Origin of the sequence: Streptomyces sp. M-16, assembly GCF_052114405.1 — a bacterium.
Taxonomy (GTDB): domain Bacteria; phylum Actinomycetota; class Actinomycetes; order Streptomycetales; family Streptomycetaceae; genus Streptomyces.
Window position 1 is genome coordinate 1 of sequence record NZ_JBFRER010000035.1, and the last position, 56,282, is coordinate 56,282.

50 protein-coding genes (1 of these 50 running past the window's edge) are annotated in these 56,282 nt (G+C 73.6%); 30 read left to right on the forward strand and 20 right to left on the reverse strand.

The window, feature by feature from the left end:
- Window positions 1–573: RNA-guided endonuclease TnpB family protein (locus AB4039_RS18315; protein WP_442271210.1), on the forward strand; the 573-nt coding region annotated here is incomplete at its 5' end.
- A 12-nt stretch (window positions 574–585) separates the two neighbouring features.
- Window positions 586–1,188 carry a GNAT family N-acetyltransferase gene (locus tag AB4039_RS18320; protein WP_266842223.1) on the forward strand — a complete coding sequence of 201 codons (603 nt, stop codon included), beginning with the start codon at window positions 586–588 and terminating at the stop codon, window positions 1,186–1,188.
- Window positions 1,189–1,606: 418 nt separating this feature from the next.
- Here the strand turns inward: AB4039_RS18320 and snpA are convergent, their stop codons facing one another.
- Window positions 1,607–2,266 (reverse strand): snapalysin, encoded by a 660-nt coding sequence (gene snpA, locus AB4039_RS18325; RefSeq protein WP_266842225.1) that lies wholly within the window; start codon window positions 2,264–2,266, stop codon window positions 1,607–1,609.
- 214 nt (window positions 2,267–2,480) lie between these two features.
- Here snpA and AB4039_RS18330 point away from each other — a divergent pair, with 214 nt between their 5' ends.
- From AB4039_RS18330 to AB4039_RS18340, 3 genes are all read left to right on the forward strand, one after another.
- Entirely contained in the window at window positions 2,481–3,413 is a 933-nt protein-coding gene (locus AB4039_RS18330) for a LysR family transcriptional regulator (RefSeq protein WP_266842226.1), read from the forward strand.
- 556 nt (window positions 3,414–3,969) lie between these two features.
- Window positions 3,970–4,890 carry a DUF4097 family beta strand repeat-containing protein gene (locus AB4039_RS18335; protein WP_266842227.1) on the forward strand — a complete coding sequence of 307 codons (921 nt, stop codon included), beginning with the start codon at window positions 3,970–3,972 and terminating at the stop codon, window positions 4,888–4,890.
- A gap of 1 nt (window position 4,891) precedes the next feature.
- A complete protein-coding gene (locus AB4039_RS18340) occupies window positions 4,892–5,785 on the forward strand; it encodes a helix-turn-helix transcriptional regulator (RefSeq protein WP_266842228.1) in 894 nt (297 codons plus the stop codon).
- Window positions 5,786–5,792: 7 nt separating this feature from the next.
- Here AB4039_RS18340 and AB4039_RS18345 read toward each other — a convergent pair whose 3' ends face one another.
- The 4 genes from AB4039_RS18345 to AB4039_RS18360 form a co-directional block, all read right to left on the reverse strand.
- Window positions 5,793–6,341, reverse strand: a complete 549-nt coding sequence (locus tag AB4039_RS18345; RefSeq protein WP_266842229.1) for a Clp protease N-terminal domain-containing protein — start codon at window positions 6,339–6,341, stop codon at window positions 5,793–5,795.
- The gene (locus AB4039_RS18350) at window positions 6,341–6,550 is read right to left on the reverse strand and encodes a helix-turn-helix domain-containing protein (RefSeq protein ID WP_030225748.1); all 210 of its coding nucleotides are present in this window, start codon (window positions 6,548–6,550) and stop codon (window positions 6,341–6,343) included. The genes AB4039_RS18345 and AB4039_RS18350 overlap by 1 nt, the downstream gene beginning before the upstream one ends.
- A 70-nt stretch (window positions 6,551–6,620) precedes the next feature.
- A complete protein-coding gene (locus AB4039_RS18355; RefSeq protein WP_266842230.1) occupies window positions 6,621–7,583 on the reverse strand; it encodes a zinc-binding dehydrogenase in 963 nt (320 codons plus the stop codon).
- Between the two features lie 386 nt (window positions 7,584–7,969).
- Window positions 7,970–9,172, reverse strand: a complete 1,203-nt coding sequence (locus AB4039_RS18360) for an NAD(P)-dependent malic enzyme (protein WP_442271211.1) — start codon at window positions 9,170–9,172, stop codon at window positions 7,970–7,972.
- A 526-nt stretch (window positions 9,173–9,698) separates the two neighbouring features.
- On the opposite strand from AB4039_RS18360, the gene AB4039_RS18365 reads away from it, so the two are divergent.
- The 3 genes from AB4039_RS18365 to AB4039_RS18375 are packed head-to-tail and all read left to right on the forward strand — an operon-like array spanning window position 9,699 to window position 12,397.
- Window positions 9,699–10,649, forward strand: a complete 951-nt coding sequence (locus AB4039_RS18365; protein WP_266842232.1) for an ABC transporter substrate-binding protein — start codon at window positions 9,699–9,701, stop codon at window positions 10,647–10,649.
- A gap of 30 nt (window positions 10,650–10,679) precedes the next feature.
- A complete protein-coding gene (locus tag AB4039_RS18370) occupies window positions 10,680–11,633 on the forward strand; it encodes an amino acid ABC transporter permease (RefSeq protein WP_266842233.1) in 954 nt (317 codons plus the stop codon).
- An 11-nt stretch (window positions 11,634–11,644) separates the two neighbouring features.
- Window positions 11,645–12,397 carry an amino acid ABC transporter ATP-binding protein gene (locus AB4039_RS18375; protein WP_442271228.1) on the forward strand — a complete coding sequence of 251 codons (753 nt, stop codon included), beginning with the start codon at window positions 11,645–11,647 and terminating at the stop codon, window positions 12,395–12,397.
- A gap of 89 nt (window positions 12,398–12,486) precedes the next feature.
- On the opposite strand, the gene AB4039_RS18380 is transcribed toward AB4039_RS18375, so the two are convergent.
- The gene (locus AB4039_RS18380) at window positions 12,487–13,257 is read right to left on the reverse strand and encodes a methyltransferase domain-containing protein (protein WP_442271212.1); all 771 of its coding nucleotides are present in this window, start codon (window positions 13,255–13,257) and stop codon (window positions 12,487–12,489) included.
- Window positions 13,258–13,348: 91 nt separating this feature from the next.
- Between AB4039_RS18380 and AB4039_RS18385 the strand changes: the two genes are divergently transcribed.
- Window positions 13,349–13,978, forward strand: a complete 630-nt coding sequence (locus AB4039_RS18385; RefSeq protein ID WP_266842235.1) for a CGNR zinc finger domain-containing protein — start codon at window positions 13,349–13,351, stop codon at window positions 13,976–13,978.
- Here AB4039_RS18385 and sodX read toward each other — a convergent pair.
- Entirely contained in the window at window positions 13,882–14,301 is a 420-nt protein-coding gene (sodX, locus tag AB4039_RS18390; RefSeq protein ID WP_266842236.1) for a nickel-type superoxide dismutase maturation protease, read from the reverse strand. The genes AB4039_RS18385 and sodX overlap by 97 nt on opposite strands.
- A 172-nt stretch (window positions 14,302–14,473) precedes the next feature.
- Here sodX and sodN point away from each other — a divergent pair, with 172 nt between their 5' ends.
- The gene (gene sodN / locus AB4039_RS18395) at window positions 14,474–14,869 is read left to right on the forward strand and encodes a superoxide dismutase, Ni (RefSeq protein WP_007266490.1); all 396 of its coding nucleotides are present in this window, start codon (window positions 14,474–14,476) and stop codon (window positions 14,867–14,869) included.
- A gap of 128 nt (window positions 14,870–14,997) precedes the next feature.
- Here the strand turns inward: sodN and AB4039_RS18400 are convergent, their stop codons facing one another.
- Window positions 14,998–15,183: a DUF6104 family protein gene (locus AB4039_RS18400; RefSeq protein WP_030190019.1), complete on the reverse strand. Its 186-nt coding sequence runs from the start codon at window positions 15,181–15,183 to the stop codon at window positions 14,998–15,000.
- 136 nt (window positions 15,184–15,319) lie between these two features.
- On the opposite strand from AB4039_RS18400, the gene AB4039_RS18405 reads away from it, so the two are divergent.
- The 7 genes from AB4039_RS18405 to fxsT all read left to right on the forward strand — a co-directional run bounded on the left by AB4039_RS18405 (window position 15,320) and on the right by fxsT (window position 28,408).
- Window positions 15,320–17,428, forward strand: coding sequence for a VMAP-C domain-containing protein (locus tag AB4039_RS18405; protein ID WP_266842237.1), 2,109 nt, complete (start codon window positions 15,320–15,322; stop codon window positions 17,426–17,428).
- Window positions 17,429–17,513: 85 nt separating this feature from the next.
- A complete protein-coding gene (locus tag AB4039_RS18410; protein WP_266842238.1) occupies window positions 17,514–18,527 on the forward strand; it encodes an AAA family ATPase in 1,014 nt (337 codons plus the stop codon).
- Window positions 18,528–18,533: 6 nt separating this feature from the next.
- The gene (locus AB4039_RS18415) at window positions 18,534–21,932 is read left to right on the forward strand and encodes an SAV_2336 N-terminal domain-related protein (protein WP_442271213.1); all 3,399 of its coding nucleotides are present in this window, start codon (window positions 18,534–18,536) and stop codon (window positions 21,930–21,932) included.
- Window positions 21,933–22,006: 74 nt separating this feature from the next.
- A complete protein-coding gene (gene fxsA, locus AB4039_RS18420; RefSeq protein ID WP_266842240.1) occupies window positions 22,007–22,201 on the forward strand; it encodes an FxSxx-COOH cyclophane-containing RiPP peptide in 195 nt (64 codons plus the stop codon).
- Window positions 22,202–22,322: 121 nt separating this feature from the next.
- Window positions 22,323–23,588 carry an FxsB family cyclophane-forming radical SAM/SPASM peptide maturase gene (locus AB4039_RS18425; protein ID WP_442271214.1) on the forward strand — a complete coding sequence of 422 codons (1,266 nt, stop codon included), beginning with the start codon at window positions 22,323–22,325 and terminating at the stop codon, window positions 23,586–23,588.
- Window positions 23,585–25,291: an aKG-HExxH-type peptide beta-hydroxylase gene (locus tag AB4039_RS18430; protein WP_442271215.1), complete on the forward strand. Its 1,707-nt coding sequence runs from the start codon at window positions 23,585–23,587 to the stop codon at window positions 25,289–25,291. Before AB4039_RS18425 ends, AB4039_RS18430 begins: the two co-directional genes overlap by 4 nt.
- Before the next feature lie 114 nt (window positions 25,292–25,405).
- On the forward strand, window positions 25,406–28,408 hold the full coding sequence (gene fxsT / locus AB4039_RS18435; RefSeq protein ID WP_442271216.1) for an FxSxx-COOH system tetratricopeptide repeat protein: 3,003 nt from the start codon (window positions 25,406–25,408) through the stop codon (window positions 28,406–28,408).
- A gap of 110 nt (window positions 28,409–28,518) precedes the next feature.
- Here the strand turns inward: fxsT and AB4039_RS18440 are convergent, their stop codons facing one another.
- The 3 genes from AB4039_RS18440 to AB4039_RS18450 all read right to left on the reverse strand — a co-directional run bounded on the left by AB4039_RS18440 (window position 28,519) and on the right by AB4039_RS18450 (window position 29,993).
- Window positions 28,519–28,893 carry a hypothetical protein gene (locus AB4039_RS18440; protein WP_442271217.1) on the reverse strand — a complete coding sequence of 125 codons (375 nt, stop codon included), beginning with the start codon at window positions 28,891–28,893 and terminating at the stop codon, window positions 28,519–28,521.
- 71 nt (window positions 28,894–28,964) lie between these two features.
- Window positions 28,965–29,693 (reverse strand): hypothetical protein, encoded by a 729-nt coding sequence (locus AB4039_RS18445; protein ID WP_442271218.1) that lies wholly within the window; start codon window positions 29,691–29,693, stop codon window positions 28,965–28,967.
- A gap of 156 nt (window positions 29,694–29,849) precedes the next feature.
- Window positions 29,850–29,993, reverse strand: a complete 144-nt coding sequence (locus AB4039_RS18450; protein WP_266842246.1) for a hypothetical protein — start codon at window positions 29,991–29,993, stop codon at window positions 29,850–29,852.
- Window positions 29,994–30,334: 341 nt separating this feature from the next.
- On the opposite strand from AB4039_RS18450, the gene AB4039_RS18455 reads away from it, so the two are divergent.
- On the forward strand, window positions 30,335–30,556 hold the full coding sequence (locus tag AB4039_RS18455) for a hypothetical protein (protein WP_442271219.1): 222 nt from the start codon (window positions 30,335–30,337) through the stop codon (window positions 30,554–30,556).
- Entirely contained in the window at window positions 30,556–30,756 is a 201-nt protein-coding gene (locus AB4039_RS18460) for a hypothetical protein (protein ID WP_266842249.1), read from the forward strand. Before AB4039_RS18455 ends, AB4039_RS18460 begins: the two co-directional genes overlap by 1 nt.
- Window positions 30,757–30,875: 119 nt before the next feature.
- Here AB4039_RS18460 and AB4039_RS18465 read toward each other — a convergent pair whose 3' ends face one another.
- The 4 genes from AB4039_RS18465 to AB4039_RS18480 form a co-directional block, all read right to left on the reverse strand.
- Window positions 30,876–34,790, reverse strand: coding sequence for a multifunctional oxoglutarate decarboxylase/oxoglutarate dehydrogenase thiamine pyrophosphate-binding subunit/dihydrolipoyllysine-residue succinyltransferase subunit (locus AB4039_RS18465; protein WP_266842250.1), 3,915 nt, complete (start codon window positions 34,788–34,790; stop codon window positions 30,876–30,878).
- Between the two features lie 258 nt (window positions 34,791–35,048).
- The gene (locus tag AB4039_RS18470; protein WP_266842251.1) at window positions 35,049–36,128 is read right to left on the reverse strand and encodes a sensor histidine kinase; all 1,080 of its coding nucleotides are present in this window, start codon (window positions 36,126–36,128) and stop codon (window positions 35,049–35,051) included.
- Window positions 36,125–36,865 (reverse strand): response regulator transcription factor, encoded by a 741-nt coding sequence (locus AB4039_RS18475; RefSeq protein WP_030225711.1) that lies wholly within the window; start codon window positions 36,863–36,865, stop codon window positions 36,125–36,127. The genes AB4039_RS18470 and AB4039_RS18475 overlap by 4 nt, the downstream gene beginning before the upstream one ends.
- A 179-nt stretch (window positions 36,866–37,044) precedes the next feature.
- Window positions 37,045–37,596 carry a hypothetical protein gene (locus AB4039_RS18480; protein ID WP_442271220.1) on the reverse strand — a complete coding sequence of 184 codons (552 nt, stop codon included), beginning with the start codon at window positions 37,594–37,596 and terminating at the stop codon, window positions 37,045–37,047.
- 171 nt (window positions 37,597–37,767) lie between these two features.
- On the opposite strand from AB4039_RS18480, the gene AB4039_RS18485 reads away from it, so the two are divergent.
- Window positions 37,768–39,036 (forward strand): glycosyltransferase family 39 protein, encoded by a 1,269-nt coding sequence (locus AB4039_RS18485; RefSeq protein WP_442271221.1) that lies wholly within the window; start codon window positions 37,768–37,770, stop codon window positions 39,034–39,036.
- A gap of 425 nt (window positions 39,037–39,461) precedes the next feature.
- On the forward strand, window positions 39,462–40,277 hold the full coding sequence (locus AB4039_RS18490) for a sulfurtransferase (protein ID WP_442271222.1): 816 nt from the start codon (window positions 39,462–39,464) through the stop codon (window positions 40,275–40,277).
- A 441-nt stretch (window positions 40,278–40,718) separates the two neighbouring features.
- Here the strand turns inward: AB4039_RS18490 and AB4039_RS18495 are convergent, their stop codons facing one another.
- Window positions 40,719–41,069, reverse strand: coding sequence for a hypothetical protein (locus tag AB4039_RS18495; protein ID WP_442271223.1), 351 nt, complete (start codon window positions 41,067–41,069; stop codon window positions 40,719–40,721).
- A 171-nt stretch (window positions 41,070–41,240) separates the two neighbouring features.
- On the opposite strand from AB4039_RS18495, the gene lon reads away from it, so the two are divergent.
- The gene (gene lon / locus AB4039_RS18500) at window positions 41,241–43,637 is read left to right on the forward strand and encodes an endopeptidase La (protein WP_266842259.1); all 2,397 of its coding nucleotides are present in this window, start codon (window positions 41,241–41,243) and stop codon (window positions 43,635–43,637) included.
- Window positions 43,638–43,781: 144 nt separating this feature from the next.
- Window positions 43,782–44,222 (forward strand): MarR family winged helix-turn-helix transcriptional regulator, encoded by a 441-nt coding sequence (locus AB4039_RS18505; RefSeq protein ID WP_030225696.1) that lies wholly within the window; start codon window positions 43,782–43,784, stop codon window positions 44,220–44,222.
- A gap of 60 nt (window positions 44,223–44,282) precedes the next feature.
- Here the strand turns inward: AB4039_RS18505 and AB4039_RS18510 are convergent, their stop codons facing one another.
- Entirely contained in the window at window positions 44,283–45,056 is a 774-nt protein-coding gene (locus AB4039_RS18510) for a protein phosphatase 2C domain-containing protein (protein WP_266842260.1), read from the reverse strand.
- Between the two features lie 377 nt (window positions 45,057–45,433).
- Between AB4039_RS18510 and AB4039_RS18515 the strand changes: the two genes are divergently transcribed.
- The 5 genes from AB4039_RS18515 to AB4039_RS18535 are packed head-to-tail and all read left to right on the forward strand — an operon-like array spanning window position 45,434 to window position 51,394.
- Window positions 45,434–48,643 carry a nitrate- and nitrite sensing domain-containing protein gene (locus AB4039_RS18515; RefSeq protein ID WP_442271224.1) on the forward strand — a complete coding sequence of 1,070 codons (3,210 nt, stop codon included), beginning with the start codon at window positions 45,434–45,436 and terminating at the stop codon, window positions 48,641–48,643.
- Window positions 48,640–49,119, forward strand: coding sequence for a roadblock/LC7 domain-containing protein (locus AB4039_RS18520; protein WP_442271225.1), 480 nt, complete (start codon window positions 48,640–48,642; stop codon window positions 49,117–49,119). The genes AB4039_RS18515 and AB4039_RS18520 overlap by 4 nt, the downstream gene beginning before the upstream one ends.
- The gene (locus AB4039_RS18525) at window positions 49,116–49,499 is read left to right on the forward strand and encodes a DUF742 domain-containing protein (RefSeq protein ID WP_442271226.1); all 384 of its coding nucleotides are present in this window, start codon (window positions 49,116–49,118) and stop codon (window positions 49,497–49,499) included. Before AB4039_RS18520 ends, AB4039_RS18525 begins: the two co-directional genes overlap by 4 nt.
- Entirely contained in the window at window positions 49,480–50,103 is a 624-nt protein-coding gene (locus tag AB4039_RS18530) for an ATP/GTP-binding protein (protein WP_266842267.1), read from the forward strand. The genes AB4039_RS18525 and AB4039_RS18530 overlap by 20 nt, the downstream gene beginning before the upstream one ends.
- A gap of 31 nt (window positions 50,104–50,134) precedes the next feature.
- Window positions 50,135–51,394, forward strand: coding sequence for a styrene monooxygenase/indole monooxygenase family protein (locus AB4039_RS18535; protein WP_266842269.1), 1,260 nt, complete (start codon window positions 50,135–50,137; stop codon window positions 51,392–51,394).
- On the opposite strand, the gene AB4039_RS18540 is transcribed toward AB4039_RS18535, so the two are convergent.
- The 3 genes from AB4039_RS18540 to AB4039_RS18550 all read right to left on the reverse strand — a co-directional run bounded on the left by AB4039_RS18540 (window position 51,346) and on the right by AB4039_RS18550 (window position 53,669).
- The gene (locus tag AB4039_RS18540) at window positions 51,346–52,479 is read right to left on the reverse strand and encodes an NlpC/P60 family protein (protein WP_266842270.1); all 1,134 of its coding nucleotides are present in this window, start codon (window positions 52,477–52,479) and stop codon (window positions 51,346–51,348) included. The two genes, AB4039_RS18535 and AB4039_RS18540, sit on opposite strands and share 49 nt — an antisense overlap.
- Before the next feature lie 348 nt (window positions 52,480–52,827).
- Window positions 52,828–53,280, reverse strand: coding sequence for a hypothetical protein (locus AB4039_RS18545; RefSeq protein WP_266842272.1), 453 nt, complete (start codon window positions 53,278–53,280; stop codon window positions 52,828–52,830).
- Entirely contained in the window at window positions 53,280–53,669 is a 390-nt protein-coding gene (locus AB4039_RS18550) for a DUF6325 family protein (RefSeq protein ID WP_030232533.1), read from the reverse strand. Before AB4039_RS18550 ends, AB4039_RS18545 begins: the two co-directional genes overlap by 1 nt.
- Window positions 53,670–53,766: 97 nt before the next feature.
- Between AB4039_RS18550 and AB4039_RS18555 the strand changes: the two genes are divergently transcribed.
- Both AB4039_RS18555 and AB4039_RS18560 read left to right on the forward strand, forming a co-directional pair.
- Window positions 53,767–55,146 (forward strand): FtsW/RodA/SpoVE family cell cycle protein, encoded by a 1,380-nt coding sequence (locus AB4039_RS18555; protein ID WP_442271227.1) that lies wholly within the window; start codon window positions 53,767–53,769, stop codon window positions 55,144–55,146.
- Window positions 55,143–56,282, forward strand: the 5' portion of a protein-coding gene (locus AB4039_RS18560) for a penicillin-binding transpeptidase domain-containing protein (protein WP_266842275.1). It continues 321 nt past the right edge of the window; the window shows 1,140 of its 1,461 coding nt (coding positions 1–1,140); its start codon is at window positions 55,143–55,145; its stop codon lies beyond the right edge, outside the window. Before AB4039_RS18555 ends, AB4039_RS18560 begins: the two co-directional genes overlap by 4 nt.

Here is a 56,282-nt window from a genome sequence, read left to right on the forward strand (position 1 = left end):
CGGAGGATGGCCCGGCGCCGGACCCCGAAGAACCGTCCCGACACCAGCGGCTGCCGCAGGGCCCGAAAGGCCGCGGCGAAGATGCACAAGAAGACCGTCCGGCAGCGGCAGGACACCGGCCGCAAGTGGGCCAAGCAGGTCGTACGGGACTTCGACCACCTAGCCGTGGAGGACTTCCGGCCGCGCTTCCTCGCGAAGACGACCATGGCCCGCAAGGCGGCCGACGCCGCGATCGGCGCCGTCAAGGCGGCTCTGGTCGAGATGGCCCGCAAGCACGGCCGGACYGTGCACCTGGTACACCCCGCGCACACCACCATGGACTGCGCACAGTGCGGAGCGAGAGCCAAGCACGCACTCCCCCTCTCCGAGAGAACGTATACGTGCACCGCGTGTGGAGCGGTGTCCCCCAGGGACAAGAACTCCGCCCGCGTGATGCTCGTCCGGGCTGGTCTCAACCCGGCTGGTGCTGATCTTGTAAGACCTGCCCCCTGCCAGGGGCCAGGCGAAGTGAGCCAGGAATCCCTCTCGTTCACGAGGGGGAGGAGTCAATCAGTGTTGTTGAGACCTGAGTGAAGGGTGTGACCTGTGGTGCTGGAGATACGCCAGGCGGATCAGTCGGACCGGGACGCGGTGGCGCGGCTGCTGGACGAGGCCTTCCGCCGCGACCCGGTGAGCTGCTGGGTCTTCCCCGATCCGGAGCACCGGGCCGCCGTGCACGGCCGCTTCCTCGGCGTCTTCGTGGACGTGGCGCTCGCGGAGGGCCGGATCGACTACGCGGCGGACGGCTCGGCGGCGGCGCTGTGGCTGCGGATCCCGGCGGACGACCCGGAGGCGGAGCCCGTCGAGGACGAGGTCCCGGCGAAGATGCGGGCGGTCGCCGATCCCGGCAACGAGCGCTGCGAGCTGGTGGGCCGGCTCACGGGCGCGGTGCACCCCACCGCGGAGGAGCACGAGTACCTGCTGATGATCGCGGTGGCGCCGGGGCGGCAGGGCGAGGGGCTGGGCACGGAGCTGATCCGGCCGGTCCTGGAGCGCTGCGACCGCGAGGGCGTCCCGGCGTACCTGGAGGCGAGCAGCGAGCGCAGCCGCGCGCTCTACGAGCGGCTCGGCTGGGAGTTCACGGGCGAGGCGGTGCGGCTGCCGGACGGGCCGCTGATGTGGCCGATGTGGCGCAAGCCGCTGGGCTGAGGCGCGGATCCCGAGGGGCAGCTGGCCGATGAGATCGACGAGTGCATCGTCAAGACGTACCCGGTCGTCGTGGGGACCGGCATGCCGATGTCCCGGGCGGGCTTCGGGGGCCGTCCGCTGGAGCTGACCGGCTGCACCGCCCTCGGCGGCGGCCAGGTCATCACCTCGTACGACGTCAAGCGCTGAACCGCGCCGTCCGCGCGGAACCGGCCTACCGTGGAGGTATGGCCGGTGAACAGCAACAGCGGGTGCGTGGGACGGTGGCCCCGCGGGCCGGGCACGAGCAGCTGACGTGCCAGGCCTGCGGGCACGCCGTCGACACCCTGCTGAGACGACGCAAGTCCCTCGGCATCTTCGTGCCTGAGTGGAGTCCGGGTCCCTGCCGGAACCCGGACTGCACGCGGTACGCCGCCGGGGGCTAGCCCTTGGTGTCCATGCCCGAGGCGACCAGGCCGTTGGCCCACAGCTGGTTCACGCGCGAGCGCTCGGTGCTGTTCGGGTAGGGGTTCGTGCACGAGGTGCCCGGACCGCCGCCCGACATCAGTTCGCTGCACGGCCCCGAGTAGTGGTCCGGCAGGCCCAGCACGTGACCGGTCTCGTGCGCCGTCACGCGGGTGGAGTCGTACTGCTGGTTCTGGGCGTAGTCGAGGAAGATGTAACCCCGTCCGTGCCCGTCGGTGCTCGCGTACGAACCGCGGGAGTCGTTGCCCTCGTAGTACGAGAAGTTCCCGCCGGAGGACACCTCCTGGAGCTTCACGTTGGACACCGAGCCGTTCCATATCTGGGTGGAACGGGAGATCACGCTGCGGAAGCTCGGCGCGTTGCGGGTGTTGTAGGTGACGGTGACGGACAGCAGACCGGGGTTGGCGGCGCGCTGCTCGGCGACCGAGCGCTTCACGGCCTCGAAGAAGGCGCTGTTGGCGGCCTGGTTCTCCGCGGAACGCTCGTACGCGGCGTAACTGGCCGGGTTGCCGGCCGGGGCGTTCGCCGCCGTGGCCGTGGGGACCACGCCGCCGAGGGCCGCGGCGATGCCGAGGCCGATGGTCGCGGACAGCGTGATCCTGCGGGAGTGGCGCATGTGGGGGGCTCCTACTCAGCCGGTGCGGTGGGGGGTGGATGGGTCGTCCGGTACCGGAGTCTGCGGGAGCCGAAGGGGCCCGGGGATGATGTCAGCACCCGATAGCGCCGGCCTATCGGGAAGTTTTCGACAGGGCGACTGGCGTGAGAATGGCGGGATTCGGGGGGCTATAGGTGGCTGGTGCGGTCCGTCGGCCGCCCCCTACCCTCGGGACATGGAGCTTGAGGTCAGGCACCTGCGGGCGCTGTGCGCCATCGCCGACGCCGGCAGCCTGCACAAGGCGGCGCGGCAACTCGGCGTGAGCCAGCCCTCGCTGACGACCCAGCTGCGCCGGATCGAACGGGCCCTGGACGGCGAGCTGTTCCTGCGGGAGCGCACCGGCTGCCGGCCGACGCCGTTCGGGCGCACGGTGCTCGGCCGGGCCCGGCCCCTGCTCGCGGAGATGGCCGCGCTGGTCGCCGAGGCCCGCGCGGCGGCGCACGGACCCCGGCTGAGGCTCGGTTCGACCGCGAGCCGCGCCCTGCCGGGGTGGCTGCGGCGGCTGCACCGGCGCGCGCCCGACACGGAGACCTCGCTGGTCGTCGACGTCTCGGCCAACGCGCTGCTGCGGATGGTGGCCGCCGGGCAGCTGGACGTGGCCTTCGTCCACGAGGTCGAGGGCTGCCCGCTGCGGGTGCCGGAGGGGCTCCAGCTGCACGTGCTGATGGAGCGCGAGCCGCAGTTCGTGTCCATGGCGCGGGACCACCCCGCCGCGCGGTCGTCGGTGGTGGAGTTACAGGACCTGGCCCGCGACCGCTGGACCGTCGACCCTTCCGTCGACGGCGAATGGGACGGGCTGCGCAGGGTCTTCGCCGGGGCCGGCCTCGATCCGCCCGTGCTGCACGCCGACTACCACACCGCCACCTCGCTGATCATCTCCGGCGAGGCGGTCGCGCCCTGCCAGCCGACGTCGGGGCCCCGGGACGACATGGCCATCCGGCCCCTGTCGGGGGACCCGCTCGCGGTACGGCTGCTCCTCGCCACCCGGCCGGGGGCGCACGCGGAGGTCTACGAGGACCTCCGCGCGGCCTATCGCGAGGCGGCGTTGCGCACGCCGCCGTACCGGGCCTGGCTGCGCCACCACGCGAGCCCCCTCCTGGCGGCCTGAACCCCCGGCCCCGCCCCGGCCGGGGTATCGGCCGGTGCGGCCCGGGACGGCGCCCACCGGGCGGCAGTCGTCCGGGGTGTGGCTCCGTACCGCGGTGTCGTCCAGGGCGGCCGTGCCGGACGCCTTGAAGACGCCGCCGCCCTCGGCGGTGCCGTGCGGGCGGTCGCCGCGGTGCGGGTGACCTTGGCGTGGGCCGCCCTCGGGGTGCTCCCGCCGGTGACCTCGGGCAGCCCGTCGGCGGGTTCCCCGCGTCCGGCTCCGTCGGCCGGTTCGCGCACCCGGGAGCCGGCCGGAGCGTGTCCGCACCCGCCGACGCCCTGGCCGCCCGGATGGCGGCGGAGACCTCCACGACCGGGCACGGCACCCGTGCGGCGCGGTCGCCCGCGTGCGCGGCCGGGCGGCCCGCTCGCATGATCCGTTCGGGCGTCGGCGCCGGGCGAACCGCTCCGGACGCGGGATGCCGCGCAGGTGCTTGACTTCACCCTGCCGCGATATATCGTGTTCTACAGAAGACGCGATATGTTGCGTGCGTCAGCCCACGAGGAGGAGCAGCACCATGGCAGAGCAGATGACGTGGTCCGTCGCCGCACCGCAGAAGCTCACCTTCGAGCAGCCGGTGACCGACCTGCGCGTCCGTGTGGTCGGCGGCACGGTCAACGTGGTGGCCGCCGCCGACGCGGGGCCGGCGCGGCTGGAGGTCGCCGAGGTCGACGGGCCGCCCCTGCACGTGGTCCAGGAGGACGGCACCCTCACCCTGTCCTACGAGGACCTCCCCTGGAACGGTTCCCAGGGCTTCAAGAAGTGGTTCGAGGGCAAGCCGTGGAAGGCCTGGAAGGGCGCCTCCGAGGACGGCCGCAAGGCCTGGGAGCGCAGTGTGGCCGTGACGCTGACCCTGCCGGCCGGCACCCACGTGCAACTGGCCACCGTCAGCGCCACCGTCTTCGTCTCCGGCATCGCGGGCGGCACCGAGGTCAACGGGGTCTCCGGCGACGCGACCCTCGTCGGGCTGTCCGGCCGGGTCAAGGCGCACACCGTCTCCGGCAGCGTCGAGGCCCAGTCCCTGACCGGCGAGCTCGGCTTCCACTCCGTCTCCGGCGGCCTGACGGTGGTCGACGGCTTCGGCGGCACCGTACGGGCCGACTCGGTCAGCGGCGACATGCTCATCGACCTCGCCCCCGACCCGGCCGCTCCCAAGCCGGTGGAGATCTTCCTCAACTCCGTCTCCGGCGAGGTGGCGATCCGCCTGCCGCACCCCGCCGACGCCAAGGTGGAGGCCAACACCGCCACCGGCGGGGTCTCCAACGCCTTCGAGGACCTGCGGGTCTCCGGGCAGCTCGGCGCCAAGCGGATCACCGGCACGCTCGGCACGGGTGCCGGCACCCTGCGGGCGACGACCGTCTCCGGGGCCATCGCCCTGCTGCGCCGCCCGCAGGCCGACGCGGACGCCCCCCTCCGGCTCGACAAGAAGGTGCTCTGACATGCCGCCCGTCTTCGCCCACGGCCGACTCCGCCTCTACCTGCTCAAGCTCCTGGACGAGGCGCCCCGCCACGGGTACGAGGTGATCCGCCTGCTGGAGGAGCGCTTCCAGGGCCTGTACGCCCCGTCCGCGGGCACCGTCTACCCGCGGCTGGCGAAGCTGGAGGCGGAGGGACTCGTCACGTACGCGACCGAAGGCGGGCGCAAGGTGTACTCCATCACCGAGGCGGGCCGGGCCGAACTGGCCGACCGCGGCGGTGAACTGGCCGACCTGGAGCTGGAGATCCGCGACTCCGTCTCCGAGCTGGCCGCCGAGATCCGCGACGACGTCCGGGGCGCCGCCGGCGACCTGCGGCGCGAGATGCGGGCCGCCGCCTCCGCCACGGCCACCCAGGTCGACGACGAGTCCTGGAAGGCCGCCAAGGAGGAGCTCCGCAAGGCGAGGCAGGAGTGGAAGGAACAGGCCCGCCGGGCGAAGGACGAGAGCCGCCGGGCCCGTGAGGAGGCCCAGCAGGCCCGCCGCCAGGCCAAGGAGGCCCAGGAGCGGGCCCGCGAGGAGGTCCAGCGGATCGCCGCCCAGCTCCAGGAGCAGTTCGCCAAGCCCGGCGGGGTCTTCGGGAGCCTCGCCGGAGCCTGGCTCGGCGGAGGATCCGCGGGCACCGCCCCCACCGAATCGGCCGGTGCCCCGGGACCCTCGGGCGCCGGCTGGGCCGAGGACCTCGCGCCCACCGCCGACCCGGCGCGGGACCTGGACCGGCTGCTGGACCGCTTCCGCGACGATGTCCGCGACGCGGCGCGCGACCACGGCGTGACGCCCGCCCAGCTGGTCGAGGCCCGGGCCCACCTGGCCGCGGCCGCCGCCCGCATCGAGGCCGGGCTGCGGCCGGGCGCGTAGGGGAGGGTCAGGCCGCCAGGCCCGTCTCGGCCGCGGCGTAGGTGATCCCGTGGTCAGCGAGGACCTCGGAGACCGTGCCCGGCCGGGACAGCAGGGCCAGCAGCAGGTGCAGGGTGCCGATGTGGTCGTCGTGGCGGCCCAGGGCGATGCGCAGGGACTGCTCCAGCACCTTCTTCGCGTCCCCGGCGAAGCGGACGCGGTCGCCCGCTTCCGGGCCGCGGCGGCGCAGCGGGAGGATGCGGCGCCGGCGCGGCGGCGGGGCCGCGAGGGCGCCCGCGCCGTGGGTCTCCTCGATGCGGGCGACGATCTCGCCGAGATCGATGCCGAGTCCCGCGAGGGCCTGCTCGTCGGCCTTGGACATCCCGCCCCGCCGCCGGGACTCGGCGAGCCGGGCCCGTACGGACTCCCGGTCCACGCCGAGCGGGTCCAGGGCGCCGAGGCCCATGAGGGAGAGCAGCAGGTGCTCCTCGGTGACCGTGGCGGCGCCGGCCTGCCGGGCCTCGTCCAGTGCGCCCTTCACGGTGGCGCGGGCGTCCCGGGTGAAGCGTTCGAACATCACAGCCTCCCGTACTTCTTGTGTACGGCCTGCCGGCTGACGCCCAGCTCGGCCGCGATCTCCTGCCAGGACCAGCCCTGCGCGCGGGCACTGCGCACCTGTACGGCCTCCAGCTGCTCCAGCAGCCTGCGGAGGGCGGCCACGGCGTGCAGGCCCACGCGAGGGTCCTGGTCTCCGGCCCGTTCTGCGAGGTCGGTGGCTTCCGTCATGCATGTCAATCTAGGTTGACAGGGGAGGGCTGTCAACCCAGATTGACAAGCGCGTGTGCCGTCGGGGCGCTCAGGTGGTGAGGACGATCTTGCCGAAGAGGTCGCCCGCCTCCAGCTTCTCGAAACCCTCGCGCGCGCGGTCGAGCGGCAGCACCTCGTCGATGACGGGCCGCACGCCGGTGGCGGCGCAGAAGGACAGCAGGTCCTCCAGCTCGTCCTTCGAGCCCATGGTGGAACCGACCACCTTGAGCTCCAGGAAGAAGATCCGGGTCAGCTCGGCGTGCGCCGGCCGGTCGCCACTGGTGGCGCCCGAGATGACCAGGGTCCCGCCCGGTCGCAGGGACTTGACCGAGTGCGACCAGGTGGCGGCCCCCACCGTCTCGATGACCGCGTCCACCCGCTGCGGCAGCCGGGCGCCGGGCTCGAACGCCTCCAGGGCGCCCAGCTCCACCGCCCGCTTGCGCTTGGACTCGTCGCGGCTGGTGGCGAAGACCCGCAGGCCGGCCGCGCGGCCCAGGACGATCGCGGCGGTGGCGACCCCTCCGCCCGCGCCCTGGACGAGGACGGAGTCGCCGGGGCGCACCCCGGCGTTGGTGAAGAGCATCCGGTAGGCCGTCAGCCAGGCCGTCGGCATGCAGGCGGCCTCCGCGAAGGAGAGCTCGGCGGGCTTGCGCAGCACGTTCCAGGCGGGGACGGTGACCTGCTCGGCGAAGGTCCCCTGGTAGCGCTCGGTCAGGATCGAGCGCGGCTCGTCGGGGCCGACGCCGTGGCCGCTCTGGCCGATCACGGAGTGCAGGACGACCTCGTTGCCGTCCTGGTCGGTTCCGGCGGCGTCGCAGCCGAGGATCATCGGCAGTTTGTCCTGGTCCAGGCCGACTCCGCGCAGCGACCACAGGTCGTGGTGGTTGAGGGAGGCGGCGCGGACGTTCACGGTCACCCAGCCGGGGCGGGCCTCGGGTGCCGGGCGGTCGCCCAGTACAAGGCCGTTCAGCGGCTGGTCTCGGTCGATTCGGGCGGCATAGGCAGCGAACATGCGGCCAGAGGCTACCGGTCGGTAGACCCGTCTGACCAGAGGCCGAGGCGTGTCGCCACGCCGGAGCGGAAGGCGCGCTTCCTCCCTCAAGTTCCCTCCGTACCAGGCGGTTTGTCCGGTGGATAGGACTAACCGGAACGTCGGGAGAGGGGCTGGATCGAGGTAGGATTCAAGCCATGCGGCGCGCTCGTCATGAGCCTGTCATTCTCGTCGCCTTCTCGCTTTGCGTTCCCGCGCTCTCTCGCGTGCCCGGCAAGGAAAGACGGAACGACCCCTCCCGGTTCGGGGGCCGGGAGGGTGCGTTCTGCGAGGGAACGACGCGCACGCGAAGAGGCCCGGCCGGATCATCCCGGCCGGGCCTCTGCGCGTAGGGCTCAACGTGGCGTTCAGGCCAGGCGGGCCACTCCGTCGGCCTTCGCCGCCGCGGCGACCGCGGCCGTGACGGCCTCGGCGACGCGCGCGTCGAACGGCGAGGGGATCACGTAGTCGGCGGCGAGCTCGTCACCCACGACACCGGCGATGGCGTCGGCGGCGGCGATCTTCATGCCCTCGGTGATCCGGGTCGCGCGCACCTTCAGGGCGCCCGCGAAGATGCCGGGGAAGGCCAGCACGTTGTTGATCTGGTTCGGGAAGTCCGAACGGCCCGTGGCCACGACCGCCGCGTACTTGTGCGCGACGTCGGGGTGGACCTCCGKGTTCGGGTTGGCCATGGCGAAGACGAAGGAGTTCTTCGCCATCGTGGCCACGGCCTCCTCGCCGACCGTGCCGCCGGAGACGCCGATGAAGACGTCCGCGCCCGCGAGGGCCTCCTCCAGCGTGCCGTTCAGACCCGTCTTGTTGGTCAGGCCCGCGATCTCCGCCTTGACGTCCGTCAGGTCGGAGCGGTCCGCCGAGACGACGCCCTTGCGGTCGGCGACGCAGACGTCGCCGATGCCCGCGTCCACGAGGATCTTGGCGATGGCGATGCCCGCCGCGCCGGCACCAGCGATCACGGCGCGCAGGTCGCCGAGGGTGCGGCCGGTGAGCTTCGCCGCGTTGCGCAGGGCGGCCAGCGTCACGATCGCCGTGCCGTGCTGGTCGTCGTGGAAGATCGGGATGTCCAGCGCCTCCTGGAGGCGGCGCTCGATCTCGAAGCAGCGGGGCGCGGAGATGTCCTCCAGGTTGACCCCGCCGAAGGACGGTGCGAGGCGGATGACCGTCTCGATGATCTCGTCCGTGTCCTTGGTGGCGAGCGCGATCGGAACCGCGTCCACTCCACCGAACTGCTTGAACAGAATCGCCTTGCCCTCCATCACGGGGAGGGAGGCCTCGGGACCGATGTCACCGAGTCCGAGCACGGCCGTACCGTCGGTGACGACGGCGACCACGTTCGACTTCCAGGTGTACTCGTTCACGAGTTCGGGCTGTTCGGCGATGGCGGTGCACACCTTCGCCACGCCGGGGGTGTACGCCAGGGACAGGTCGTCCTTGTCGTTCACCGGCACCGTGGCCTGGATGGCCATCTTGCCGCCCCGGTGCAGCGCGAACACCGCGTCGGGGTTGTTGTCCGTCGCACTGTCACTGCGAGGGTTGACGATCTCCGCTGCCACTTCGTGYGACCCCTTAAGTCCTTTGAATCGTTGAGGGTGGCCACTCCTGGTTAAGGGGTGGGCGGGCACCGCGTCCGTACTCCGCGTCGGCGGTTGGCCCGCCTCCGCGAAGGGGAGGTTCGTACGCGCGGGCGCGCCGCACGCGCGCCCTGAGCCCCGGATGAGGGGTGTAAGGATCTGTTCTACCCGAAGAACGTGTGCCCAGACGAGTCGATTCCCGCTCAACTGTAGGCCGCTTGTCCTGTTTTTGGCTAAAAGTCCAAACCTCTCTGTCCAATGGGTGAGACGCGCCGCAAATAGTGAGGGCAAAAGGGCTGGTCACGGCGATTTGTGCGGCTCCGAGGGGCCTTGCCCGCAGTCCTGTTGGGTAGTCGGGCGCGCCCGTTATCTGATTTTGACCTGATGGGCAGCCTGAATGCGTCAGTCCGAATGGCAAGATGCCGTAATCACACAAGGTCGCGACACTCGATGGTGCGTGTGCGACCTCTTCCGGATGCTTTTCCACCCCTGTCGGAGGAACCAGCCCATGACCGCAAGCACCACCCGTCGTACGACCGCCGCCCGGTCCCGGATCGCCGCGGTCGGCGCGATCGCGGTCGCCGGCGCCCTGATCCTCACCGGCTGTGGCGACCAGACGGACAAGGGCTCCTCGACCCCCTCGGGCAAGACCGACAACAGCGCCCCGCTGTTCTCGAAGCTCCCGAAGAAGATCCAGGACGCCGGTGTCATCAAGGTCGGCTCCGACACGGCCTACGCGCCGATGGAGTTCGTCGACAACGGCAAGATCGTCGGTGTCGACCCCGACATCGCCGACGCGCTCGGCAAGCAGCTCGGTGTGAAGTTCCAGTTCACCTCCGGCACCTTCGACGGTCTGATCACCTCCCTGGAGACCGGCCGCCAGGACGTGGCGATCTCCTCGATCACCGACAACAAGAAGCGCCAGGAGGGCCTGGACGACAAGGGTCAGAAGATCGGTAAGGGTGTCGACTTCGTCGACTACTTCTCCTCCGGCGTCTCCCTGATCCTCAAGAAGGGCAACCCGGACAACATCAAGTCCCTCGACGACCTGTGCGGCAAGACGGTCGCCGTCCAGCGCGGCACGATCTACGAGGACACCTTCAAGGCGCAGGCCGAGAAGTGCGGTGACAAGAAGCTCACCATCGAGGCCTTCGACACCGACGCCGAGGCCCAGACCCGCGTCAAGGCCGGCGGCGCCGTGGCCGACCTGAACGACTACCCGGTCGCCGCGTACATCGCGAAGACCTCGGGCGGCGGCAACGACTTCGAGGTCGGCGGCCAGCAGTCCGACGTCGGCCTCTTCGGCATCGCGGTCTCCAAGGACAACGCCCAGCTGCGCGACGCGCTCAAGGAAGCCCTCGACGCCAGCATCAAGGACGGCTCCTACGCCAAGGCCCTGGAGAAGTGGAACGTCCAGGGCAGTGCCGTGCAGTCCGCCACGATCAACGCGGGCAAGTAAGTCCGAGCGCTCCACTGAAGGGCAGTCATTGTGACTGACAAGATCGACAAGGGTCCGGCCGCGACACCGCCGGCCGGGCCCGGCGCCTCGGGCACCACCCCCTACGAGGCCATCAAGGCAATCCCCGTACGGCACTACGGCCGCTGGATCAGCGCTGTGGTCGTCGCCGTACTCCTCGGGTGGCTCGTCTACGCCTTCTCCCAGGGCAAGATCATCTGGGCGACGGTCGGCGACAAGCTGTTCGACCCCGCCGTGATCGCGGGCATGGGCAACACCATCATCATCAGCATCTCGTCCATGGCGCTGGGCCTCGTGCTCGGCATCCTGTTCGCGGTGATGCGCCTGTCGAAGAACCCGGTCACGAGCTTCGTGTCCTGGCTCTACATCTGGTTCTTCCGCGGCACCCCGGTCTACGTGCAGCTCCTGGTCTGGTTCAGCCTCCCGCTGATCTTCCAGTACATCAACCTGGGGCCGATCTACAAGAACGAGACCGTCGACGTCATGACGCCGTTCATGGTCGCCCTGCTGGGCCTCGGCCTGAACGAGGGCGCCTACATGGCGGAGATCGTCCGCGCGGGCATCCAGTCCGTCGACGAGGGCCAGAGCGAGGCCTCGCACGCGCTCGGCATGACCCAGACGCAGACCATGCGCCGGATCGTGCTCCCGCAGGCGATGCGCGTGATCATCCCGCCGACCGGCAACGAGTTCATCAACATGCTGAAGACCTCCTCCCTGGTCTCGGCGGTGCAGTACACCGAACTCCTGCGGGCCAGCTCCAACATCGGCAGCACCGCCGGCGCGGTCATGGAGATGTTCTTCGTCGCGTCCATCTGGTACCTGGCGCTGACCAGCGTGTTCAGCGTCGGCCAGTACTACCTGGAGCGCCGTTACGCCCGCGGCTCGCTGCGCAGCCTGCCCCCCACCCCGTTCGAGCGGCTCAAGGCCAACCTGAACATGTTCCGCCGTACGGAGGTGGCGAAGTGACCGCCCAGCCGATGGTCAAGGCCGAAGGCGTCCACAAGTCGTACGGCGCCGCACACATCCTGCGGGGCATCGACCTGGAGGTCGCCCCCCGTGAGGTCTTCTGCCTGGTCGGTCCGTCCGGCTCCGGCAAGTCCACCTTCCTGCGGTGCATCAACCACCTGGAGCGCATCAACGCCGGCCGGCTCTCGGTCGACGGCCAGCTGGTCGGGTACAAGCAGAAGGGCGACAAGCTCTACGAGCTGAAGGACAGCGAGGTCGCGGCCCAGCGCCGGGACATCGGCATGGTCTTCCAGCGCTTCAACCTCTTCCCGCACATGACGGCCATCGAGAACGTCATGGAAGCCCCGGTCATGGTCAAGGGCGAGTCCAAGGCGGTGGCCCGCGAGCGGGCGATCAAGCTCCTGGACCGCGTCGGCCTCGGCGAMAAGGGCGGGAACTACCCGACCCAGCTCTCCGGCGGTCAGCAGCAGCGCGTGGCGATCGCCCGCGCGCTGGCCATGGAGCCGAAGCTGATGCTCTTCGACGAGCCCACCTCGGCGCTCGACCCGGAGCTGGTCGGTGACGTCCTCGACGTCATGCGGGACCTGGCCGAATCGGGTATGACCATGATCGTGGTGACCCACGAGATGGGCTTCGCCCGCGAGGTCGGCGACAACCTCGTGTTCATGGACGGCGGCGTCGTGGTCGAGTCCGGCCACCCGCGCGAGGTCCTGGGCAACCCGCAGCACGACCGGACGAAGGCGTTCCTGTCCAAGGTGCTGTAACTCCAAGGTGCTGTAACCGCGACACGCGTGAGGGGCGGTACGGATTCCCGTACCGCCCCTTCGTCGTGCCCGGCGCCGGTTCGAAGTCCCTACCTCAGACCTAGGACCAGTGCGTCCGAGGGGGAGCGCCAGACCGTGCGGGCCTCGGCGAAGCCGGCCTCGCGCAGGGTCCGCGCGTGCCAGGCCTCGTTCGGGGTGTCGCCGTCCGCGTGCTCCCCGTAGATCTCGAACCGGGCCGCCGTGGCCTGCGCCAGGGCCGGGTCGGCCGCGGCCAGGGCCCACCATTCGCGCCAGTCCGGGACGCCCAGGGCGCGGGCCCGGTCCATGCCGGCGTGCCGGTGGGCGTGCTCGGCGGCGTCGATGCGCGGGGTGGCGGGGTCGGGCATGTGGTCGGCGTTCATGAAGACCCCGCCCGGGCGGACCAGCGGGGCGATCCGCCCGTACAGGACGGCCAGGTCGTCGCTGGGGAGCCAGTGCAGCGCGGTCGCGGTCAGGACCGCGTCGTAGGACTCGTGGGGGAGGGCCGCGGGCCAGTCGGGGTCCTTGAGGTCGGCGGTGACGAAGGTGACCCGGTCGTCGCCCGCGAAGTGGCCCCGGGCGATCGTCAGCAGCGCGGGGTCGAGATCGAGCCCCGTACTGGAGGCTTCCGGGAACCGCTTGAGGAGCCTGTCCGTGATACTTCCCGTACCGCACGCGAGATCCAGTACCCGGGGGGCGGGGCCGACCAGCGCTTCCACCATGTCCAGCATGACCCGGAACCGTTCCTCGCGGTCGGGCATGTACCACTCCTGCTGCCGGTCCCAGCTGTCCTGCCAGGCCTGCCAGTCCGTACCGAACGAGCCGGTCGCCGTATCCGTCATCGAGAACCCCTCCGTACGTAATACCCTCGAACCAGTACCAGCCGTTACCGCGGCCGCTGCTGACACTAATCCGCATCCGTAAGGACTACAAGTGGAACTGGCCCATTACTCGGACTATGCCGTGCGCCTGGTCAACACCGAGGAGCCGGCCCGCAACAAGGACGCGCTCACCTCGGTGGACGACGTCCGCGCCCTCTTCGGCGCCAGCGTGCAGATGGCCCGCCGGGTCACCGACACTGACGTCACGCGCTTCCGCAACGTGCGCGGCCGGCTGCGCGCCGTCTTCGAGGCCGCCGACGGCGGCGACCACGTCCTCGCCGTCGACCTGCTGAACTCCCTGCTCATGGAGTTCCCCGTCAGCCCCCAGGTCTCCGGCCACGAGCTGGTCGGCCCGGACGGCCGCCCCGACTGGCACATCCACCTCGCCGAGCACCCCTCCAACGCCTCCGCCGGCTACGCCGCGATGGCGGCGATGGGCCTGGCCTTCGCCCTCACCGAGCACGGCCCCGACCGCCTGGGCCTGTGCCAGGCGCCGCCCTGCCGCAACGCCTACCTCGACACCTCCACCAACCGCTCCCGGCGCTACTGCTCCGACCGCTGCGCCACCCGCGCCAACGTCGCCGCCTACCGCGCCCGCAAGCGGCTGGAGGCCGAGGAGTCCGCACGCACCGGCCGCACCGCCGAGGCCGCCCAGGACAGCCACGCCCTCAGCGAGCGCTGACCGTCCGGGCGCGGCCGCAGCCGCAGCCGGGCCACCGCCAGCACCAGCTCCTCGGGGACCGCGCCGTAGTCGGTGCTGTCCCCGGTCTCGTTGAAGGGGTTGTCGCCGAGCATCCACCAGCCGCCCGGCCGGCGCTCGGCCGCCCGCTTCACCACCAGCAGGTCCTGCTGCAGCGGATGGCGGAAGACCACCACGTCACCCGGCCGGACCAGCGCCTCGTACCGGACCACCAGCCGGTCCCCGTCCGCCAGGGTCGGGGCCATCGACGGGCCCGTCACCTCGGTGATGCCGATGCGCCCCCGTGTGCGCCTGTTCTCCGTCATGTCCGGCCTCCTCGTCCTCCCCGCATGCTGCCGTACGGGCCCGTACGTTCGCTCACCACTCCTCGACCGCCCCTGGACTTTTGTCCTAAGCCCATGGGGGCGCCCGCGATTTCCGGTTTCTCAGCGAGTAATCTCCACCTTTGAGAAGACGATCACGAGGAGGACCCACTCCATGCTTTCCCGCTTCTTCGCCCCCAAGGTGAAGGTCTCCGCCCACTGCGACCTGCCCTGCGGCGTGTACGACCCGGCCCAGGCCCGTATCGAGGCCGAGTCCGTCAAGGCCGTCCAGGAGAAGTACCAGGCCAACGAGGACGCGGACTTCCGCGCGCGTGCCATCACCATCAAGGAGCAGCGCGCCGAGCTCGCGAAGCACCACGTGTCGGTGCTCTGGAGCGACTACTTCAAGCCCCCGCACTTCGAGAAGTACCCGCAGCTGCACACCCTGGTCAACGACACCCTGAAGGCCCTCTCGGCCGCCAAGGCGTCGAACGACCCGGCGACCGGGGCGAAGGCCCTGGAGCTCATCGCCGAGATCGACCGCATCTTCTGGGAGACCAAGGCCGCCTGATCCAGGCCCAGCCCGTCCCCGGTACGACCGAGGGGCCCGACCGCACGCGGTCGGGCCCCTCGGTCGTACCGGCGGCGGCGCGGCGCGGACCGTTCCAGGTCCGCGCCCCTCCCGCGCCCCTCCCGCGCCTACTCCTCGTCCTCGTCCTCGTCGTCCAGGCGGGCCAGCCAGGTCGCCAGGCGTTCCACCGGGACCTCGAAGTCCGGGTTCAGGTCGACGAAGGTGCGCAGCTGCTCGGCCAGCCACTCGAAGGTGACCTCCTCCTCGCCGCGCCGCTTCTCCAGCTCCTCGATGCCGCGATCGGTGAAGTACAAGTCGGGCTCCGTGCGTGTGGTGATGGGGGTGTTTCCCGCCAGGATAAGCCGGGTCCCGGCGACACCTCCCGCTCGTCCCGCCGGCGGCGCTAGCGTGGACGTCCCGGTGGGGCGAGCGGGGGACGGGGGTCACGGGATGCCTGATGGGCGCACGGCCGGCCCCGCACGCGCCTTCGAGCTCCTGGAGCCCTTGGTCCGGGCCGCCACGGTACGCGTCCACGCGCCCCCGGGCGGGTATGAGAACCCCGGCAACGACTGGACCGGACCCACGTGGGGGAGCGGCTTCTTCATCGCCCCCGGCTGGGTCCTGACGTGCGCGCACGTGGTCGGCGAAGGGGGTGCTGCGGTGCGTCTGGCGGGGCGTGAGGTCGGCATCAGCTTCTCCTCCGGACCGGGTCCGGGATCGGGCTCCGGCCCGCCGGGCCCGTGGGCCGACGCGGGCATCGGGACGGTCACCGGGCGCGTGGAGTGCGTCCTGCCCGAACGGCTGGAGGAACGGCGGCCCGGCCGGCGCGCCCTGTGGGACCTGCCCGACCTGGCGCTCGTCCGGGTGCTCTCGCCGATCTCCCACGCCTGCGTGTGGCTGACCGACCGGGCCGGACCCCGGCTGGAGGAGGCCGCGTACTTCGGCTGCACCGAGGAACTCGGCATCCGCGAGATCACCGGCCGCACCACCCGGCTGCGGGGCACCGCCGCGGGCGGCGCCGCGATCCGCCTCGGCGACGAGGACGAGATCGAGGCCGGCATGTCCGGCGGGCCCGTGGTGGACCTGGCGCGCGGAGAGGTCATCGGCGTGGTCAAGGCCCGGCGGCACGGCGGCGGGGGCGGGCTGGCCGTGTCCGTGGACCGGCTGCGGACCCTGCCGATGGCCGCGACCGGACAGACCGGCCTGTACCGCAGGGTCATGCAGGCCCACGACCTCTACCACTACGACCGCCACGTCAGCGACCTCGACAGCCGCCGGACCTGGACCGACGTGCACGACGAGCTCGCCGCCGCGGACGGGGACCCGTACGGCGGGCGCCGGCGGCTCACCCCCGGCGAACGCACCACCCTGTGCGGGCTGCTCGCCGAACTGCCGCCGCCCGGCTCCTCGGAGGCCGTACGCGAGCTGGCCGAGCAGGCCCGGGGCGAGGAGCCCGACACCGCCCTGCCGGCCCCGCTCAGCTGGCGCGACGGGCTCGGGCTGCTCCACGACCCGCCGGGCGCGGGCGGGGAGGCCGCCGCGGTCCTCCGGTACGCCACCGACGTGAGCGTGGCCGACCACCGCGAGCCCCCGGCGCCGGGGGCCGACGAGGAACTGTGGGACTGGGTCCGCGCCACCGCGGAACGGCTGTGGCGTCCGCTGCGGCGCGAACTCGCCGAGCGGCACGAGCGCGGCCTCGCCGAGCGGGAGCGGCGCCGGCGCGCCGCCGTGGGCCGGGCCGCGCACGGACCGGTCCGCCGGGACCGGGCACTGCCCGCCGGGCCCTCGGTGCTGCTGGAGGTGTGGGCGCACGGCTGGGAGGACGTCTACGACTGGCGGGTCTCGGTGCTCGCCGGACCGGCCCGCCCCGGCCGGGTCACCCCGGTGGACGCGGGCGTACGGGAGACCCTCGCCGCGCTGCCGGAGGCACTGCGGGCCCCGCTCGCCGAGGGCTTCCGCCGGTGCGACACGCACGAGTCGGCCGCGCTCCTCGAAGTGGCCGTGGCGCCCGGCCTGTTCGGGCTCGCCGTGGACACCTGGACGGTGTCCGGCGGGGTGCCGGTCGGCGTGCAGCGGCCGGTGGTGTTCCGCCTCCCGCCGGGACAGGCCGGGGAGGCGGCCGGCCCGCGCTGGGCCCGCGTGCAGGCCGGCCCGCTCCTGGACCAGCGCGCCGACTGCGTGCGGGGGCGGCCCCGCAGCCCCTCGCCGGAGTGGCCGGCGGCGCTGGCCGACAACACCGTGCCGGTGCTCTGCCGGGCACCGGGCGCCGAACCGACCCTGGGCGCGCTGCACGTGCTGCGGGACGCGGGCTACGGGGTGGTGGTGTGCCGGCGGCCCCCGGCCGACCCCGGGGCGTCCTGCGCGCCCTACCACCGGGGAGTCCGGGAGGAACTGGCCGAGGCGGGCCGGGGCGCGGTGCTGCCGCTGCGCGTCCAGGCGCTGCGCGGGCGGGCGTACGGGGCGGATCCCGACGCCTACTGGGCGGCCGGGCTGGCCCTCGTGTGGGAGGACCCGGCGCGGGCCCTGCCCGAGGACGAGCCGTTGCAGGGGGATCTGTGAACCGGCGGGCCGCCGGCCGGCGGGAGGGGCACCGGCGGAGCGGGAGCCGGTGCGGGCGAGTCGCGTTGCGTGGGAGGGGACGGCCGTGAACGACGAATGGCTCATCTACCGGGGCGTGGGCGAACCCCACGACGGGATCGGGGCGCTGCCCGATCCGCCGCCGTGGCGGGACTTCGACGGCGGCCCCGTCGAACCGCCCGGCGGGGCGGCCGCCACCGCCGACGACAACGTGGCGCGCCGCCTCGGCGCCCACCGGCAGGCCGCCGAACTGCACCGGCCCGAGCCGGAGGAGCTGGAGGCCGTCAACGCGGCGCTCTACCTGCGCAGGCCGCTGCTGGTCACCGGCTACCCCGGCACCGGGAAGTCCACCCTCGCGCACGCCGTCGCCCACGAGCTGGGGCTCGGCCGGGTGCTGCGCTGGCCCGTGGTGTCGCGGACCGTGCTCCAGGAGGGGCTCTACCGCTACGACGCGCTGGCCCGGCTCCAGGACGTGCAGATCGCCGCCGGCGGGGGCGGCGGCGGGGCCGGGGCCGGGGGGATCGGGAAGTACATCAGGCTGGGGCCGCTGGGCACGGCGCTGCTGCCCACCGAGCGGCCGCGCGTCCTGCTGATCGACGAGCTCGACAAGAGCGACATCGACCTGCCGAACGACCTCCTGAACGTCCTGGAGGAAGGCGAGTTCACCCTGCCGGAACTGGAACGGGTCGCCGACTCCGAGCCGGAGGTGCGGGTGCTCACCGACGACGGGGCGAGGGTGACCGTCCGGGACGGGCGGGTGCGCTGCCGGGCCTTCCCGTTCATCATCCTGACCAGCAACGGCGAACGGGACTTCCCGGCGGCGCTGCTGCGCCGGTGCATCCAGCTCAAGCTGGGGCAGCCGGGGGAGAAGCGGCTGGCCACCATGGTCCGGGCGCACCTGGGGGAGGACGCCGCCCGGCTGGGCGCCGACCTGATCCGGGAGTTCCTCAGCCGCTCGCGCTCCGAGCTCGTCGCCGCCGACCAGCTGCTCAACGCCATCTACCTGACGCACTACGCCGCCCCGCCCACCCGGGAGGACCTCGCGGACCTGCTCATCCAGCGCCTCGACCGTCCGAGGTGAGGGCCCGTGGCCGCCTCCGCTGACCAGGGGCCCGTGGAGCCCGACATCCGTGCCCTGGCCGGCCTGCTGCGGGCCGCCGGGCTCGATCCGTCCGCCGGGGAACTGGCCGACGCCCTCTGGCTGGCCGGGCGTACCCGCACCCGTGCCCGGCCCGTCCACGCCCGGCCGGATCCGGTCCGGGCGGATCCGGACGGGCGGGGACGGGAGGACCCGGGGGAGCCGCCGCCCGCGCCACCGCGCCGGGAGGAACCGGAGGCCGAGGACCCGGTCAGGCTCTACGCCGCCGGGACGCGGCACGGCGCCGAGGGCGGTCCGGATGCGGAGATCCCGCTCGGGGGCGGGGTGCCGGTCCGGGTGCCCGGCGCCGCCGCGCTGCCCCGCATCCTCGACATCCAGCGGGCCCTGCGCGCCCTCCAGCGCCACCGGCCCCCCGGCCTGCCCGTCCGTACGGTCCTCGACGAGGCCGCCACCGCCGAGGCCAGCGCCCGCGCCCCGGGCCTGGTCATCCCGGTGCTCCGGCCGGAGACCCGGCGCGAGGCGACCGTCCGGCTGGTGATGGACGCCTCCCCCTCCATGGCGGTCTGGCAGGAGATGTTCGAGGAACTCCGGTCGGTCTGCGAGCGGCTGGGCGCCTTCCGGGACGTCCAGGCGCACTACCTGCACCGGCTCTCGGACGGTACGGCCGCCGTCGGGCGCGGCCCCTCGCCCGCCGCCGCCCTGCGCTCGGGCGACCAGCTGCGCGACCCCACCGGGCGGGCACTGACCATGGTCGTCTCCGACTGCGCCGGCCCGGTGTGGCGGGAGGGCGAGGCCCAGCGGCTGCTCCACCGCTGGGCGGAGTGCACGCCCTGCGTGATCGTGCAGCCCCTGCCGCAGCGGCTGTGGAACCGCAGCTGGCTGCCGACCGAGCGCGGGGTGCTGGAGCACGCCGAGGGCGGTGGCGGAGCCGTCGGCGGCGGGCTGGGGCTGAGGTTCCGCCCGGACCGGCCGCCGCGGCCCGGACAGCCCACGGGCGGCCTCACCGTGCCCGTGCTGCCGCCGCACGCCGCCGCCCTCGGCGCCTGGGCCCGGCTCGTCGCCGGACTCGGCACGGGCCCGGTGCCCGCCGAGGTCGGCCGGGTCCTCGCCCGGCACCCCGCCGCCCCCGTCCCGCTGCCCCGCACCGCCCGGCCGCCCCGCGAACTGGTCCGCCGCTTCCGCGCCTCCGCCGCGCCCGGTGCCGTACAGCTCGCCGTGTACCTGGCGGCGGCGCCGTTGACGCTGCCCGTGATGCGTCTGGTCCAGCGCACGATGCTGCCGGACTCGGAACCCTCCGACCTGGCCGAGGTGCTGCTCGGCGGGCTGCTGCGGCGCAGCGGCGAAGCCCCGGGGAACTGGTACGAGTTCGTCCCCGGGGTGCAGGACGTGCTGCTGGGGCCGCTGGGACGCGACGAGGCCGCCCTGGTGCTCAAGCACTGCTCCGAGTACGTACGGGCGCACTTCGGCCGCGGCGTGCGCGACTTCCCCGCGCTCGCCGTCTCCCAGCTCACCGGCGTCCCGCCGGACGGCCCCGCGGACGACCCCGGCCGGGTGCCCGCCGGGCGGCTCCCGCAGGCCTTCGCGCACGTCTCGGCCAAGGTCGTACGCCGCTACCTGCCCGGTCCCCCCGAAGACGACCCGGACGCCCCCCCGCCCGAGCCCGCCCCACCCGCCCCCGCGGGCCGGGCCCCCGGGCTCCGGGCCGCCCGGGACCGCCTCGCGGACGGCGACGCCCGGGCCCTGTACGAGGCCGCCGCCCTGCTGCGGCGGGCCGTGGCGGCCCCGGCCGGGCCCCAGGACCCGCCGGAGGAGGCGGAGACCGAGCTGGCGGGGGCACTGCTGCGGCTGTGGGCCGTCCAGCGGGACCCCGAACTGCTCGACGAGGCCGAGCGGGCGGTGACCGGGCTGGGCTCCCCGCCCGCCCGGGCGGCCCGGGGACGGGTGCTGTACGAGCGGGCCCTGGCGGCCGGGCCCGACCCGGAGCTGCTGGCCGCCGCGGACCGGGAGTTCGCCGCGGCGGGCGCCGCCGCCGGCCCCGCCCTGCGGCGCGACTGCGCCGTGCGGCGGGCGCAGACCCTGATCCGGCTGGGCGCGCTGCGTGACGACCCGGGCCCGCTGCACGAGGCCCGGTCCGCGCTGGAGGCCCTCACCGGCCCGGACACCGCCCCCGGCACGGGGCCGCAGCCCGCCCTGGCCCTCGGGCGCGTCCTGCTGGCCCTGCTGCCCCGCACCCCGGACCCCACCGAGCGGGCCGCCCTGGCCGAGCAGGCCGCCGTACACCTGTCACGGGGCCTCACCGCGCTCGTCGCCGAGCAGGCCGCAGCCGCAGCCGCAGCCGCAGCCGCAGCCGCCGCCACCGCCACCGTCCCGGACACCGCCACCGGCACCGCCCGGGCCCCCGCCGCCGGGGAAGGACCCCCGGCCGGGACCCCCGTCGCGCGCACCGCCCCCGTCCGGGTGGAGCTGGCCGAGGCCCTGCGGTACCTGCCCGCCCGGCTGGAGGAGGCGGCCGGGCAGCTGGCCCGCGCCCTGGGCGAGGCCGCCGCCGAGCCCGACGCGCGGCTCGCCGCCCTGCTGTGCCTGGCCCGGGTGCACCGGGCCCGGTACGCCCGTGACGCGGATCCGGCGGCCCTGGAGGAGGCCTCGGAGGCGTACGGGCGCGCCCGCCGGCTGATCCCCCGGGACGGGGACGCCTTCGCGGAGCTGCTGCCCGAGTGGGGCGACGTACTCCTGGACCGGACGCGCGCCGCAGACGGGCGCCGCTTCGCCTCCACCGCCGTACGGGTGCTGCGCGAGAGCCGCTCGGCGGTGCCCCAGTCCGACCCGGGAGCCGCCTCCCGGCTGCGGCGACTGGCCACCGGCCTGCGGCTGCGGCACGCCTACGAGGGGGACCTGGTCGACCTCCGGGAAGCGGAGTACCTGCTGGAACTCGCCGTCCGGCAGAGCCACCGCCCCCTGGAACGGGCCCGCGCCTGGCGCGACCACGGCGACGTCCAGCAGGAGATCCACGCCCACACCCGCACCGTCGACCGCCTCGACCGGGCCGCGGACTCCTACCGCCAGGCCTGGCGCGCCGCACTGGAGGCCGACCAGGAGGAGCGGCAGGACGCCGCGCTCCGGCTGGCGGCCCGCGTCCAGGAGCTGCGCGGCGAGGTACTGGAACGCCTCGCCCGCCCGCGGGCCGCACTCGACGCCTACCGGGCCGCCCTGGAGCTGCGCCGGCGCCTCGACCCGTCGCGGGCCGAGGCGCCCGAAGCACAAACGGTGGAGTGCGAGGCGGCGGCCGGAGCGGCGGCGGCCGGAGCGGCAGGGGACGCACCGGCCAGTGCGCCGTGGTCCGCCGAGGCGCTCACGGCGCGGATCCGCGCCCTGGAGGAGGGCCTCTGAACCGTTTCCCCCCGCCGGGCGGCGGGAAGAGGCACTGGACCGGAAGAGCGGGACGACAGGGGGACGGGCAGCCCATGGTGACCGGACGTCAGGAAGCGGCAGCACCGACCCGCCCGTGTCCCGGGCGGCTCCCGGACCTCTCCGGGCTCGACCTGGCCGCACTGCGCGGGATCGACCATCCCGTGCTCGCCGAGGTCATCGAAAGCATGGTCGAGCGGGTCACCCACCCCGCCGAGATCCTCAACGCCTTCGACTCCGGCGTCGCCTGACCGGGCGTCACACCGACGCGGGTTGACCACTTTCCGCCGTTAGCCGGGCCCGTCCGAGGGGCAGGGATGGACCGTCCTGGGGGTCCCCCCGGCATTGGCTGGGGGAGGGAGGTGCCGACGGATGAGCCAAGCGATCACGAGCGGTCCCGTGCTGCCCGCGCACCGGGCCCTCGACCGGCACGCGCGCCACGCCCCGTGGCCGTACGCCCGCCTCGACGTGCCGGCCCTGCGCGCCGCCGGCCACCGTCCGCAGCCGGTCCGGCAGTTCGTCCTCAAGACCCACAGCCGCTGCAACCTCGCGTGCACCTACTGCTACGTCTACGAGATGGCCGACCAGAGCTGGCGCACCCGCCCCGCCGTCATGACCCGGGCCACCGCCCTGCGCGCCGCCGAACGGATCGCCGAGCACGCCGCCGCCCACGACCTGCCCCGCGTCGACCTCGTCCTGCACGGCGGAGAGCCCCTCCTGGCGGCGCCCGCCGCCCTCGCCGCGCCCGTCGACGCGGTACGTGCGGCCGTCGCCCGGCACGCGCCCCGCACCCGCGTCACCGCGAGCGTGCAGACCAACGGCACCCTCCTGACCCGGGGCCGGATCGCCGCCCTGGCCGCCGCCGGGATCCGGGTCGGCGTCAGCCTCGACGGCGGACTGCCCGCGCACAACACCCGCCGCGTGGACCACGGGGGGCGGCCCGGCTTCGGCGCCGCCGCGCGCGGGCTGCGGCTGCTCGCGCGGCACCCCGAGGGCTATGCCGGGGTGCTGTGCGTGGTGGACCTGGCGCAGGACCCGGTGGAGACGTACGAGTCCCTGCTCGACTTCGCGCCACCCGCCATCGGCCTGCTGCTGCCGCTGGCCAACTGGAGCACCCCGCCACCGGGCCGTCCCGGGCCCGGGACCCCGTACGCCGACTGGCTGCTGGCCGTCTTCGACCGCTGGTGGAACGACGGGGTGCGGCGGACCCGGATCCGGATCTTCGAGGAGGTCATCGCGCTGCTGCTGGGCCTGCCCACCGCCACCGAGACGCTCGGCCTGGCCCCGGCCGCCACCGCCGTCGTCGAGACCGACGGCGCCATCGAGCAGGCCGACTCGCTGAAGTCCGCGTACGAAGGGGCCGCCGCGACCGGTATGACCGTCGACACCCACAGCTTCGACCAGCTGCTCGAACACCCCGGCTTCGCCGCCCGCCAGTTGGGCCGGGAGGCCCTCGCACCCGGCTGCCGCTCCTGCGAACTCGTCGAGGTGTGCGGAGGCGGCCACTACCCGCACCGCTACCGTGCGGGGGAGGGCTTCCGCCAGCCGTCCGTGTACTGCGCCGACCTCCAGGCCGTCATCCGGCACATCGCCGGGGCCCTGCACCTGGCCGCGACGACGGGACGGGCCGCCTCATGACCCACCACACGGAAGCAGCCGAAACCGAAACCGGTACTGGTACCGACGCCCGTTCCCGGGCCCGAACGGCGTCCCGGACCCCTCCGAACGGCACCCTCCCCGGGGACCGGACCCCGACCCCGGAGCAGGCCCCGGCCCCGGAGCGGACCCCGACCTCGGGCCGGGCCCAGGCCTCGGACCGGGCCCAGGCCCCGGAGCGGGTCGTGCCCCGGGAGCAGACGCCCGCCCGGGCCCCCGCAGGTGCCCAGGCCCCGCCCCGGGTGCCCGGCCGCGCCCAGGATCCGCCCGGCCGGGAGCCGTCCCGGGGGCAGGTGCCCGTACAGGCGGGGGGCCACGGCCGGGAACGGGGCCGGGTTCAGGGCGGCCTCGGGGGTCGGGCCCAGGCCCGGGAACAGGACCAGGCCCGGGAGGAGCGGCGGGACCAGGGCATGGCCCCGGGGACCGGCGGAGGCGGCGCGGGGCCGGGCGGCGAGCTCGCGCACTTCACCGTCAGCTCCCACACGCTGCGCGCCCTCGCCTCCACCGAGCCCTCGGCAGAAGGCACCCGCCTGGTGCGCGACGTGCGCCGCTCCAAGCGGCTCCTGCTGCTGCGCGCCGTCCTCGACGCCGCGCCCGGCGCCGAGGCCGCCGAGCGCTGGGCGCTCCTGGAGGAGGCCGAACGGCAGGACCCCGAAGCCGTGCGCGACGTCTTGCACTACCCCGCCACCGGCGTCTGGGCCGAGGAGACCCTGCGCCGCCTGCACGCGCCCCAGGGACCCCCGCCCGACCTCGCCCACCTCGGGGCGCTCGCCGTCGCCGCCGCGCTGCGCGCCGGGATCGGCTTCAAGGCCACCCTGCGGCCCGTCGGCGGCCGGCTCGCACTGCCCACCCTCGGGCTGCTGCGCCCCGACCGGCCCGGCCCGCTCGCCCTCACCGAACGCTCCTGGGACTCCTGCGCCACCCTCCCGCTGCACGCCCTGCCCGGCGGCCGGACCGCCCTCGACGACCTCGACCCCTACCGCGCCCCGTCCGCCGCGCACCCGGCACCCGTACGCCCGGCCCGACGGCTCACCCCCAAGGGCCACAAGCGCTGGGACACCCAGTGGTCCGGCGCCCTCACCCTGCTGGAGCGCTACGACTCCACCCGCGCGGACGAGATCGGCCGGCTGCTGCGCTCCGTGGTCCCCCTCGCCGGCGGCACCCGTTCCAGCGGTGCCACCCTGCCCGCGGCCGCCGGTTCCGTCCTGGCCCGCGCCCAGGCCCCGCCCGCGCTGGCGGCGACCCTGGTCCACGAGGTGCAGCACGGCAAGCTGGCCGCCCTCGCCGACATCCTCACCCTGCACACCGCCGACCGCACGCCCCGGTTCTGGGCCCCCTGGCGCAGCGACCCGCGGCCGCTGGAGGGGCTGCTGCACGGGGCGTACGCCCACCTGGCGCTGGCCGGGTACTGGCAGCGGGCCGCGCTGTACGGGGCCCGGGGCGCCTGGGCCCAGCACGCCCGGGTGCGCGCACAGGTCGCCGCCGTCCTCCCCGTACTGCGGGCGCAGCCGCAACTCACGCTCACCGGGCGGGAGTTCGTCGACGGAATGGCGGCCGCCGAGCGGACCATGGACGAACTGCCGCCCCCCGGCGACCAGCACGCGACCGCCCGGCGCGCGCTGGAGGGCGAGCGACGCGCCTGGTGCGAGGACCACCCCGAACTCGCGGCATTCGTACAGGTCTGAGGGCCCCCGGCTGCGGTACCTTTCAAGCCCGCACCGCCCCCGCAACACCCCCGCACCGCCCCCCCGCACCGCCTCACGTCCCGTCCACCGCCCGGACCCCAGGGAGACGGCCGCATGACCGGTACCGGTACGCGACTCGACCGCGACGGAGCCGCCCAGCCGCAGCGCTTCGTCATCAGCTTCGCGGGCTTCAACCGCCCCTGGGCGGTCTGGATCGCCCACCGCCTGGAGGAGCACGGCCACCGCGTCGCGCTCCAGCGCTGGGACCCCCAGACCAGCCCCGGCCTCACCGAGGCCCTGGACGACCTCCCCCGGGCGGGAGGCAGGGTCCTCCTCGTCCTCAGCGAGCGCTACTTCTCCGCCGGCACCCACACCGACGAGGAGTGGAACACCGCCCTGCGCACCGTCACCGAGGCCCACCCGGGCCGGTTCGCCGCCGTCTGTCTCACCGACGCCCCGCTGCCCAGCGCCGTGGCCGCCCTGGAGAAGACCGACCTGTGGGGCCTGGACTCCTACGAGGCCGAGTACCGGGTGCTGCGCCGCCTGGAGCTGCCCACCGACCGGATCGGCACCGAGAGCGGCCGGCGCGGGCCCCGCTTCCCCAACGACCCGCCCGAGATCTGGGGCCGGGTCCCGCGCCGCAACCCGCGCTTCACCGGCCGCAACGACGTCATCGGCAGGCTCCGCGAAGCCCTCACCGAGGCCCCGCCCGGCGCGTCCACCGTGACCCTGCTCGGGCTGTCCGGCGTGGGCAAGACCCAGGTCGCCACCGAGTACGCCTACCGCTTCGCCTCCGAGTACGACGTCGTCTGGTGGGTGCCCGCCGAGGACCGCCCCACCCTGCGCGAACGCCTCGCCGACCTGGCCCCCGCCCTCGGCCTGCCGCGCGGAGCCGGCAGCTACGGCGAGCAGATCCGGGCCGTCCTGGAGGCGCTGCGGCGCGGGGCGCCCTTCCACCGCTGGCTGCTGGTCTTCGACGGTTGCGACAACCCCGACGACCTCACCGACCTGCTGCCTTCCGGCGCCGGCGACGTGATCATCACCTCGCGCAACCGCGAATGGGCCGCCCGCCACACCAGCCTCGTCGAAGTCCCCCTCTACGCCCGCCCCGAGTCCATCACCTTCATCCGCCGCCGGGCCCGCCGCCTCACCGGCGAGGAGGCCGACCAGCTCGCCGAGGCGCTGGAGGACTACCCCCTCGCCCTCGACCAGACCGCCGGCTGGCTCGCCGACTCGCCGATCGGCGTGGGTGAGTACCTGAACCTCCTCCAGCGCAGGCTCGACTCCCACGAGGCCGTCACCCTCTCCGACGACTACCCGCTGCCCTTCCCGACCGCGCTGGCCATACTCCTCAACAACGTCCGGGAGAACTTCCCCGACGCCCTCGCCCTCCTGCGGCTGTTCGTCTTCTTCGCCCCCGGCAGGGTCCCGCTGCGGCTCCTGCGCGAGTTCCCCGCCGACGACGTGCCCGAACACCTCGCCGGCCTGATCAACGACCAGATCCGCTGGAACGCGGCCCTCAACAAGCTCGTCCAGTTCTCCGTCGTCCGCCTGGAGTACTCCGACCTCTCCGTGGAAGAGGGCGGTGGCCTGGAGACCGTGCAACTGCACCGCATGGTCCACAACATCGTCCGCGAGAACCTCGCCGAGGACGAGGCCGACCAGCTCTCCCGCGCCGTCCGCCAGGTCCTCGCCGCCGCCGACCCCGGCCGCCCCACCGACTCCCGGCTCTGGCCCCGCTACGCCGAACTCATCCCGCACCTCGACTCCGCCGGCGTTCTGACCAGCAGCAATCCCCGCATCCAGACCTTCCTGCTGCACTGTCTGCGCTACCTGATCCTGGCCGGCGAGTACCGCACCTGCCTGCGCCTGTCGGAGCAGACCGACGGCGTCTGGCGGGCCATGCTCGGCGACGACCACGACCAGGTCCGCGAACTCAGCTACCACTACGGCGGCGCCCTGCGCATGCTCGGCCGCTTCCGGCAGGCCGAGACCCTCGCCCGCTCGGTCGCCGACCGGCTCGTCGCCGAACGCGGCGACCGCGACCTGGAGACCCTGCGCGCCACCAGCACCTACGCCGGGGTCCTGCTCAGCGCCGCCAAGTTCGACCAGGCCCGGACCCTGCTGGAACACGCCTTCACCACCTACCGCGAACTCCTCGGCGAGGACGACTCCACCACCCTCAACGCCCAGAACAACGTCGCCGTCGTCCTGCGCCTGCTCGGCCGCTACCAGGAGGCCTACGACACCGACCTGGACACCCTGCGCCGCCGCGAACGGGTCCTGCGGGTCCGCCACATCGCCACCCTCTCCTCCGGCATCGGCTGCGCGATGGGCCTGCGCCTGATGGGCCGCTACCGCGAGGCCCTCGCCCGCCAGGAACAGGGCCTCAAGCTCAACACCCAGGTCCTCGGCGTCAACCACCCGCAGACCCTGCGCGCCGAGCACAACCTCGGCATGTGCCTGCGCCGCTCCGGTGACATCCCCGGCGCCGGCGCCCGGCTGCGCGGCGTCCTGGAACGCTCCACCCGGGTGTTCGGGGCCGAGTTCCCCTGGACGCTGATGGTCGCCTCCGACTACGCCACCTACCTGCGCGAGTACGGGGACATCGAGGAGGCCCGCCGGATCTCCGAGGAGGTCGTGCGCGGCTACCAGTCCCAGCTCGGCCTCGCCCACCCGTACAGCATCGGCACCGTCGGCAACCTCGCCCTCGTACTGCGTGCCCAGGGCGACCGCACGGAGGCCCTCAACCTCGCCGAACAGGCCCTGGTCGGCATGCGGGGCGCGCTCGGCGACCACCACCCCTGGACCCTGGGCTGCGCCCTGAACACCACCGGGCACCGCAACATCACCGGCCGCCTGGAGGACGCGCTCGACCTCAGCCGCGAGACGCTGCGCGGGGCCGAACGGATCCTCGGCCCCGACCACCCGATGGCGCTCAGCGCCCAGATCGCCCTCGCCGCGGACCTGCGCTCGGTACGGGAGGACGCGGAGGCCTCCAAGCACGAGGAGGCGGGCATCAAGGCCCTCACCCGCACCCTGGGCCCCCAGCACGTCCACACGGTCTCGGCCCGCCAGCAGACCCGCCCCTACTGGGACTTCGAGCCCCAGCCGTAGGCGGCGGACGCGGTACGCCCGCGGTGCGTCCGCCGCCCGGTCTCGTCGTGGCACCGGCCACGGGACCGGGCGGCGGCGGGACCCTCAGCCTTCGGAGCCCCCGGTGGCGGTCACTTGAGCATGATGCTGGCTCCGAAGATGTTGCCGACCTCCGCGCATTCCTTGACGTCGTCCCGGCTGAAGTAAGGAGTGCTGGCGGTGCCGGTCAGCCCTTTCGCGGTCGAAGTGCAGTACCAGTTGCGCGGCCCCTTGTACTCCACCTTGTAGACCTCGCTCTTTCCCGCCGCTGTGTTTCCCGAGCACTTCGTCGCGACGTCCGTGTGGACGCAGATGTTCGCGATGGTCGCCGAGAAGTTGCTGAGGCGGAAGGCCGCGACCGGTGCCGCCTGGCTCGCGGGTGCGGTCACGATCATTCCCGCGCTGACGGCCGCCACCATCCCGGCGACCGTTGCCAGCCTGGTGCTCCGCTTGACGGTTCGAGACATGTTTCCTCCCGTTGTGGTAATTCGATGCTGCGAAATGTGAGTGGACTGTCCTGGCGGTACGGGGGCGGTCGTCAGACCCCGCACCGGTGCTGTTCGGCCTGCCGTGCGAGCTCGCTGCGCTCCCGGCGCGCCGCGTCCGCCTCCTCGCGTACCGTGTCGAGCCGCTCCTCCAGCTGGGCGACCCGCTCGCGGTAGCGCTCCAGCTCGGCCCGTACGAACGCCACGTCCGCCACCTGCTGCGCGGCCTCCTGGCGGATCGTGTCCGCCTCCTCCTCGAACCGGTGCTTGGCCACGTCCAGTTGGGCGATGGCCAGGTCCGCGGCCTCCTCCGCCAGCGTGGTGCGCTGTTCGGCGTCCAGGGTCCGCTGTGCCGCTGCCTGGGTCACGGTCCGGATGCGCTCCTCGGCGGCGGCCGAGTCCGTGATGATGGCCAGTTCCTCGATGTAGCCCGGCAGTTCCACGGACAGCCGGGAGATGAGCGCCACGAGGTCGGCGCGAGCGCCGGAGCCGTCCACGCCCGGCATCACGGCTTCCGCGGCGGCTTCCTTCGCGGACTCCGTCGTCCCCTCGACGGGACCGGCTTCCGCGGCGGACGCCGTCCTGGCCGCCTTCTTGGCCTCGGCCGCCTGGCGCTTCTCGTCCTTGCGCTGCTGCCGCCTGGCCCGGAACGCGCGGAACGCGCCCAGCGCGTTGTGGTCGGGGTGAGCGCAGTACCTGGGCTCGGGGTTGCCGGGCGTCGGCGCTTCGGGGTGGTTGGTGCACTCCGGGTAAGCGCAGAGGGGAAGCGTCTCGACCGTCATTTTTCCGCCTTCTCGTGAAATTTCGTGCTTCCTCGAAGTCGAACCGGCATCGGGTGCGGCTCGCGCCGACCGGTCGCCTTCGGGGATGTACGAACACGCTAGAGGCGGCAGGGGACTTGTGGGCGCTCCAAGACGGTGCGTCAGGATTCGGTAAGATCATCGGCCGCCCCGGGGCGCCCGGCTGTGAGGGCGCCGACTTCGGGGCGAGTCGGCCGTGGCGAGCTCCCACAGGAACGGAACCGCCGCGACGGTCGCGTCGAAGACCGCCAGCTCGCCGAGCCACAGGCCCAGGTCACTCAACGCATCGAGGCTCGTTCGGGCGTCACCCCACGCCACCCGTGAGAGTCGGCCCGGCACGTCCCGTGCGGATCCATAGGCATGGGTCAGTTCGTGCCACCGTATGCGGCTCATGCCTTTGAGGGCCGTCCCCACCCTGCGCTCCTCTCCTGCCAACTGGCCCCTGCCCCAAACCCAGCCCATGGACCTGCCCGATTCCTTCCTGTCGTACGGCTCCTGGCTCGGCGCATAACGTTCTGTGAACCCTGGGCCTCGGCTATCAATTTGTCGTGATAGCTGGGGCCTTGTCCTGCTCCCACACTCGTCTCACCACCCGAAGAAGAGGTAGGGCGTGAGACCCCGTGATGCGTGAAGCAGTACCCCGTCCCTTTGAGGACCTCCCTCACGAGCTGCTCCGCAAGCGGGTGCGTGACATCGCGTCCGGTGTCGAGGGTGTGCTCGTGGCGGTGGTCCGGGAGGACGTTTCCGGCACTCCGGCCCGTGAGCGCTGGGTGGGGCCGGCGTACATCCGGGGGCCGTCCGGGCGGGAGATCTCCACAGCCGTGGCCAACGTCGAGGCCGTGTAGTGGAGCCCGCCGACCTGTTCCCGCGGCTGCCGATCCCTCCGGACACCTGCGCCGAGTGCGCCGCCCACGTCCTGGCCCGCTTCCAGGCCCACGTGGACCGTGACCGCTCGCGCGTCAGCGACATGAACGTCCTGATCATGCGACACCACCCCGAACTCCGCGCCCGTCAGACGGTCACTGCCCAGCCGCCGGTCGACTGACCATGCGCGGCGTGTTCCATGTCTGAAGCCTGATTGACGCCACCGGCAGGGGCCCAACAGCCGGAAGGCCCGGCTCCCTTGGGGGCCGGGCCTTCCGTTCGTTCAGTTCAGCGGGGCGACTACGCCTCGAAGACCTCGTTCAGCAGGAGCTGCTGCTCCGCCTGGTGGCGCTTCGCGGAGCCCACCGCCGGGGACGAGCCGTGCGGACGCGAGACGCGGCGCAGGCGCTCGCCGGCCGGGATGTCGGCGCCGACGGCCAGGTCGAGGTGGTCGATCAGGTTCAGCGCGATGAACGGCCACGCACCCTGGTTCGCCGGCTCCTCCTGGGCCCAGATGTACTTCGCCGCGTTCGGGAACTTGGCGATCTCCGCCTGGAGTTCCGCGCCGGCCAGCGGGTACAGCCGCTCGATGCGGACGATCGCGGTGTCGGTGATGCCGCGCTTCTCCCGCTCGGCCTCCAGGTCGTAGTAGAACTTGCCCGCGCAGAAGACGATCTTGCGGACCGCGTTCGGGTCCACGGTCGAGTCGCCGATGACCGGACGGAACGAACCGGTCGTGAACTCCTCCGCCTTCGACGCCGCCGCCTTCAGGCGCAGCATCGACTTCGGGGTGAAGACGATGAGCGGCTTGTGGTGCGGGTTGTGGACCTGCCAGCGCAGGAGGTGGAAGTAGTTCGACGGCAGGGTCGGCATCGCGACCGTCATGTTGTCCTGCGCGCACATCTGGAGGAAGCGCTCGGGACGCGCGGACGAGTGGTCCGGGCCCTGGCCCTCGTAGCCGTGCGGCAGCAGCAGCGTGACGCCGGACGTCTGGCCCCACTTCTGCTCGGCCGAGGAGATGAACTCGTCGACGACGGTCTGCGCGCCGTTGACGAAGTCACCGAACTGCGCCTCCCACAGCACCAGCGCGTCCGGGCGGGCCAGCGAGTAGCCGTACTCGAAGCCCATGGCCGCGTACTCGGAGAGCAGCGAGTCGTAGACGTTGAAGCGGGCCTGGTCGTCCGAGAGGTACAGCATCGGCGTGTAGTCCTCGCCGGTCTCCCGGTCGATGAGGACCGCGTGACGCTGGCCGAAGGTGCCGCGGCGGGAGTCCTGGCCGGACAGCCGGACCGGGGTGCCCTCCATCAGCAGCGAACCGAAGGCCAGGGTCTCGCCCATGCCCCAGTCGATGGTGCCCTCGTCGATCATCGCCGCGCGGCGCTGCAGCTGCGGCAGCAGACGCGGGTGGACGGTGACGTTCTCGGGGATGTTGACCTGGGACTCGGCGATCCGCTTGACGACGTCCTGGGAGATCGCGGTGTTGACGCTCACCGGGAACTGCGCCGCGGCCTGCGCCGGTGCCGGGACGGTGACGGGGGGCTGCGTGGCGGCCTCGCGGACCTCCGCGAAGACCTTCTCCAGCTGGCCCTGGAAGTCCTGGAGCGCCTGCTCGGCCTCTTCCAGGGTGATGTCGCCGCGACCGATGAGGGACTCGGTGTACAGCTTGCGCACCGAGCGCTTCTTGTCGATCAGGTCGTACATCAGCGGCTGGGTGAACGCCGGGTTGTCGGACTCGTTGTGGCCGCGGCGGCGGTAGCAGATGAGGTCGATGACCACGTCCTTGTTGAACGCCTGGCGGAACTCGAAGGCGAGCCGCGCGACGCGGACCACGGCCTCCGGGTCGTCACCGTTCACGTGGAAGATCGGCGCCTCGATCATGCGGGCCACGTCGGTCGCGTACATCGAGGAACGCGAGGACTCCGGGGCGGCGGTGAAGCCGACCTGGTTGTTGATGACCACGTGCACGGTGCCGCCGGTGCGGTAGCCGCGCAGCTGCGACATGTTCAGCGTCTCGGCGACCACACCCTGGCCGGCGAAGGCCGCGTCGCCGTGCAGGGCGAGCGGGAGCACGGTGAAGTCGGTGCCGCCCTTGTTGATGACGTCCTGCTTCGCGCGGGCCACGCCCTCCAGGACCGGGTCGACGGCCTCCAGGTGGGACGGGTTCGCGACGAGCGAGACCTTGATCTGCTCGCCGTCCAGGCCCGTGAAGGTGCCCTCGGCGCCCAGGTGGTACTTGACGTCGCCGGAGCCGTGCATCGACTTCGGGTCGAGGTTGCCCTCGAACTCGCGGAAGATCTGCGCGTACGACTTGCCGACGATGTTGGCGAGGACGTTCAGGCGGCCGCGGTGGGCCATGCCGATGACGACCTCTTCCAGGCGCGCCTCGGCCGCGGAGTCGATGACCGCGTCGAGCAGCGGGATGACGGACTCGCCGCCCTCCAGGGAGAAGCGCTTCTGGCCGACGTACTTCGTCTGCAGGAAGGTCTCGAAGGCCTCGGCGGCGTTCAGGCGGCGCAGGATGCGCAGCTGCTCCTCGCGCTCCGGCTTGGAGTGCGGACGCTCGATGCGGTCCTGGATCCAGCGGCGCTGCTTCGGGTCCTGGATGTGCATGAACTCGACGCCGGTGGTGCGGCAGTACGAGTCGCGCAGGACGCCGAGGATGTCGCGGAGCTTCATCATCGACTTGCCGGAGAAGCCGCCGACCGCGAACTCGCGCTCCAGGTCCCACAGGGTGAGGCCGTGCTCGGTGATGTCGAGGTCGGGGTGCTTGCGCTGCTTGTACTCCAGCGGGTCGGTGTCGGCCATGACGTGGCCGCGGACCCGGTAGGAGTGGATCAGCTCGAAGACGCGGGCGGCCTTCGTGACGTCGTCGTCGTGCGAGGCGTCGATGTCGCGGTTCCAGCGGACCGGCTCGTACGGGATGCGCAGGGCCTCGAAGACGGCGTCGTAGAAGCCGTCCTCGCCGAGCAGCAGGTTCGCGACGATGCGCAGGAACTCGCCGGAGGCCGCGCCCTGGATGACCCGGTGGTCGTAGGTCGAGGTCAGGGTCATGACCTTGGAGATGCCCAGCTTGTTCAGGGTGTCCTGCGAGGTGCCCTGGAACTCGGCGGGGTAGTCCATGGAGCCGACGCCCATGATGACCGACTGTCCGGGCATCAGGCGGGGCACGGAGTGCACGGTGCCCAGGCCGCCGGGGTTGGTCAGCGAGACGGTGACGCCGGTGAAGTCGTCCATCGTCAGCTTGCCGACGCGGGCGCGGCGGACGATGTCCTCGTAGGCCTGCCAGAACTCGAAGAAGTTGAGGGTCTCGGCCTTCTTGATGCCGGCGACGACGAGCTGGCGGTCGCCGTTCGGCTTCACCAGGTCGATCGCGAGGCCGAAGTTCACGTGCTCCGGCTTGACCAGGGTCGGCTTGCCGTCCTTCTCCGCGAAGGAGTGGTTCATGGCGGGCATGGCCTTGATCGCCTGAACCATCGCGTAGCCGATGAGGTGGGTGAAGGAGATCTTCCCACCGCGGGCGCGCTTGAGGTGGTTGTTGATGACGATGCGGTTGTCGAACAGCAGCTTCACCGGGACGGCGCGGACGGAGGTGGCCGTCGGCACGTCGAGGGAGGCGTTCATGTTCTTGGCCACGGCAGCGGCCGGGCCGCGGAGCGTCACCAGTTCGGGGCCGGAGGGGGCCTCGGTGGCGGGCGCGGCCTTCTGGGCGGCTACGGGGGCGGCGGCCGGAGCCGGAGCCTGAGGGGCGGGCGCGGCCGGTGCGGCGGCCGGGGCCTGGGAGGTGACAGTCACAGCAGGGGCACCAGAGGGGGTGGCAGGAGCAGGGGCAGGAGCTGACACAGGCGGAGCGGCCGGGGCGGCCGGGGCCGCTCCGGCGGAGCCGTTGCCGGCGACGGGAGGCACGGCGCGCGCCGCCCCCGTGGCGGCGGCGACAGGGGCCTGAGGGGCTACGGCGGTGGCGGCCTGTGCGGAGGCGCCATCCGTCGTCGTGGACTTCCCGGGACCGTCCGCCTTCACCGGAGCGGCAGCGCCCCCCGGCTTGTAGTCGGCGAAGAAGTCCCACCAGGCCCGGTCGACCGAGTTCGGGTCCTGGAGGTACTGCTGATAGATCTCGTCGACGAGCCACTCATTCGCGCCGAAGCCTGAGGCAGGGGTCTTCCCGCCCTCTGCTGCTTCGGTCGTGGTGCTCGGGTTACTGGGGGACTGTGGCGACACGGCGGCAACCGCCCTCTTCCGCTTCACAAGGTATGGACAGCGGGAATAAAGGCTACGCCTCCCGGACGGTGCCTCGCAGGCCGGGCGGGACTTCCGTCGCGCAGGTCACACCGAACGGCGGGTTTCACCACGTGGAATGGCGGGAAACAAGCGTGGTTCGGGTAGGGGGCACCCAGGTTGCGGCCCCCGTGGCTTCGCACCCCTGACGACCCCGGGCACGTGTGGCCGAGATCATGTCCTTCCCACCAGAACCCTACGTCAAGACGATGCCCGTGAGCTGCCCGGAAGAGTGACAAGGATTCGGCAACCCCGTGACGATTCGGCCACGCCGATGTGCCCCCCGTGCAGGCCGACGGCCCAGCGGGCGATCGCCAGACCCAGCCCGGTGCCCCCGTCCCCGCCGCGCGCCGCGCCCCGGTTGAACCGCTCGAAGACCCGGTGCCGCTCCGCCTCCGGAATTCCGGGACCCTCGTCGACGACCTCCAGGGCCAGACTCCCGGGCGCGTCGCCCGCCCGGGCGCGGACCGTCACCCGGCCGTGCGGCGGACTGTGCTTGACCGCGTTGTCGATCAGGTTCGCCACCACCTGGTGCAGCCGCTCCGCATCGGCGTGCGCCGTCAGCTCCGGCGGGAACACGTCCAGGTGAAGGTGCACGTCGTTGCGGGTGTGCCCGCCCGAACCGGACGACAGCCCCGGCCGCCCCGCAGCCGCCAGACCCGACTCCTTCAGCACCCCCGACAGGTACGGCCACACCTCGAAACGGCGCGCCTTCAGCGGCACCACCCCGTTGTCCACGCGGGACAGGTCCAGCAGGGTCTCCACCAGCCGGCCGAGCCGTTCCGTTTGCTTCAGGGCCGTGCGCATCGTCTCCGGATCGGCCTCCGAGACCCCGTCCACGACGTTCTCCAGCACCGCCCGCAGCGCCGCGATCGGCGTGCGGAGCTCGTGCGAGACGTTCGCGACCAGTTCTCTACGGTGCCTGTCCACGGCCTCCAGGTCATCGGCCATCAGGTTGATCGTCGCGGCCAGATCGCCCAGCTCGTCACGGCGTCCGGCGCCGCGCACCCGGCGCGTGTAGTCCCCGTGGGAGATGGCGCGGGCCACCGTCGTCATGTCGTCCAGCGGGGCCGTCAGGCTGTGCGCCACGAACTGGGTGATCAGCATCGAGGCGATCACCGAGAAGACCGTGATGAACCGGACCTCCGTGGCGGTGCGCAGCGCCACCATCAGCAGACCCGTGGTGATGAACACCGACACCACGACGAGCGTGCCCAGCTTCGTCTTGATCGAGAACGGCGAGTAGGGCCGCAACCCCGGTCCCGGGGGCCGGTCGCTCACGCCTGCGCCGGGGTCTCCAGGGCGTACCCGACGCCGTGGACCGTCCGGATCCGCTCCGCGCCGATCTTCCGGCGCAGCGCCTTGATGTGGCTGTCGACCGTACGGGTGCCCGAGGCGTCCGCCCAGTCCCAGACCTCCGCGAGCAGCTGCTCCCGCGAGAGCACCGCGCGGGGCGTCCCCGCCAGGCACACCAGCAGGTCGAACTCGGTCGGCGTCAGGTGCACGTCCTCCGCCTGCACCCGGACCCGCCGCTGCGCGTGGTCGATCTCCAGGTCGCCCAGGCGCAGCGTGGCCCCGCGCGGGGCGGTCGCGGCCAGCGTGGCCCGCTCCACCCGGCGCAGCAGTACGTGGACCCGCGCGGCCAGCTCCCGCATGGAGAACGGCTTCGTCATGTAGTCGTCCGCCCCGACCCCGAGCCCGACCAGCATGTCGGTCTCGTCGTCCCGGGCGGTGAGCATCAGCACCGGCACGGGCCGCTGCGCCTGGACCCGGCGGCACACCTCCAGCCCGTCGAAGCCCGGCAGCATGACGTCCAGCACCAGCAGCTCCGGCAGCCAGCTCTCGGAGGCCGCCACGGCCGCCGGCCCGTCGTAGGCCGTCTGCACCTGGAAGCCCTCCGCCCGGAGCCGGGCCGCGATGGCGTCGGCGATGGTGCGGTCGTCCTCGACCACGAGCACGCGCCGCTGGGCGCCCGGGGTGGCCGCGGCCCCGTTGTGGGTGGTGTGTGTCTGTTCCATGTCCCGCCCCTGAAGATCCCGCGTGATGGGGTGCAGCGTAGAGGAGGCACCGGCCTGCGGCTATGTGCGGTTCGGACAGCGAACGGACGGGTGAACGGGCGGCGCACTGTGTTGCCGGACAACGCGCGGCGCGGTGGCCGGAAAGGGCCGGCGGCCCGGCGGACCCGTCCGGCACGGCCCTAGAAGACCGGCAGGGCCTCCAGGACCTTCTCCAGTCCGGGGGTCAGCGAGCCCTGGTCGGAGCTCACCGTGGACCCCTCGTACACGAACTGGTATTCGAATCCGTCGTAGACCGGCGGGTCCGCCGTCGCCTCGGCCGGCAGGTGCGGCAGGTCCGCGGCGCGCAGCGCGGTGCGCAGCGCCTCCAGACCGGACGGCGGCAGCTGCCCGGCCTCCGGCCGCGCGGTGCCCGCCGTCCGGGTCCAGGAGCCGTCGCCCCGGACGGTGAGGACGACCGTACGGCCGGCGAACCCGCCGGTACGGGTGACGGTGACCAGCCGCTCGGCGGCGGGATCCCGGCTCGGGGACGCCGACGGGGCCGGGCGGCCGGGGGACGCGGGGGTCCCCGCCGTGGCGCCGGCCGTCGCCCCGCCCGCGGGCCCGCCCGTCCCGTGGGAGTCCGCGCCGCCCGCGCCGCCCGCGCCGCCCGCGCCGCAGCCGACGAGCACCGCCGCCACCAGCAGCGCCCCCGCCGCCGTCCGTGCCGTCCGCTCCGCTCGCACCGTTCGCACACCCGCCTCCCGGGTACCTCGGCCGAACCCCGACCATGGACTTCCATCCCACCACGGAAAGCACCCCCGGAGGCCGTCATCCGCCGCATCGCCGCCCGGCGCTGGCTGCCGCCGCTGCTCGCCGTCCTCCTCGGCCTCCTCGCACTGGAACGCGGCCCCGGCGGCGGCAGCATGTGGCGCGACGAGTCCACCACCTGGCAGGTCGCCCACCGCCCCCTGGCCGGTCTCGGCGGACTCCTCGCACGGGTCGACGCCGTCCACGGCCTCTACTACCTGCTGATGCACGCGGTCTTCGGCCTGTGGGACGGGGGCCTGTGGGCGCTGCGCCTGCCCTCCGTGGCCGGCGCCGCCCTCGCCGCCGCCGGCGTGGCCGCGATCGCCCACCGCCTCGCGGGGGAGCGGGCCGCGCTCCTCGCCGGCACCGCCTACGCCCTGCTTCCGCCCGTACAGGCCTACGCCCAGGAGGGGCGCTCGTACGCCCTCGTCGCGGCGGCCGTGGTCTGGTCCACCCACCTGATGCTGTGCGGGCGCTGGGCCGCCTACGCCGCCGTCCTCCTCCTCGGCTGCTGGCTGCACGAGTTCGCCGTCCTGGCCCTGCTCGCCCACGCCCCCGTCGCCCGTCGCTCGCGCGGCTGGCAGTGGAGCGCGGCGGCCGTGCTGGCCGGGCTGGCGCCGCTGGCCCTGCTGAGCGCCGGACAGGCCAGGGCGCAGCTGGGCTGGCTCGGACGGCCCTCCTGGCAGGACTGGGCGGCCTACGGGGTGCTCGCGGGCGCGGTGCTGCTGCTCGCGCGGGGCGCCGGCGAGCGGGGCCTCGCGGACCTGGCGCGGGTCGCCGTGCCGCTGGCGCTGCTGCCGCCCGGGCTGCTGATGACGCTGTCGCTGGTGCACCCGTGGTACGTCGACCGGTACGTCCTCTACGCGCTCGCCGGACCCGCCCTCCTCGTCGGGGCCCGGCTCGCCCGTGCGCGCGGGTGGCGGCCCTGGCTGCTGGTCGCCGTACTGCTGGTGCCCCTGGGCTGGTGGTCGGTGTGGCTGCGGACCCCCGAGAGCCGCAAGGACGACGTCCTCGCCGTGGCCGCCGCCGTCCGGGAGCGGGCCCGGCCCGGGGACGCGGTGCTGTTCATGCCGTCGCGGCGGCGCGAGTGGCTGCTGTCCTCGCCCGCCGCCTACGCGGGCCTGCGCGACGTGGCCCTGGAACGCTCCCCGGAGGCCTCGGACACCCTCCAGGGCACCGAACTGCCCCCGGAGCGGATCCGGGAGGCGCTGCTGGGCTCGCCCCGGGTGGTCGCCCTGCTGGACCCGGACGGGCAGCCCCTGGACCCGTACCCGCGCGAGGCCGCCAAGCGGGAGGCGCTGGCCGCCGGCTTCGAACGCTGCTCGGTGACGCCGGTGCGGGGGGCCCGGGTCGCGGTGTACGCGAGGGCGGGCGGCTGCGACTGAGCCGGGCCGGGGTCCGGCCGGGCCGCTCGTGGCCGACCCGCCCCCGCCCGGGGCCCGTTGCCGGGCCCGGCGGGGGCCGGGGGAGGATGTGGCGACCCGCGTCAGTCACCTGTCGGGCGGCACGCCCCGGCGGGCGGGGCCCGACGCGCATCCGGAGGTGCCGTATGCCCACGCCCGACCCCACCGGTCCCGGCCCCGCCGGTCCCGGCCCCGCCGGTCCCGGCCCCGCCGGTCCCGGCCCCGCCGGTCCCGGCCCCGCCGGTCCCGGCCCCGCCGGTCCGGATCCCGCCGGTCCGGGTACCGCCGGTCCGGATCCCGCCGGTCCCGGCCCCGCCGGTCCCGGCCCCGCCGGTCCGGATCCCACCGGTCCCGGCCCCGCCGGTCCGGACCCCGCCGGTCCCGGCCCCGCCGCGTTCGGGCCGCTCGTGGGGGTCGAGTGGCTCGCGGAGCGGATCGGCGGGACCGGGCCGGTCCTGTTCGACGCCTCCGTCGGCGCCCTCCGGGGCGCCCCCGCGCGGATCCCCGGGGCGCGGCCCTTCGACCTCGACGGCGTCCTGTCCGACCACACCGCCGCCGCGCCGCACACCATGCCCGCCGCCGCGGAGTTCGCCGACGCCATGCGCGGCCTCGGCCTCGACGACACCGACACGGTGGTCGTCTACGACGGCGCCGGGATCTACTCCAGCGCCCGCGCCTGGTGGATGCTGCGCGCCATGGGCTTCACCCGTGCCGCCGTCCTCGACGGGGGCCTGCCCGCCTGGGCCGCCGCCGGCCTGCCCGTCGAGGACGTCCCGGCGGCGTACGGGGGCCCGCGCGGTTCCTTCACCGCCCGGCCGCGCCCCGGGCTGCTGGTGGACGCCGCCGCGGTCTCGGCGGCGCTGGCCGATCCGGCGGCCGTCGTCCTGGACGCCCGCACCCGGGAGCGCTTCGAGGGCACCGCCCCCGAACCCCGGCCCGGACTGCGCGGCGGTCACATGCCGGGCGCGGTCAGCCTGCCGTTCGGGGAACTGCAGGGGCCGGACGGGCGGATGCGGCCGGCGGAGGAGCTGCGCACGGTGTTCGCCTCCGTGGCGGGCGGCCGTGAACGTCTCTGCTTCAGCTGCGGCTCGGGGGTGACGGCCTGCGTCCTCGCCCTCGGCGCGACCCTGGCCGGCCGCGAGGACGGACTGGCGGTGTACGACGGCTCCTGGAGCGAATGGGGCCTCCCCTCCCCGGACCGCCCGGTGGCCTCCGGCCCCTGACCGCCCCGAGCCGGCCGGGGGCAACCCCACCCCGGCTCCGGGTACCGGCCCCAGGGCCCGGCGGCCCCGGGGCCGCAAGACCGGGCGGCAGGTCAGCCCACACCGCGTCAGCCCGCCCCGGACGCAAGGCCTTCGGCGTCGTCTCCGTCGCCGCGTTCCTCCTCGCCGTCTGCTCCCTGCCCGGCGGCACGTCCAGGAGCCCGCGGGCTGCGCGGACACCTCGGGGGAGGTCCGGGCCCGGCTGCCCGAGGCCCCGTACGCGGTGACGGCCGCCACGACCTCCGACGACGGTGACGTCACCCTGGCCCCCACCCCCGCCGCACCCTCCCGGCTGTCCTTCCGCACCACCTCCGGGGACCTCCACGTCTCCGGCTGACGCGGACCCTCGTGCCGTGCCGTGCCGTGCCGTGCCGTGCCGGAACGGTCCGGAACGTCCCGTCTTCAGCGGGAGGGGTCGGGGGGCGCGTCGACGCGGCGCTGGTTGCTCGTGCCGCAGGCCAGGCAGACGATCCAGTCCCGCATCCCGCCGTCCTCGTGCCGCCACGGGACTCCGGCGACGTTCCCCTCGAACCCGCAGAACACGCACACCTCCTCCTCCCCCTCCAGCCGCCGCATCGGCCGCAGCGGGCCGTCCTGCGGGTGCCGGACGCCCAGCCAGTCGCAGCCGGGGCGGTCCCACCATTCCTCGTCGCTCCTCGGCCGCGGCGCGCCGCCACCCCAGAGGTTCCTGCGCCGCAGGACCTCGAACGACGCCAGCTCCCGCCCGCAGCGCGGGCATTCGGGGACGGTCATGGCCGTCCTCCCTTCTTGGTCCGGTCTTCCCGGGTCGAGAACGCGCAGCTCACAGCAGTCCCGGGGGCGTCCGCGCAGGTGTTCGCCCCCGGCGAACGGGAGTTGGGGAACATCCCGGGGCGCAGGTGCATTGAGTCGGCATAGCTCAACTTCACTGCCGGAGGGAAGATCATGGCTTCGACGTCCGTAACGCTCACCCTGCCCGTGCTGCCGCTCGACGACGAGGTCGTGCTGCCCGGAATGGTCGTTCCGCTGGACCTGTCCGACGCCGAGGTGCGCGGAGCCGTGGAGGCGGCGCAGGCGGCGGCCGGGAGCGGGAAACCCCGGGTGCTGCTCGTGCCCCGGGTCGACGGCAAGTACACGGGCACCGGTGTGCTGGGGACCGTCGAGCAGGTCGGCAGGCTCTCCGACGGGGACCCCGGCGCGCTGATCCGCGGACGCGGGCGCGTCAGGATCGGGGCCGGCACGACCGGGCCCGGGGCCGCGCTCTGGGTGGAGGGCGAGACCGTCGAGGAGAAGGTGCCCGACCCGCTGCCGGGGGCCGTCGCCGAGCTCGTCAAGGAGTACAAGGCCCTCGCCACCACCTGGCTCAAGAAGCGCGGCGCCTGGCAGGTCGTGGACCGGGTCCAGCAGATCGAGGGCGTCTCGGCGCTCGCCGACAACTCCGGTTACTCGCCCTTCCTGAGCACCGCCCAGAAGGTGGAACTGCTGGAGACCGCCGACCCCGTCGCCCGCCTCAGGCTGGCCGTCAAGGCGCTCGGTGACCACCTCGCCGAGCAGGACGTCGCCGAGTCCATCGCCAAGGACGTCCAGGAGGGCGTCGACAAGCAGCAGCGCGAGTTCCTCCTGCGCCGCCAGCTCGAAGCCGTCCGCAAGGAGCTGCGCGAGCTGAACGGGGAGCAGGAGGGCGAGGAGTCCGACGACTACCGCGCCCGCGTCGAGGCGGCCGACCTTCCCGAGAAGGTCCGCGAGGCCGCCCTCAAGGAGGTCGACAAGCTCGAACGCGCCAGCGACCAGAGCCCGGAGGGCTCCTGGATCCGCACCTGGCTGGACACCGTCCTCGAACTGCCCTGGAACGAGCGGACCGAGGACCGGTACGACATCCGGGGCGCCCGCGCCGTCCTCGACGCCGAGCACGCCGGACTCGGCGACGTGAAGGACCGCATCACCGAGTACCTCGCCGTCCGCAAGCGGCGCGGCGAGCGCGGCATGGGCGTCATCGGCGGCCGGCGCGGCGGGGCCGTGCTCGCGCTCGTCGGCCCGCCCGGCGTCGGCAAGACCTCCCTCGGCGAGAGCGTGGCCCACGCCATGGGCCGCAAGTTCGTCCGCGTCGCCCTCGGCGGCGTCCGCGACGAGGCGGAGGTGCGCGGCCACCGCCGCACCTACGTCGGCGCCCTGCCGGGCCGCATCGTCCGCGCGATCAAGGAGGCCGGCTCCATGAACCCGGTCGTCCTCCTCGACGAGATCGACAAGGTCGGCTCCGACTTCCGCGGGGACCCGGCCGCCGCCCTCCTGGAGGTCCTGGACCCGGCGCAGAACCACACCTTCCGGGACCACTACCTGGAGGTGGAGCTGGACCTGAGCGACGTGGTCTTCCTGGCCACCGCCAACGTCCTCGAAGCCATCCCCGAGGCACTGGCCGACCGCATGGAACTGGTCCGCCTCGACGGGTACACCGAGGACGAGAAGGTCGTCATCGCCCGCGACCACCTGCTGCCCCGCCAGCTGGAGCGCGCGGGCCTGGCCGCCGACGAGGTGGTGCTGGAGGAGGAGGCCCTGCGCAGGCTCGCGGGCGAGTACACCCGCGAGGCGGGCGTGCGCACCCTGGAGCGGTCCATCGCCCGGCTGCTGCGCAAGGTGACCTCCCAGCACGAGCTGGGCGAGCGGGAGCTGCCCTTCACCATCGGCGCCGACGACCTGCGCGCCCTCATCGGGCGGCCGCACCACGTCCCGGAGTCCGCGCAGGACCCCGCGGAGCGGCGCACCGCCGTCCCGGGAGTGGCCACCGGCCTCGCCGTGACCGGTGCCGGAGGCGACGTGCTCTTCGTGGAGGCCTCGCTCGCCGACCCCGAGACGGGGGCCGCCGGGCTCACCCTCACCGGCCAGCTGGGCGACGTGATGAAGGAGTCGGCGCAGATCGCGCTGAGCTTCCTGCGCTCGCACGGCGCGGAACTGGAGCTGCCGGTCGCCGACCTCAAGGACCGGGGCGTGCACATCCACTTCCCGGCCGGCGCGGTCCCCAAGGACGGTCCCAGTGCGGGCATCACCATGACCACGGCCCTCGCCTCGCTGCTGTCCGGCCGCCAGGTCCGCACCGACGTGGCCATGACCGGCGAGGTCTCCCTCACCGGCCGGGTGCTGCCCATCGGCGGGGTCAAGCAGAAGCTGCTGGCCGCGCACCAGGCGGGCCTGACCACGGTGATCATCCCGAAGCGCAACGAGGCCGACCTGGACGACGTCCCGGCCGAGGTGCTGGAGGGGCTGGAGGTGCACCCGGTGACGGACGTGCGCCAGGTCCTGGAGCTGGCCCTGGCCCCGGCCGCGATCTCGTTCACCAAGGCCGCCTGACCTGCGGACGAGAGCTCCGCACGGCCCGGGGACCCGCATCGGCGGGGCCCCGGGCCGTCGGCACGCCCCCTGCGAAATACTGGGCACGTACACCGGGCCCGGAGCGGGCCCGCAGGGGGACACCACCACCGATCGGAGCGGGACGTGCACGGGAGCGAAGACCAGGAGTTCCTTGCCCTGGAGCGGGAGCTGTCCGTCTTCCTCCGGCGGGCCCGCGCCTCCTCCGGCGAGATGGCCCGCGCGCTCCACCCGGAGCTGGAGCCCGCCGCGTACGGGCTGCTCGTCCGGCTGGAGGCCGCCGGCCGCCAGCGGGCCACCGAGCTCGCCGCCTACTTCGGGGTCGGCAAGGCCACCATGAGCCGCCAGCTGCGCGCCCTGGAGGTCCTGGGCCTGGTGGCCCGCGAGCCGGACCCGGCCGACGGCCGTGCCTTCCTCGTCGGCCTCACCGACGAGGGCCGGGCCCGCTTCCTGCGCGTACGGGGAGCCCGCCGCGAGCAGTACATGCGCAAGCTGGCCGACTGGGACCGGGGCGAGGTGGCGGAACTGGCCCGCCTGCTCAACCAGCTGAACTCCGGCGAGGAGTAGGCGGAGCAGGCGGAGCGAACCGGCCGCCCAGGGGAGCGGGGGACCGGTCGCCGCGCGGGCTCAGAGCTCCGCGTAGACCGCCGAGGCGTCGTCGTGCCGCTTGTGCCGGGCCGGCGGACGCAGCGGATCGGACTCGATGGCCCGTACCCGCCCGATCAGCCCCTCGGCGCCCTCCTCGCGCAGCACGTCCAGACAGGCGGCCCAGTCGCCCTCCCCGAACGTGTCCGTCCACCGGCTCGCCCCGTCCGTCAGCGCCGCGACCGCCGTCACCTCCCCGCGCGGGGTGTGCCCGGTGACCGCGCGGGCCGCCACCGCCGGGTCGGCGGCCGCGGTGAAGAAGCCGCCGTCGGCGTTCCGCAGCGCGTCCGTCGCCGCCACCGAGCCGAGCGTCTCGCGCGGGATCCGGTCCAGCCGGTCGTCGAGCACCGCCGTCACTCCGCCGTCGGGCGCGCGGAGCAGGAGCACGGAGTCCGAGAGCACGAGGTGTTCCACGCGGGCCGCGTCCCAGCGCACCACGACGACCGTCGCCTGCGGGGTCCGGACGTGAGAAAGGTCACAGGTTTGACGGTGCGCGTCGGCGGTGTCTTCGATGGCCCGCGCCAGGATCCGGTCCAGCGGCATGTCCCGTCGCGATCCGGACAGTTCGGTCAATCGGCCCCCGAGCCGGGCCGAGAACCAGGGCACTCCGTGCACGCACCCGTCGTCGCCGCGCGGCGGGGTGACTCCGTCCAGCACGACCAGGACGCCGCCTCCCGTCGCAGGTGTCGCGGCCGACGCCCAGTCCTCGTTGGGGCGTTCCGGGTTGCCGGGGGTCGAGGCCAGGTCGATGCGCATGTGGACATTCTGCCCGCCGGGAACTCCCGGGCCCCGTAAGGTCCATACCAATCGCGGTGTATGCGGGGTGCCCGCCCGAGCCGCGGCCGGGGCGGCCCCGCGGGCATGTGGGCGGGCATAGTGCCAAAGCCCGGCTCGATCTTTCAACCGCCCGTCCACGGCGGCCCCCTGACACGGGGTGCCCGAGTTGGTCGGCCACTCCTCCGTGATGTTCACTCCTTCGAGTGGCCGGGTGGGCGATGTGCGGCTCTCCTCCCAACACGCTGCAAAGGTCTGAGGCGGTACGAGGGGGCAGGGGGCGTTTACTTGTTGACCGGCCGTTACCTCGGCCACACGAGTAGACGAGCACGAGCACACGTACAGGATTGCGAGCACCGGTGCAGAAGAAGCGGTCTCGGAAGAACGGCACCGCCAGCGCCGACGGACCCGCCAACGCAGGACGGCGCGTCCGCGTCCGCCGCAGGCTGGTGATCGGGGTGGCAGTCGCCGGACTCACCGTCCTCGCGGCCGGCACCCCCGCCGTCGTCTCCGCCACGAGGGAACTGAACGACTCACAGCGCCTGGTCACCCTCGCGGAACAGACGCAACACACCCTCACCCTCGTCCACCTCCTCGGCGACGAGCGCGACGCCGTCGTCGAGTACGCGGCGAAGGGACGGCCCGGCAACGCCAAGGCCCCCGTCGACGAGCGCACGGCGCGCACCGACCGGCAGATCGCCGAGCTCCGGCCCGAGGCCGACGAGGAACTCGCCCGCGCCCTCGGCCGGATCAAGGGCGTCCGCACCGAGGCCGTCGACGGCAAGGGCACCGCCCTCGCCGCCCAGCAGGCCTACGCGGGCGCCATCACCGAACTCCTCGCGCCCGGCGACCGGCTCGCCGAACTCACCCCGCCCCGCGCGGAGGCCGCCCTGGCCTTCACCCGGCCCACGGCCCCGCTGGGCCAGGCCGTCGACCAGGCCTCCGCCACCCGAGGACTGCTGCTCGCCGCGCTGGCCGTCCCCCGGGCCGAGCAGCCTCCGGGCGCCGCCGTCGCCGACGAACTCACCGCCGCCGCCCAGCGGTCCCGGGTCCGGGAGCAGGCCGCGCTGGACGACTTCAACCGCGCCGCGCGCCCCGACGTACGGCAGACCCTCGCGGTCACCGTCACCGGCCCCGAGGTCAAGACCGCCGAGGACCACCTCAAGCGGCTCACCGACCGGCCCACCCTCACCCCGGCCGACCGCAAGGTCGACGCCGGCGCCGTCGCCGCCGCGCTCACCGCCCGGATCGACCGGATGCGGTCGGTCGAGTCCACCCTCGCCGGCCAGCGGGCCACCGCCCTCGCCACCCTGCGCGACGACGACGTGACCCGGCTCGAACTGATGGTCGCCGGCCTCGGCGTGCTCTTCCTGTTCGTCATCGGCTTCTCCACCGCGATCGCCCGCTCCCTGACCCGTCCGCTGTCCGTGCTGCGCCGCGGCGCGGAGCGGCTGGCCACCCCGGAGGGCTCCGTCGAGCCGGTGCGCTTCACCGGCCGCAACGACGAGTTCGCCGAGGTCGTGCGCCACCTCAACGCCGTACGGGACCAGACGGTCGGCCTGCACACGAAGATCGCCGGCCTCGACGCCGACCGGCGCCGCCTCATCGGCCGCAACGAGGCCCTCTCCTCGGGCCGCGACGCGCTGGAGGCGGAACTCAAGGAACTGCGGGCCGGGCTGGAGGAACACCGCCGGGTCATGTCGACGACCTCGGTCTCCCTCTCGCTGCGGACCCTGGGCCTGGTCGAGCGCCAACTCTCGGTCATCGAGGAACTGGAGTCCAAGGAGGGCGACCCGGACCGGCTCGCCACCCTCTTCAAGCTGGACCACCTGGCGACCGTGATGCGCCGCCACAACGAGAACCTGCTGGTCCTCGCCGGACAGGAACACGGCCACGGGCAGAGCCTGCCGGTGCCGCTGGTCGACGTCATGCGGGCCGCCGTCAGTGAGATCGAGCGCTACGAGCGGGTCGACCTGGCCGTCATGCCGATCGCGACGCAGGTCGCCGGGCACGCCGCCGACGACATCTCGCACGTCCTGGCCGAACTCCTGGAGAACGCCACCACCTTCTCGCCGCCCGAGGCCAAGGTGAAGGTCTCCGGCCTGGTCCAGGACTCCGGCGACGTCGTCCTGACCGTCGTCGACGAGGGCATCGGCGTCACCGGCGACCGGCTCGACGCGCTGAACCTGCGCCTGTCCACCCCCGAGGCCTACGACGAGGAGCCCGAGGCCGAGCACGGCCTGGGCCTCGGCCTGTACGTCGCCGGGCGGCTCGCGGCGCGCCACGGCGTGACGGCCGAGCTGCGGGCCTCGCGGCACGGCGGCACGGAGGCGCTGGTCGTCATCCCCGCGAGCCTGCTCCCGGCCGGTCCGCCGGCCTCCCCGGTGCACACCCTGGCTTCGCCGGGCGCCCCGGCGCTCCAGCTGCCCGGGGTGGTCGCCGAGGCCAACGAGAACACCCTGCCGCCGAGGCTCCGCCCGGAGGCCGTGACGGCGGAGGCGCCGACGGACGGCGTCCTCGCGGAGGAGCCGACCGGGGCCGACGTCCTGCCGGACGAGCTCCCGGACGGCCTCGGCCCGGACGCCGTCGTCTCCGACGACCTGCTCTCGGACGACGTCCTCTCGGACGACCTCCTGTCGGACGGCCCGCTGTCGGAGGGGCTCCTCGCGGGCTCCGCAACGGCGCCCGAGGCCGCGGAGCCGGAGGCTCCGGCCCGGGTGGTCACCCTGGCCGAAGCCTTCGAGGCCGACGCCCCCGCGGCCGAGTCCCCGGTCTCCGCCGCCCCGGCGTCCGAGTCCCAGGTCTCCGAGTCCCCGGAGCCTGATTCCCGGGGGTCCGAGCTCCCGCTGTCCGACGCCCAGGCGCCCGACGCCCCGGTGTCCGAGCCCGCGCACCCCGTCGCGCAGGCCCCGGCGGAGCCCGCCGAGCACGCCGAGCCCGCCGAGGCTTCGGAGGTCCCGGACGAGGAGGCCCCCGCCCGGGTGGTCCCGCTGGCCGAGGCCTTCGAGGACGCCCAGCTGCCCCCGGCCGACCAGGTCTTCACGGCGTCCGACCCGTTCGCGGCGCCCGCCGAGCCGGAGACCCCGGCCGAGGAACTGCTGGCCCGCGTCGTCCCCCAGCCCCGCGGCTACGAGGACGCGCAGCTGCCGCCCGCCGAGCAGGTCTTCACCGTGACCTCACCCGACGCCGAGACGACCGCCCACCGGCGCGTCGCCGACGCCGAGGACGGCTTCGTACCGCGCCAGGGCAGCCACCCGGGCCACGCACCCGAGGCCGGCACCGGGACCACCCCCGGACCCGTCTCCGCATCCCGCTCCGAGGCCGTCACCGACAAGGGCCTCCCCAAGCGCACCCCGCGTTCCGTCCCCGGCCCCGCGGCCGGACGCCCCGCCGCGGCCCGCCCCGAGCCGCGCCGGGTGGACGCCGAAGAACTGCGCCGTCGCCTCGGCGGGTTCTACCAGGGCGCCCAGGACGGGCGGCGCGTGGCCGCCGCCGAGCTCGCCCAGGACCGGGGACAGGGGCAGGGACACACCGACCAGGGGGACACCGCACAGGAGGCCCGCACATGACCGCGCCCAGTACGTACGGACTGAGCACCCAGGCCCGCAACCTGCAGTGGCTGCTGACCGACCTGGTCGAGGAGGTGCCCGGGGTCAACTCCGTGGCCGTCGTCTCCTCGGACGGTCTCCTGCTGCTCTCCTCCGAACCGGGGGCCTCGGGCACCCCGCAGGAGGGCCGCCCCAAGGGCCCCCGCGGAGCCTCGGCCGACCTCGCCACCATCGTCTCCGGACTCGGCAGCCTCACCACCGGTGCCGCCGCCCTCATGGAGTTCGGCACGGTCAAGCAGACCATGGTGGCGATGGAGAACGGCTCCGTCTTCGTCATGGCCATCAGCGACGGCTCCCTGCTCGGCGTGCACGCCACGCCCGACTGCGACATGAGCGTCATCGCCTACCACATGGCCCTGTTCGTCGGCCGGGCCGGCCACGTCCTGACCCCCGAAGTCCGCAGTGAACTGCGCCAGTCGATGGAGAAGACCCCGTGAGGAGTACGGCCTCCGACCGGCTGCCGATACGCGGCGCCGACCGTCGCCCCGCCCGCGTCCGCCCGTACTCCCTCACGGGCGGCCGTACCCGCTTCACGCAGGTCCTGCTGGTGGAGACCTTCGTCGCCGCCCTCGACACCGGTCCGGCCAAGACGCCCGACCGCATGCCCGAGATGCGGGCCATCGTCGAGGTGTGCCGCCGCATGCGCACGATCGCCGAGATCTCCGCCCTCCTGAAGCTGCCCCTCGGCGTCGTCCGCGTCCTCGTCAGCGACCTCGCCGACCAGGGCCGGATCCGCGTCTACGGCAGCGGGCACGGCACCGGCCGGCCCGAACGCGCACTGCTGGAAAGGGTGCTCAGTGGTCTTCGCCGTCTCTGACCCCGCCGCCCTGCTGGACGACGACCCCGTCCAGCCCTGGCAGTACGACCGTTCGCGCGCGCCCGTCGCCGTCAAGGTGCTCGTCGCGGGCGGGTTCGGCGTCGGCAAGACCACCTTCGTGTCCTCCGTCTCCGAGATCACCCCGCTGCGCACCGAGGCGGTGATGACCCAGGCCGCCGCCCCCACCGACGACCTCACCGGCACTCCGGACAAGCACACGACGACCGTCGCGATGGACTTCGGCCGCATCACCCTCGACGACGACCTCGTGCTGTACGTGTACGGAACCCCGGGCCAGGAACGGTTCTGGTTCATGTGGGACGACCTGGTCCGCGGAGCCATCGGCGGACTCGTCCTCGCCGACACGCGCAGGCTCCGCGACTGCTTCCCCGCGCTCGACTACTTCGAGAGCTGCGGGCTCCCGTACGCCGTCGCCGTCAACCACTTCGAGGGCTCGCAGGCCTACGACGCCGAGGACGTGCGGGAGGCCCTCACCATCCCGCCGGAGGTCCCCGTCGTGATCATGGACGCGCGGCGCCGGACGACGGTCGTCGAATCCCTGCTGACCCTCGTGGGCCACGCGCTGGACGCGACCCCCGAATAACCCGATCCGTCCGGCAGATTGAGAACGTGAGATGCGCAGGATACTTGTCGTGGGGGCCGGCCAGTCCGGTCTCCAGCTCGCCCTCGGCCTCCAGGCGAAGGGGTACGAGGTCACCCTCATGTCCAACCGGACGGCGGACGAGATCCGCACCGGGCGCGTCATGTCCACGCAGTGCATGTTCGACTCGGCCCTCCAGCACGAGCGCGACCTCCAGCTGAACTTCTGGGAGCGGCAGGCCCCCCGGATCGAGGGAGTCGGCGTCTCGGTCGCCGCCCCCGACACCTCCCGCCCCATCGACTGGCTCGGCCGCCTCAAGGGCTACGCCCAGTCCGTCGACCAGCGCGTGAAGATGGCCGGATGGCTCGACACCTTCACCCAGCGCGGCGGCCAGCTCGTCATCCACGGCGCCTCCGTCGCCGACCTGGACTTCTTCTCCCGCACCTACGACCTGGTGCTGGTCGCCGCCGGCAAGGGCGAACTGGTCTCCATGTTCGAGCGGAACGCGGCGCGCTCGCCCTACGACGCCCCCCAGCGCGCCCTCGCCGTCAGCTACGTCCACGGACTCGGGCCGCGCCCCGAACACCCAGAGACCGAAGCCGTCCGCTGCAACCTGGTCCCCGGCGTCGGCGAACTGTTCGTCATGCCGACCCTCACCACCTCCGGCCGGGCCGACATCCTCTTCTGGGAAGGCCTCCCCGGCGGCCCGCTGGACGTGTTCCGGGGCGTCAACGACCCGGGTGAGCACCTGGCGCTGACGCTGGAACTCATGGAGAAGTTCACGCCCTGGGAGTACGCCCGCGCCACCAAGGTGGAGCTCACGGACGCCGGTGGCACCCTCGCGGGCCGCTACGCCCCCGTGGTCCGCAACCCCATCGGCCGGCTGCCGGGCGGCGGCCTGGTGCTGGGCGTGGCGGACGTGGTCGTGGCGAACGACCCGATCACCGGCCAGGGCTCGAACTCGGCCGCCAAGTGCGCGGCCTCGTACCTCTCCTCCATCCTCATGCACGGCGACCAGCCGTTCGACGAGGCCTGGATGAAGGCCACCTTCGACACGTACTGGTTCACCACGGGCATGCCCGTCACCCAGTGGACCAACGCCATGCTCGGCGTCCCGCCGGAGCACGTGCTGGACCTGATCGGCGCGGCCGGCCGGCTCCAGCCGGTGGCGGACCGTTTCGCCAACGGCTTCGACAACCCGGCCGACTTCGACTCGTACTTCTTCGACCCCGAGGACACGGCCGACTACCTGGCCGAGGTGTCCTCGTCGCCGGCCCCCGCCTCGGCGGAATAGCCCGCGTCGCCCCCCGCCGTCGCGCCCTCGGGCAGCGGCGGCGGGGTGAACTCCGCCAACGGGACCCCCTCGGGGTCCGGCCGCACCGCCCCCAGCAACGGGTTCGCGGCGATGGGAGACACCTTCACGGTGGCACCCGGACGGGGCGCCTGGATCACTTTCCCGTCCCCGATGTACAGGGCCACGTGGGTCGCCTTCGGGAAGTACACCACCAGGTCGCCCGGACGCAGCCGGTCCAGCGGCACCCGGGGGAGCCGCGCCCACTGCTCCTGGCTGGTCCGGGGGATGGAACGCCCGGCGTGCTCCCAGGCCTTCGAGGTCAGCCCCGAGCAGTCGAAGGAGGCCGGCCCCTCGGCGCCCCACACGTACGGCTTGCCGATCTGCGCCGTCGCGTACCGCAGGGCGGCGCCACCGGCGGCGGTGGGCGTCCCCGTACGGGCGGGCAGCCGGCCGGAGTCCAGCAGCTCCCGCTGCGCCCCGGCGGTGACGGCCGCCTCCCGCCGGTCCAGCCGAGCCACTTCCTCGGGGGTCAGCGCCGCGAGCAGCCGCTCGACGTCCTTCAGCCGGCCCGTCACCTCCTCGTGCTGCTTCTTGCGCTCGGCGGCGAGGCCCTGCTGGGTGTCGAGGGCCTTGCGGGCCGCCTCCGCCAGGGCGTCGGCCCGCTGCTCGCCGCGCTCCAGCCGCGCCACGACCCCGGCCTGCCGGGCGCCCTGGCGGGCGGCGATCCGGCGCTGGTCGACGGCCTGTTGGGGGTCACCGGAGAGCAGCATGCGCAGGTACGGGGAGAGCCCGAGGGTGCCCTGGTACTGCTCCCGGGCCAGCCGCCCGGCGGTGGCCTTCTCGGCACCGAGCGCGGTACGCGCCCGCCCGAGCTCGGCGGTGAGCCGCCGCTCCTCGTCCTGGCCGGCCTTGAGGGCGACCTCGGTGGCGTTGTACGCCTCGCTGGCTTCCTCGGCCCGCTGGTACAGCCCCTGCAGCTGGGTCAGCAACTCCCCGACGGGCTCGGCCCGCGCGACGGGCGGTGGCCCGGCGGCGGCGACGAGTACGGCGGCCAGACAGGCCAGCCGCAACAGTCGTTTTGTCATGTAATCACCTCCGCGACACCGCCCGATGCTGCCACGCACCCGGCCCGGAGCCTCCGACGCCGGTCGGCGGGGCTCGGGGAGTCACCCGTCTGGGGGTGGGGGTGGGGGCGGGGGTGGGATCGGGGTCGGGGGGTGCGGGATTTCAGCGGGGCGGTATCGGAGTGGGTTTGGGGGGTTCCCGGTTGTCCATCGTCCTTCCGGGACGGGCCGGTCGGTCAAGGGTGGCCGAAGGCCATCGCGAAGCGACGCGACGAAGGAGCGCCCTTGACGGCCCGGCCCGACGCGGAAGGACGATGAGACTGACGGGAAACCCCCAAACCCTCCCTGATGCGGGCCGAGTGGGACCCCTCACCCCCGCAGCAGGCGCCCCTTCGCCAGGGCGAACTCCTCCGGGGTCAGGAGGCCCTGACGGGCCAGGTCGGAGAGTTGGGTCAGCTCCGCCACCAGGGTGGGCCCGGCCACGGGCGGGTGGGGCGGGGGTTCCGCCTCCGTCGGGGGCTCGCCCCCGCCCTCCGGCTCGCCGGGCCGTTCCCGCTCCCGACCCGCCTCGTACTCCGCCCCCGCCTCGCCCGGCGCCCTCACCCCCGCCTCGCCCCTGACCCCCTCCTCCAGCGCCGCCTCCAGTTCCTCCGCCACGCTCTCCTCCGCCACGCCGTCCTCCCGCACGCCGTCCTCTCCCGCGCCTTCCGCCGTCGCCCACTCCGCCGCGCCCGACGCCCGGCGGAGCAGGCCGCGGAGGAGGGGGTGGCCCGGCGGGCGGACTGCGGGGGACACCGTCACGCCGACCGGCCGGATGAACATCACGCCACCTCCACGCGGTCCGCCGGGATCCGGACCGAGCCCACGATCCGTCCGCCCGCCGCCCGTACGGCCACCGCCGCGTCCTGCGCCCACACGTGCTCGACCACCAGGAGCAGCGCGCAGCTGCCCCGGTCCAGGAGCTCCGCCGCCTCCCGTACGTCCTCCGGCCCGATCAGCCGCGCCACGTCGCGGCCCGCCAGGAGGCCCCGTAGCTCGACGAACTCGTCGAACTCCGCCGCCATCACCTCGCCCCCGGCCGTCTTCGTCGTGACGAGGCCGTCGATCAGCCGGACCACCCCGGTCTTGCGCAGTCCCATCACGGCCTCGACGGCCGGTACCCGCAGCTGTTCCTCCGGGAAGGCCAGGACGATGAATTCCACAGGTCCCATGCGCCGGGGCTCCCTACTCCTGACCGTTTATGACGACTCTTCGGCACACTATGACATAAGCGGACATACCTGCCCTACCCTTGCTACGTTTCCCCGTATGACCGCTCTGACGGCGAAGGTGACGGAGCCCGCTCCGCCCCCGCCCCCCGATGCCCGTGCCCCCAAGGGCCGGGGCGTCGAGCTGACGCTGCTCGCCGGTGCGGTCCTGATCTCCGTACTGGGCCACCTCTACGTCGGCCTCGCGGACACCGGCCACTTCCCCCGACCCGGCGGCCGTTACGCCGCGGGCCTCGGCGGGGCCGCCCTGCTCGCGCACCTGGCCGTCCGGTTCCGGGCGTCCTGCGCCGATCCCCTCCTGCTCCCGATCGCCGTGCTGCTCAACGGCCTCGGCCTGGTCCTCATCCAGCGGCTCGACCTCGCGACCCCCGGCGAGAGCGGCGCGGGCGACCAGTTGCGCTGGTCGGCCCTGGGGGTGGTGCTGTTCGTCCTCGTCGTCGCGGGACTGCGCGATCACCGCGCGCTCCAGAAGTACGCCTACCTCTCGGTCGCCGCCGCGCTCGTCCTGATGCTGGTCCCCGTCCTCTTCCCGGCCGTCAACGGCGCCCACATCTGGATCCGCTTCGCGGGACTCTCCTTCCAGCCGGGGGAGTTCGCCAAGATCCTGCTCGCCGTCTTCTTCGCCGCCTACCTCGCCGCGAACCGCACCGCCCTCGCCCTGACCGGCCGCCGGATCTTCCGGAAGCTGCGTCTCCTGCCCGGCCGGGTGCTCGGCCCGATCCTGGCGATCTGGCTGCTCAGCGTGGGCGTGCTGGTCCTGGAGCGGGACCTGGGCACCTCGCTCCTCTTCTTCGGCCTCTTCGTGATCATGCTGTTCACCGCCACCGGACGGATCGGCTGGATCGCCATCGGACTGGTCCTCGCGGCCCTCGGCGCCTATGCCGTCGGGACCCTGGAACCGCACGTGAACAGCCGCGTCGACGACTGGCTGAATCCTTTCGCCTCCATCGAGCGGGGCGAGGGCCCCGGCCAGCTGGCGCAGTCCCTCTTCTCCTTCGCCGCCGGCGGCCTCCTCGGCGCCGGCCTCGGCCACGGCCAGTCCTTCCTCATCGGCTTCGCCGCCAAGTCGGACTTCGTCCTCGCCACCGCCGGCGAGGAGCTCGGCCTCGTCGGCCTCACCGCGATCCTGCTCCTCTACGGGCTCCTCGTCTCCCGGGGCTTCCGCGCCGGACTCGCCCTGCGCGACCCCTTCGGGCGGCTGCTCGCCACCGGGCTCGCCTCGATCATCGCCCTCCAGGTCTTCGTCATCGCGGGCGGCGTGACCGGACTGATCCCGCTGACCGGCATGGCCATGCCCTTCCTCGCCCAGGGCGGCTCCTCCGTCGTCACCAACTGGATCATCGTCGCGCTGCTGGTCCGGCTCAGCGACAACGCCCGCCGCCCCCGTCCCGCCGCGTACGAGCCGGAGGGGGCCGGATGATCCGCTACATCCGCTGGTGCGCGTACTTCTGCGCCCTGCTGCTCGTCGCCCTGCTGGTCAACGTCGCCCGGGTGCAGGTCTGGGAGGCCGCCGCCTACGGCGCGAACCCGGCCAACAAGCGGCCCGCCATCCAGCGCTACGCCGAACCGCGCGGGCAGATCCTGGTCGACGGCAAGCCCGTCACCGGCTCCCGCGACAGCGGCCAGCTCCTGCGCTACGAGCGCACGTACGCCGACGGCCCGCTCTACGCCCCCGTCACCGGCTTCTCCTCCCAGACGTACGGCACCAGCTTCGTCGAGCGCGCCGAGGACGCCGTCCTGTCCGGCACCGATCCGGGACTGTCCGCCTTCCCCCTCTGGTACGAGCTCTCGCGCGGCCGTCCCGGCGGCGGAGACGCCGTCACCACCCTGCGCGCCGCCGTACAGGGGGCCGCGTACCGGGGTCTGGGCGGCAAGCGGGGCGCGGTCGCGGCCGTGGAACCGGCGACGGGCCGGATCCTGGCGCTGGTGAGCAGCCCCTCCTACGATCCCGGCCTGCTCTCCGGTACCGGTGCGAAGGTCAAGGCGGCGTGGCGGCGGCTGAACGCGGACCCCGCCAAGCCCATGCTGAACCGGGCGCTGCGCGAGACCTACCCGCCCGGCTCCACCTTCAAGATCGTGACGGCGGCCGCGGCCCTGGACTCCGGCGTGGTCACCGACGTGGACGCGCCCACCGAGACCCCCGACCCGTATCCGCTCCCCGGTACGAGCACCCTGCTCCCGAACGCCGGCACGGGCTGCCAGGACGCCTCGATGGCGGAGGCGGTGCAGTTCTCCTGCAACACGGTGATGGCCAAGATCGGGGTGCGGGTGGGCCTGCGCCGCATGGCGGAGGCGGCGGACCGGTTCGGGTTCAACGACGACGGGCTGCGGGTCCCCTCCTGGGTCTCGCGGTCGAACTTCGACACCGACATGAGCCCCGACCAGCTGGCGCTCTCCTCGATCGGGCAGTTCAACACCAAGGCCACCCCGCTCCAGATGGCGATGGTCGCGGCGGCGGTCGCCAACGGCGGGGAGATCAAGACCCCTTACCTCGTGGACCGCACCACCCGCCGCGACGGGTCGCAGGTCCGGGCCACCGCCCGGCACACCCTGAGC

What these genes read in the sequence shown, in the direction of transcription:
- AB4039_RS18475 (WP_030225711.1), bottom strand. Translation starts at nt 36,865, where the DNA reads ATGGAACAGACACACACCACCCACAACGGGGCCGCGGCCACCCCGGGC.
- AB4039_RS18345 (WP_266842229.1), bottom strand. Translation starts at nt 6,341, where the DNA reads ATGTTCGAACGCTTCACCCGGGACGCCCGCGCCACCGTGAAGGGCGCA.
- AB4039_RS18540 (WP_266842270.1), bottom strand. Translation starts at nt 52,479, where the DNA reads ATGACAAAACGACTGTTGCGGCTGGCCTGTCTGGCCGCCGTACTCGTC.
- AB4039_RS18535 (WP_266842269.1), top strand. Translation starts at nt 50,135, where the DNA reads ATGCGCAGGATACTTGTCGTGGGGGCCGGCCAGTCCGGTCTCCAGCTC.
- AB4039_RS18340 (WP_266842228.1), top strand. Translation starts at nt 4,892, where the DNA reads ATGCCGCCCGTCTTCGCCCACGGCCGACTCCGCCTCTACCTGCTCAAG.
- AB4039_RS18555 (WP_442271227.1), top strand. Translation starts at nt 53,767, where the DNA reads ATGACCGCTCTGACGGCGAAGGTGACGGAGCCCGCTCCGCCCCCGCCC.
- sodN (WP_007266490.1), top strand. Translation starts at nt 14,474, where the DNA reads ATGCTTTCCCGCTTCTTCGCCCCCAAGGTGAAGGTCTCCGCCCACTGC.
- AB4039_RS18425 (WP_442271214.1), top strand. Translation starts at nt 22,323, where the DNA reads ATGAGCCAAGCGATCACGAGCGGTCCCGTGCTGCCCGCGCACCGGGCC.
- AB4039_RS18405 (WP_266842237.1), top strand. Translation starts at nt 15,320, where the DNA reads ATGCCTGATGGGCGCACGGCCGGCCCCGCACGCGCCTTCGAGCTCCTG.
- AB4039_RS18440 (WP_442271217.1), bottom strand. Translation starts at nt 28,893, where the DNA reads ATGTCTCGAACCGTCAAGCGGAGCACCAGGCTGGCAACGGTCGCCGGG.
- fxsT (WP_442271216.1), top strand. Translation starts at nt 25,406, where the DNA reads ATGACCGGTACCGGTACGCGACTCGACCGCGACGGAGCCGCCCAGCCG.
- AB4039_RS18520 (WP_442271225.1), top strand. Translation starts at nt 48,640, where the DNA reads ATGACCGCGCCCAGTACGTACGGACTGAGCACCCAGGCCCGCAACCTG.
- fxsA (WP_266842240.1), top strand. Translation starts at nt 22,007, where the DNA reads ATGGTGACCGGACGTCAGGAAGCGGCAGCACCGACCCGCCCGTGTCCC.
- snpA (WP_266842225.1), bottom strand. Translation starts at nt 2,266, where the DNA reads ATGCGCCACTCCCGCAGGATCACGCTGTCCGCGACCATCGGCCTCGGC.
- AB4039_RS18380 (WP_442271212.1), bottom strand. Translation starts at nt 13,257, where the DNA reads ATGACGGATACGGCGACCGGCTCGTTCGGTACGGACTGGCAGGCCTGG.
- AB4039_RS18350 (WP_030225748.1), bottom strand. Translation starts at nt 6,550, where the DNA reads ATGACGGAAGCCACCGACCTCGCAGAACGGGCCGGAGACCAGGACCCT.
- AB4039_RS18455 (WP_442271219.1), top strand. Translation starts at nt 30,335, where the DNA reads ATGCGTGAAGCAGTACCCCGTCCCTTTGAGGACCTCCCTCACGAGCTG.
- sodX (WP_266842236.1), bottom strand. Translation starts at nt 14,301, where the DNA reads ATGACGGAGAACAGGCGCACACGGGGGCGCATCGGCATCACCGAGGTG.
- AB4039_RS18550 (WP_030232533.1), bottom strand. Translation starts at nt 53,669, where the DNA reads ATGGGACCTGTGGAATTCATCGTCCTGGCCTTCCCGGAGGAACAGCTG.
- AB4039_RS18365 (WP_266842232.1), top strand. Translation starts at nt 9,699, where the DNA reads ATGACCGCAAGCACCACCCGTCGTACGACCGCCGCCCGGTCCCGGATC.
- AB4039_RS18335 (WP_266842227.1), top strand. Translation starts at nt 3,970, where the DNA reads ATGGCAGAGCAGATGACGTGGTCCGTCGCCGCACCGCAGAAGCTCACC.
- AB4039_RS18510 (WP_266842260.1), bottom strand. Translation starts at nt 45,056, where the DNA reads ATGCGCATCGACCTGGCCTCGACCCCCGGCAACCCGGAACGCCCCAAC.
- lon (WP_266842259.1), top strand. Translation starts at nt 41,241, where the DNA reads ATGGCTTCGACGTCCGTAACGCTCACCCTGCCCGTGCTGCCGCTCGAC.
- AB4039_RS18495 (WP_442271223.1), bottom strand. Translation starts at nt 41,069, where the DNA reads ATGACCGTCCCCGAATGCCCGCGCTGCGGGCGGGAGCTGGCGTCGTTC.
- AB4039_RS18445 (WP_442271218.1), bottom strand. Translation starts at nt 29,693, where the DNA reads ATGACGGTCGAGACGCTTCCCCTCTGCGCTTACCCGGAGTGCACCAAC.
- AB4039_RS18485 (WP_442271221.1), top strand. Translation starts at nt 37,768, where the DNA reads ATGTGGCGCGACGAGTCCACCACCTGGCAGGTCGCCCACCGCCCCCTG.
- AB4039_RS18430 (WP_442271215.1), top strand. Translation starts at nt 23,585, where the DNA reads ATGACCCACCACACGGAAGCAGCCGAAACCGAAACCGGTACTGGTACC.
- AB4039_RS18545 (WP_266842272.1), bottom strand. Translation starts at nt 53,280, where the DNA reads ATGTTCATCCGGCCGGTCGGCGTGACGGTGTCCCCCGCAGTCCGCCCG.
- AB4039_RS18355 (WP_266842230.1), bottom strand. Translation starts at nt 7,583, where the DNA reads ATGTTCGCTGCCTATGCCGCCCGAATCGACCGAGACCAGCCGCTGAAC.
- AB4039_RS18330 (WP_266842226.1), top strand. Translation starts at nt 2,481, where the DNA reads ATGGAGCTTGAGGTCAGGCACCTGCGGGCGCTGTGCGCCATCGCCGAC.